At 62.8% G+C, this 44,413-nt stretch carries 39 protein-coding genes (1 of these 39 running past the window's edge); 23 read left to right on the forward strand and 16 right to left on the reverse strand.

The features are described 5' to 3' along the window. Positions 1-1,315, forward strand: the 3' portion of a protein-coding gene (locus tag ACXYMS_RS16840; RefSeq protein WP_458907979.1) for a diguanylate cyclase. The gene continues 434 nt to the left of window position 1, outside the view; only the last 1,315 of its 1,749 coding nucleotides appear in the window; the start codon falls outside the window, past its left edge; its stop codon occupies positions 1,313-1,315. Here ACXYMS_RS16840 and ACXYMS_RS16845 read toward each other — a convergent pair. From ACXYMS_RS16845 to ACXYMS_RS16870, 6 genes are all read right to left on the reverse strand, one after another. Further along, positions 1,296-2,054, reverse strand: a complete 759-nt coding sequence (locus tag ACXYMS_RS16845; protein WP_458907980.1) for an iron ABC transporter ATP-binding protein — start codon at positions 2,052-2,054, stop codon at positions 1,296-1,298. The two genes, ACXYMS_RS16840 and ACXYMS_RS16845, sit on opposite strands and share 20 nt — an antisense overlap. Continuing rightward, positions 2,051-3,031 (reverse strand): iron chelate uptake ABC transporter family permease subunit, encoded by a 981-nt coding sequence (locus tag ACXYMS_RS16850; protein ID WP_458907981.1) that lies wholly within the window; start codon positions 3,029-3,031, stop codon positions 2,051-2,053. Before ACXYMS_RS16850 ends, ACXYMS_RS16845 begins: the two co-directional genes overlap by 4 nt. Beyond that, a complete protein-coding gene (locus ACXYMS_RS16855; RefSeq protein WP_458907982.1) occupies positions 3,024-3,986 on the reverse strand; it encodes an ABC transporter permease in 963 nt (320 codons plus the stop codon). Before ACXYMS_RS16855 ends, ACXYMS_RS16850 begins: the two co-directional genes overlap by 8 nt. A 67-nt stretch (positions 3,987-4,053) precedes the next feature. Continuing rightward, positions 4,054-4,956 carry a siderophore ABC transporter substrate-binding protein gene (locus ACXYMS_RS16860; RefSeq protein WP_458907983.1) on the reverse strand — a complete coding sequence of 301 codons (903 nt, stop codon included), beginning with the start codon at positions 4,954-4,956 and terminating at the stop codon, positions 4,054-4,056. A 124-nt stretch (positions 4,957-5,080) separates the two neighbouring features. After that, a complete protein-coding gene (locus tag ACXYMS_RS16865; protein ID WP_458907984.1) occupies positions 5,081-5,992 on the reverse strand; it encodes a LysR family transcriptional regulator in 912 nt (303 codons plus the stop codon). A gap of 26 nt (positions 5,993-6,018) precedes the next feature. Continuing rightward, positions 6,019-6,765: a sulfite exporter TauE/SafE family protein gene (locus ACXYMS_RS16870; RefSeq protein ID WP_458907985.1), complete on the reverse strand. Its 747-nt coding sequence runs from the start codon at positions 6,763-6,765 to the stop codon at positions 6,019-6,021. Between the two features lie 327 nt (positions 6,766-7,092). On the opposite strand from ACXYMS_RS16870, the gene ACXYMS_RS16875 reads away from it, so the two are divergent. The 3 genes from ACXYMS_RS16875 (at position 7,093) to ACXYMS_RS16885 (ending at position 12,191) form a co-directional block, all read left to right on the forward strand. Then, the gene (locus ACXYMS_RS16875) at positions 7,093-8,859 is read left to right on the forward strand and encodes an ABC transporter ATP-binding protein (protein WP_458908023.1); all 1,767 of its coding nucleotides are present in this window, start codon (positions 7,093-7,095) and stop codon (positions 8,857-8,859) included. Further along, a complete protein-coding gene (locus tag ACXYMS_RS16880) occupies positions 8,856-10,754 on the forward strand; it encodes an ABC transporter ATP-binding protein (RefSeq protein WP_458907986.1) in 1,899 nt (632 codons plus the stop codon). Before ACXYMS_RS16875 ends, ACXYMS_RS16880 begins: the two co-directional genes overlap by 4 nt. 129 nt (positions 10,755-10,883) lie before the next feature. Further along, the gene (locus ACXYMS_RS16885; RefSeq protein WP_458907987.1) at positions 10,884-12,191 is read left to right on the forward strand and encodes a hypothetical protein; all 1,308 of its coding nucleotides are present in this window, start codon (positions 10,884-10,886) and stop codon (positions 12,189-12,191) included. Here the strand turns inward: ACXYMS_RS16885 and ACXYMS_RS16890 are convergent. The 5 genes from ACXYMS_RS16890 to ACXYMS_RS16910 form a co-directional block, all read right to left on the reverse strand. Further along, a complete protein-coding gene (locus ACXYMS_RS16890) occupies positions 12,188-13,162 on the reverse strand; it encodes a DUF1624 domain-containing protein (protein ID WP_458907988.1) in 975 nt (324 codons plus the stop codon). The two genes, ACXYMS_RS16885 and ACXYMS_RS16890, sit on opposite strands and share 4 nt — an antisense overlap. Positions 13,163-13,265: 103 nt before the next feature. Next, the gene (gene recQ / locus ACXYMS_RS16895; RefSeq protein WP_458907989.1) at positions 13,266-15,113 is read right to left on the reverse strand and encodes a DNA helicase RecQ; all 1,848 of its coding nucleotides are present in this window, start codon (positions 15,111-15,113) and stop codon (positions 13,266-13,268) included. A 60-nt stretch (positions 15,114-15,173) separates the two neighbouring features. Next, positions 15,174-16,037, reverse strand: a complete 864-nt coding sequence (locus ACXYMS_RS16900; RefSeq protein ID WP_458907990.1) for an SDR family oxidoreductase — start codon at positions 16,035-16,037, stop codon at positions 15,174-15,176. Positions 16,038-16,047: 10 nt separating this feature from the next. Then, positions 16,048-16,362 carry a plasmid stabilization protein gene (locus tag ACXYMS_RS16905; RefSeq protein WP_458907991.1) on the reverse strand — a complete coding sequence of 105 codons (315 nt, stop codon included), beginning with the start codon at positions 16,360-16,362 and terminating at the stop codon, positions 16,048-16,050. A gap of 185 nt (positions 16,363-16,547) precedes the next feature. Then, positions 16,548-17,114, reverse strand: a complete 567-nt coding sequence (locus ACXYMS_RS16910) for a DNA-3-methyladenine glycosylase (RefSeq protein ID WP_458907992.1) — start codon at positions 17,112-17,114, stop codon at positions 16,548-16,550. A gap of 56 nt (positions 17,115-17,170) precedes the next feature. Here ACXYMS_RS16910 and blaOXA point away from each other — a divergent pair, with 56 nt between their 5' ends. From blaOXA to ACXYMS_RS16930, 4 genes are all read left to right on the forward strand, one after another. Continuing rightward, positions 17,171-17,986, forward strand: coding sequence for a class D beta-lactamase (gene blaOXA, locus ACXYMS_RS16915; protein ID WP_458907993.1), 816 nt, complete (start codon positions 17,171-17,173; stop codon positions 17,984-17,986). A 98-nt stretch (positions 17,987-18,084) separates the two neighbouring features. Next, on the forward strand, positions 18,085-19,008 hold the full coding sequence (locus ACXYMS_RS16920) for a VOC family protein (RefSeq protein WP_458907994.1): 924 nt from the start codon (positions 18,085-18,087) through the stop codon (positions 19,006-19,008). A 59-nt stretch (positions 19,009-19,067) separates the two neighbouring features. Further along, positions 19,068-19,613, forward strand: coding sequence for a DUF924 family protein (locus ACXYMS_RS16925; RefSeq protein ID WP_458907995.1), 546 nt, complete (start codon positions 19,068-19,070; stop codon positions 19,611-19,613). 57 nt (positions 19,614-19,670) lie between these two features. Then, positions 19,671-19,850, forward strand: a complete 180-nt coding sequence (locus tag ACXYMS_RS16930) for a hypothetical protein (protein ID WP_458907996.1) — start codon at positions 19,671-19,673, stop codon at positions 19,848-19,850. A 23-nt stretch (positions 19,851-19,873) separates the two neighbouring features. Here the strand turns inward: ACXYMS_RS16930 and ACXYMS_RS16935 are convergent, their stop codons facing one another. Beyond that, positions 19,874-21,679 (reverse strand): ABC transporter ATP-binding protein, encoded by a 1,806-nt coding sequence (locus ACXYMS_RS16935; RefSeq protein ID WP_458907997.1) that lies wholly within the window; start codon positions 21,677-21,679, stop codon positions 19,874-19,876. 1,034 nt (positions 21,680-22,713) lie between these two features. On the opposite strand from ACXYMS_RS16935, the gene ACXYMS_RS16940 reads away from it, so the two are divergent. Continuing rightward, complete coding sequence (locus ACXYMS_RS16940) at positions 22,714-23,955, forward strand: aminopeptidase (RefSeq protein ID WP_458907998.1); 1,242 nt, start codon at positions 22,714-22,716, stop codon at positions 23,953-23,955. Between the two features lie 173 nt (positions 23,956-24,128). Here ACXYMS_RS16940 and ppk2 read toward each other — a convergent pair whose 3' ends face one another. Further along, the gene (gene ppk2 / locus ACXYMS_RS16945) at positions 24,129-24,983 is read right to left on the reverse strand and encodes a polyphosphate kinase 2 (protein WP_458907999.1); all 855 of its coding nucleotides are present in this window, start codon (positions 24,981-24,983) and stop codon (positions 24,129-24,131) included. 87 nt (positions 24,984-25,070) lie between these two features. On the opposite strand from ppk2, the gene ACXYMS_RS16950 reads away from it, so the two are divergent. Both ACXYMS_RS16950 and ACXYMS_RS16955 read left to right on the forward strand, forming a co-directional pair. Further along, positions 25,071-26,360 carry a sensor histidine kinase gene (locus tag ACXYMS_RS16950; protein ID WP_458908000.1) on the forward strand — a complete coding sequence of 430 codons (1,290 nt, stop codon included), beginning with the start codon at positions 25,071-25,073 and terminating at the stop codon, positions 26,358-26,360. A 122-nt stretch (positions 26,361-26,482) separates the two neighbouring features. Further along, positions 26,483-26,761, forward strand: a complete 279-nt coding sequence (locus ACXYMS_RS16955) for a hypothetical protein (protein WP_458908001.1) — start codon at positions 26,483-26,485, stop codon at positions 26,759-26,761. Between the two features lie 4 nt (positions 26,762-26,765). On the opposite strand, the gene ACXYMS_RS16960 is transcribed toward ACXYMS_RS16955, so the two are convergent. Both ACXYMS_RS16960 and ACXYMS_RS16965 read right to left on the reverse strand, forming a co-directional pair. Further along, positions 26,766-27,308, reverse strand: a complete 543-nt coding sequence (locus ACXYMS_RS16960; RefSeq protein ID WP_458908002.1) for a histidine phosphatase family protein — start codon at positions 27,306-27,308, stop codon at positions 26,766-26,768. 72 nt (positions 27,309-27,380) lie between these two features. Continuing rightward, positions 27,381-27,935: a GcrA family cell cycle regulator gene (locus tag ACXYMS_RS16965; protein ID WP_458908003.1), complete on the reverse strand. Its 555-nt coding sequence runs from the start codon at positions 27,933-27,935 to the stop codon at positions 27,381-27,383. A 371-nt stretch (positions 27,936-28,306) separates the two neighbouring features. On the opposite strand from ACXYMS_RS16965, the gene ACXYMS_RS16970 reads away from it, so the two are divergent. From ACXYMS_RS16970 to ACXYMS_RS16995, 6 genes are all read left to right on the forward strand, one after another. Then, positions 28,307-29,515, forward strand: coding sequence for an acetylornithine transaminase (locus ACXYMS_RS16970; protein WP_458908004.1), 1,209 nt, complete (start codon positions 28,307-28,309; stop codon positions 29,513-29,515). Positions 29,516-29,645: 130 nt separating this feature from the next. Beyond that, entirely contained in the window at positions 29,646-30,578 is a 933-nt protein-coding gene (gene argF / locus ACXYMS_RS16975) for an ornithine carbamoyltransferase (RefSeq protein WP_458908005.1), read from the forward strand. A gap of 146 nt (positions 30,579-30,724) precedes the next feature. Next, a complete protein-coding gene (locus ACXYMS_RS16980) occupies positions 30,725-31,723 on the forward strand; it encodes an Hsp33 family molecular chaperone (RefSeq protein WP_458908024.1) in 999 nt (332 codons plus the stop codon). A 118-nt stretch (positions 31,724-31,841) separates the two neighbouring features. Beyond that, entirely contained in the window at positions 31,842-32,561 is a 720-nt protein-coding gene (locus ACXYMS_RS16985) for an autoinducer binding domain-containing protein (protein ID WP_458908006.1), read from the forward strand. 105 nt (positions 32,562-32,666) lie between these two features. Continuing rightward, positions 32,667-33,320 (forward strand): acyl-homoserine-lactone synthase, encoded by a 654-nt coding sequence (locus ACXYMS_RS16990; protein ID WP_458908007.1) that lies wholly within the window; start codon positions 32,667-32,669, stop codon positions 33,318-33,320. Between the two features lie 7 nt (positions 33,321-33,327). Beyond that, positions 33,328-35,235: a glycosyltransferase gene (locus tag ACXYMS_RS16995; RefSeq protein ID WP_458908008.1), complete on the forward strand. Its 1,908-nt coding sequence runs from the start codon at positions 33,328-33,330 to the stop codon at positions 35,233-35,235. Here ACXYMS_RS16995 and ACXYMS_RS17000 read toward each other — a convergent pair. Continuing rightward, positions 35,166-36,200: a sulfate/molybdate ABC transporter ATP-binding protein gene (locus tag ACXYMS_RS17000; RefSeq protein ID WP_458908009.1), complete on the reverse strand. Its 1,035-nt coding sequence runs from the start codon at positions 36,198-36,200 to the stop codon at positions 35,166-35,168. The genes ACXYMS_RS16995 and ACXYMS_RS17000 overlap by 70 nt on opposite strands. 299 nt (positions 36,201-36,499) lie before the next feature. Between ACXYMS_RS17000 and ACXYMS_RS17005 the strand changes: the two genes are divergently transcribed. The 6 genes from ACXYMS_RS17005 (at position 36,500) to ACXYMS_RS17030 (ending at position 43,860) form a co-directional block, all read left to right on the forward strand. Continuing rightward, positions 36,500-36,748 carry a hypothetical protein gene (locus ACXYMS_RS17005; RefSeq protein ID WP_458908010.1) on the forward strand — a complete coding sequence of 83 codons (249 nt, stop codon included), beginning with the start codon at positions 36,500-36,502 and terminating at the stop codon, positions 36,746-36,748. Between the two features lie 140 nt (positions 36,749-36,888). Continuing rightward, entirely contained in the window at positions 36,889-38,700 is a 1,812-nt protein-coding gene (locus tag ACXYMS_RS17010; protein WP_458908011.1) for a sensor histidine kinase, read from the forward strand. After that, on the forward strand, positions 38,697-40,058 hold the full coding sequence (locus ACXYMS_RS17015) for a sigma-54-dependent transcriptional regulator (protein WP_458908012.1): 1,362 nt from the start codon (positions 38,697-38,699) through the stop codon (positions 40,056-40,058). Before ACXYMS_RS17010 ends, ACXYMS_RS17015 begins: the two co-directional genes overlap by 4 nt. A 165-nt stretch (positions 40,059-40,223) precedes the next feature. Continuing rightward, positions 40,224-41,183, forward strand: coding sequence for a TAXI family TRAP transporter solute-binding subunit (locus ACXYMS_RS17020; protein WP_458908013.1), 960 nt, complete (start codon positions 40,224-40,226; stop codon positions 41,181-41,183). Between the two features lie 197 nt (positions 41,184-41,380). After that, positions 41,381-43,486, forward strand: coding sequence for a TRAP transporter permease (locus tag ACXYMS_RS17025; protein ID WP_458908014.1), 2,106 nt, complete (start codon positions 41,381-41,383; stop codon positions 43,484-43,486). Next, the gene (locus ACXYMS_RS17030) at positions 43,447-43,860 is read left to right on the forward strand and encodes a DUF1850 domain-containing protein (protein ID WP_458908015.1); all 414 of its coding nucleotides are present in this window, start codon (positions 43,447-43,449) and stop codon (positions 43,858-43,860) included. The genes ACXYMS_RS17025 and ACXYMS_RS17030 overlap by 40 nt, the downstream gene beginning before the upstream one ends. Positions 43,861-44,413: the final 553 nt, after the last annotated feature.

The raw sequence follows: 44,413 nt of genomic DNA on the forward strand, positions 1-44,413 counted from the left end.
GTCCGAAAGCCGCTGGAATTTTGCGCTTGAAAGTGCTCGCCAGGGCGTATGGGATCACGACATCCGCAGGGACACCATGTTCTATTCGCGCATGTGGCGCGTCATGCGCGGCATTCCGCCCCAAGAAGAGGTGGATGGCGACCAGGACAAGTGGCTCGAACGGGTCCATCCCGATGATCGTGCCCATGTCATCGCCAATGTCGACAAGCAGGACAAAGGTGACAGCGATTTCGACGCGCTCGAATATCGCGAGCGTAGACGCGACGGTAGCTATGTCTGGATCCTGAGCCGCGGCAAGCCGGTGGAGTGGGACGACAGGGGCAATCCCATTCGTACCATTGGCACTGATACCGATATCACCCGCATCAAGGTGATGGAGCAGGAACTGGCGGCCGAAAAGCAGAGGCTACGGGTGACCCTCGAAGCCATGGCCGATGGTATGATCTCGACCGATCTTGAAGGCCGGGTGGTCTTCATGAACCCGGCGGCGGAAAAGCTCACCGGGTGTCGCGCCGCCGATGCCGCGGGCAAGGCAGCCGCAGACGTGTTCCGCCTACGCAGCGAAAGCAGTGATGGCGACTTGCCCTGTCCCGTCCTCGCCTGCCTTGGCAGCGCCACTCAGGTCCGAACCGACGATGACAGCGTCCTTTGTGCCCTCGATGGCCCGCAACGCGATATCCGCTGCACGGCTTCGCCGGTGATCGGCGAAGGGGGCGTGCTGACCGGCGCCGTGCTGGTGTTCCAGGACGTGACCCAGAGCCGGGCGCTGCAACGCCAGCTGGCCCATTCCGCCGCCCATGATGATCTGACGGGCCTGCCCAATCGCGCCGCCTTCGAGCGGGCCTTGTCCGACACCATCGCCGGGGCACGCAACGGCCAGCGCGCCCATTGCCTGATCTACCTCGATCTCGACCGTTTCAAGCCCGTCAACGATACGGCCGGACACGCCGCGGGCGATGCGCTGCTTCGTCAGGTCGCCCAGACCATAAAGGGCGTGTGCCGCAGTCACGACATGGCGGCCCGCATTGGCGGCGACGAGTTCGCGGTGATCCTTGAGGATTGTCCGGTCGACAACGGCGTCCAGGTGGCTGAAAAAATCGTTCGCGCCATTGGAGCACTCGCCTTTTCCTGGGCTGGGCAGGAATATCGCGTCGGCGCCAGCGCTGGTGTCACGGCCATTGCCGGCCAGCCCGCCTCGCCGCTCGGCTTCATGGGCGAGGCCGACGCGGCCTGCTATGCCGCCAAGGCGCGTGGCCGCGGCTGCGTGGTGGCCTTTATGGATATGGGCGACACGGTCAGCCGTAATAGACGCTGATCAGCTGTCCGCCGATTTCGTGCACCTTGATGTCCATGTCGTAGATGCCGGCAAGCACCTCCGGGCGGATCATCTGCGCCACGGGCCCCTGCGCCGCCACCTTTCCGTCCTTCATGGCCACGATATGGTCCGAATACCAGGAGGCGAAATTGATGTCGTGCAGCACCAGCACTACGGTCTTGCCGAGGTCCGACGCGGCCCGCCGCATCAGCTTCATCATTCCCATGGCATGGCGCATGTCGAGATTGTTCAGCGGTTCGTCGAGCAGCACGTAATCGGTGTCCTGCGCCAGCACCATGGCGACAAAGGCCCGCTGCCGCTGCCCGCCCGAAAGCTCGTCGAGAAACCGGTCACTCAGCGCCCCGAGGTCGAGATAGGCGATGGCCTTGTCGATATGGGCCTTGTCCTCCACCGTCAGCCGGCCCTTCGAATGTGGGTAGCGGCCGAACCCGATCAGGTCGCGCACGCTGATGCGAGCCGAAATGTGATTATCCTGCCGGAGGATCGAAAGCCGCCGCGCCAGCACATCGCTGGGCGTCTTGCTGACATCCATGCCATCGACGGTGACACTGCCCGCGCTCATGTCGAGCAACCGGCTGACCATGGACAGCAGTGTCGACTTTCCCGCGCCATTGGGGCCGATGATCGATGTGACGCCGCGCGACGGAATGTCGAGTGTGACATTATCGACCACCAGATTGTCGCCATAGGCGCGCGATACGGCTTGCGTGCGGATCATGTGCGGCTTCCTCTGAGCAGCATGGCGATGAACACCACGCCACCGATAAATTCGATAATGATGGCCAGCGCCGTATCGTAGCCGAAGACCCGCTCCAGCACGACCTGCCCGCCGATCAGGGCGAAGATGGCGATCAGCACGGCGGCCGGCAGGATCAGCGCATGGCGATGGCTGCGGATGACCAGATAGGCGAGGTTCGCCACCAGAAGGCCGAAAAAGGTCACGGGCCCCACCAGTGCCGTCGACACCGACACGAGGATCGCGATGATGACCAGCACCTGCGAGACGATCCGGTTGTAATTGACGCCCAGATTGATGGCATTGCCCCGCCCCAGGATCATAACGTCCAGCGCCGGCAAGAGCCGCCAGACCCAGACCCCCACAACAAGGATCGCGACGGTCGAGACCAAGAGGAGGCTCTGGTCGATGCTGTTGAACCCGGCAAACAGCACGTCCTGCAGCACCGCATAGTCGTTGGGATTGATCAGCCTCTGCATCAATCCCGAGACGGAGCGGAACAGGACGCCAAAGACGATGCCTACCAGCACCAGCAGATAAAGATCGCTGGCCGCCCGGTTGAACAGCCAGCGAAACAGCAGCGTGGACAGCCCAACCATCAGCGCCGTTTCATAGGCGAACTGCAACTGTGCGGGCAGCATGGCGTAGCTGAGCCCGCCGAGGAAGAAGATCTGCACCGTGCGCACCAGCCCGAACAGGGCGTCATAGCCCATGATGGCGGGACTGAGGATACGATTGGCGGTTATGGTCTGGAACAGCACTGTGGCGACTGCAATGGCGCTCCCGACCATGACCATGCCCCACACCTTGGTGCCCCGAAATGGCAGCACGAAGCTCCAGCTGCCCTTGGCGCCAATAACCATGAAGGCGACAATGCTGAGCGCTGTCAGTGCCAGAAGGATTAACAGCACCTGGCGGGGCGACAGCAATGGGATGGCAGCGACGCGGGTCTCAGCCATGGGCGGGACGCTTCCTCAGGAGCAGGTAGAGGAACAGAACCGACCCGATCACCCCGAACACCGTGCCGATGGGAATTTCATAGGGAAAGCGGATCAACCGCCCGATAATGTCGCAGGTGAGCACGAAACCGGCCCCCATCAGCACGATCCAGGGGATGGCGCGGCGCGCATTGTCCCCCACCACCATGGCCACGAGATTGGGCACGATCAGCCCCAGGAACGGGATGGAGCCCACCGATACCACCACCACGGCGGTGACCATGGACACGATGGTCAGCCCCAGCGTCAGCACCCGGCGATAGTTGAGCCCGAGATTGGTGGTGAAATCCTGCCCCAGCCCGGCGACGGTAAAGCGGTCTGCCGCCAGCCAGGCAATGCCGACCAGGCCCGCGCTGACATAGAGCAGTTCATAACGCCCGCGCAGCACGCCGGAAAAATCGCCCATGGTCCAGGTGCCCAGGGTCTGCAGCAGATCGTAGCGATAGGCAAAGAACCCGGTGATCGAGGAGATGACGCCGCCCAGCATGATGCCCACCAGCGGCACCATCAGGGTCGAGCGCAGCGGAATGCGCCGGAGGATCTGCATGAACAGCGCCGTGCCCATGAGTGCGGTTACCGTCGCGGCCAGCATCTTGGCGATTAGCGGGCTGCCCGGCCAGAAAATGGTGATGATGAGGATGCCGAAGACCGCGCTCTCCACCGTGCCGGCCGTGCCCGGCTCGACGAAGCGATTGCGCGCCAGCATTTGCATGAGGAGGCCCGCCACTGCCAGGGCCGAGCCGGAAAGGATCAGCGCCAGGGTGCGCGGCACCCGGCTGATCAGCAGCACCTGCATGGGCCTGTCCTCGGGCGAGGAGGAGATAAGGCTCATCGGCGTCACATCGCTCACCCCGATGAAGAGGCTGACGATTGCGAGCAGCGCAATGGCGAGAACGCCGAGAAGCAACTTTGGCATGGGGCCGGAAATGCCTGAAAAGCAAAAAGCCCCCGCCCGGCGGGGCGAGGGCAATTGGCGGGGACGCTTACTGGCTCAGCGCCTCGGTGACCTGGTCGGCCATCAGGCCGAAGGAGACGAGACCACCATTGACGATATAGGCGCGAACCGGGTCGATATAGACGACTGCGCCGTTCTTCCAGGCAGTGGTTTCGGCCACCAGTTCATTGTCGAGAATGGCGGCAGCGGCGCCCTGGCCTGTGGCCGCATCGCGGTCGATCACGAGCAGCAGGTCGGGATTGGTTTCAAGGATGAACTCGAACGAGATCGCGTCGCCATGGGTGGCAGCCTCGACATCCTCGATCACCGGGGTGACGCCCAGCGTGTCATGGATGAAGCCGAAGCGCGAACCTGGACCATAGGCGGAAACTTCCGCGCCGCTGGTCAGGACGATCAGGCCCTTGCCGGCATCGGCTGCGGCAGCCTTGGTGGCTTCCACCTTGGCGTCGGTGTCGGCAATCAGCGTGTCGATTTCGGCACCCTTGTCGAAGATCTGGCCGACGATCTCGGCATTGGCCTTGATCGAGCCGTAGAAGTTCGTCCAGTCATTGGAGAGATCGACCGTCGGGGCGATCTTGGCCAGGTCCGGATAGGCAGTGGAGGAACGGCCGGCCACGATGATCAGGTCGGGCTCGAGCGCCGCGAGAGCCTCGTAGTCCGGCTCGAACAGCGAGCCCACCTTGGCGTAGTCGTCGCTCGCATATTTTTCCAGATGCGCCGGCAGGTTGGAGCCGGGCAGGCCGGCAATCTCGATGCCCAGAGCTTCCAGAGTTTCGATGGCGGCAAAGTCAAAGCTGACGACCTTGACGGGCACGCCCGGCAGAGTGGTTTCGCCCTGGGCATGGGTCACGGTGATTTCCTGGGCCAGGACCGGGCTGGCCAAGGCGACAAGGCCGGCGACGAGCACGGCGGCGGTGCGGCTGAAGGTCATCTGTTCTGCTTCCGATTTGAAAGTTGCAAAGCTTGTGCGCAAACATGACTGCGCTAGTCAGCTTCACTATCGGGATGGCCTTTAGCTGTCAAAAGAAAGATGATGTCTGTTATCAGGAAATTTGTCACGCCGCGGGCAGATAGGTCTCTGCGCAGAGGGCCACGAAACTCTTCATCGCCGCTGAGAGCGGGCTGGACTTGCGCCGCGCCACCAGCAATTGCCGCATGGCCCAGGGCTCGGACAGCGGGGCGCAGACAAGGTCCGTCCCGGCCAGCAGATGTAGGCTCGTGGACCGCAGGAAGCCGATGCCGAACCCGGCCTCCACCATGCGCACCAGCGCCGGGAAGCTTTCCACCCGCAGCGCTTCGTTGATCGGCTTGCCGGCCTTCTCCGCCGCTTCGCTCAGCAGCCGGTCCAGCGATCCCGAATGGTGGATGCCGACAATGGCGTGGGGAATGACGGTCGCGAAGGCAACCGACTTGCGCGGCTCGATGGTCCTGGCCAGGTCATGCTCGGGTGGCACCAGCACCCAGATCCGCTCATCTTCGAAGGGGCGGATATCGAAGCGGGAGAAATCGTAATTGTCCGAAACAATGGCGATATCGGCCTGGCCTTCGTCGAGCGCCAGGAGGGCCTTGGCGGCGCCCATCTCGGCAATGGCAATCTCGATGCCAGGATATTTTGCGGCAAACTTGGCCAAGAGTTCCGGCAGCCGTCCGGTCAGCGCCGAACTGGTGCAGGCGAGCCTCAGGCTCCCGCGCTGGCCCGAGCCGAAATCATCCATGATGGCATCAAGATCGGCGATTGACCGCAGCACCGTGCGGCAGCCCTCTGCATAGGCCTCGCCCGCGCTGGTCAGCTTGACCCCATGGGCCGAGCGGTCGAACAGCACCACGCCAAGTCGTCCCTCGAGATCGGAAACCCTTCGGCTGACGGCAGAGGAGGCGATGCCTTCCCGTTCTGCGGCGCGGCCGATGGAGCCGGTCTCGGCAAGCAGCAGGATAAGGCGTGCGGTAACGGTATCGAATGGTGCCATGTCGTCTCCCAAGGGCACCATAACCATCAACTGCCAAGGAGCAAGGACAAGCCACGCGCCAGATAGAATAATCCAATGGCGGTAACGACCCAGCGGGTCCACTTGCGGAATCCGTCATCGCTCATGCGCTGCAGGATATGATAGCCCAGATTGGTGCCAGCCACGGCAAAGGGCGCAGCAACCAGCACCAGCAACCATTCATTGCTACCGATGGCTGTTGCCAGCCCGCCATAGAATACGACCTTGGACGCATGTGAGATCACCTGCGTCGCTGCCTTCGTGGCGATGACCCGACGCCGGTCCATGGCAGTGCGGATGAAGAAGATGTCGACCGTGGGGCCGGAAGCGCCAACGGCCAGATTCAACCCGCCACCGAGCAAGCCGCAGACAAAGGCATGATGCGGCTTGCTGGCGTCAAGCGCCAGCCAATCCTTGGGTATCCACACGAGGATCGGCATGAGCCCGATGCCGATGCAGACACTGGCCAGGTCCGGTGTGTAGCGCACGATATAAAGCACCAGCGCCGCTGCCACGAGGCCAAGGCAGATCACGCCGAGCACCGGCCAGTCGATATGCTCGCGGGAAAACCAGGCGCGCGACCCATTGGCGACGATCTGGATGGCGCCCTGCACGGCAATGGCACTGGCCACTGGCAGCATGGCGAGCAGGATCGCCAGCAGCACCAGGCCTCCAGCCATGCCGAACACACCTGAAAGTGTCGAGGTGAGGAATACGGAAACAGCGACGAGCGCAGCGGTCAGCAGCGGAAACATGGTCTTTCACTCCTGCTGAACTGATGACCTCCCACCGCCCATTCGGCCATCGCCCTTTGGGCATGGGGTCATGCGAATGTCACCATTTCAATGTAACGTTGCGTTTTTTGCGCAATTTGCATCTTGAATGGAAGGCGCAATGCGACTTTTATAGGCAGGCAAGTTTTTGATTTGCCCGATTGCCGGTCGACGGACCTCCCGCCTCTCCCTTTCGGGTCCCACTTTAACTGACGTCTGGATACTCCCTTGATCACCCTCAAGGCTGGCCGCGAGCGTTCGCGCGGCGATGCTCGGGACCATGTTGCAGCAGCCCATGCCGGTAAGGGCATGGGGCCGCTCAAGCGCATAACCCTGTTTTCCCTCCGCCATCCGTTTCAGGCGACCCTCGCCATCAGCGCGACCATTGTGGCTTCGGTGCTGCAATTGACCATACCGCGGCTGCTCGGCCAGGCCATCGACCAGGCCCATAATGTGCTGGCACTGGCCGGAGAAGGCGCGCAGGAAGCGCTGATCTGGACCGCACTCACTCTGCTCGGCGTCTCGGTGGCGCGCGGCCTCTTCACCCTGGTGCAGAACTACTTCGCGGAAAGCGTCGGCCACCATGTCGGCTATGAATTGCGGCTGGCCTTTTACGACAAGGTGCAGCGCCTCTCCTATTCCTACCACGACCGGGTCCATTCGGGCGATCTGATCACCTTCGGCCTGCTCGACCTCGATGGGCTGCGCATGTTCTTTTCCACTGGCCTCGTCCGCACCGTGCTCTTGGCCGTCCTGATCGGGGTCGGCGCCTTCATGCTGCTCACCACCGATGTGCTGCTGGGCCTGCTGGCGCTGAGCTTCGTGCCCTTCGTGGCCTGGCGCTCATCGGTGGCCCAACTGACCCTGCGCAACACCTGGCTGATCCTGCAGCAGAAGCTCTCCATCCTCACAAGGGTGATGGAGGAAAACCTGGGCGGCATTCGCGTGGTCCGCGCCTTTTCGGGCCAGAAGTTCGAACTGTCCAAGTTCGACACCGCGTCGACGGACGCGCTGGAACTGGCCCATCAACGCGTGCGCGTTCGGGTCAAGAACACCTCGATGATGACCTTTTCCTTCTTCGCCGCCATGGGTCTGGTGCTCTGGGTGGGCGGCAACAAGGTCATCGCGGGGGAGATGAGCGTCGGTACTCTGGCGAGTTTCCTTACCTTCATGACCATATTGCAGATGCCGGTTCGCCAGCTTGGGCTGATGGTCAACTCCTATGCCCGCGCCTCCACCTGCGGCGACCGCTTCTATGAGTTCATCGATGCCCCGGTCGAGATCGAGGATCGCTCTGGCGCAACCCCGCTGGCCATCACCAAGGGCGTGCTGCGCTTCGAGGACGTTCATTTTACCTATCCAGGAGCCTCGGTGCCGACGCTCAACGGCATCAGCTTCGAGGCCTATGCCGGCCAGACCATCGGGATTGTCGGCGCCCCGGGCAGCGGCAAGTCCACTCTCGCCCACCTCATTCCGCGCTTCTACGACGTCACCTCCGGCCGCGTGACGCTGGACGGCCAGGACGTGCGCGACGTGACGCTGCAGACGCTCCGCCGCGCCGTGGCCGTGGTGCAGCAGGACACGTTCCTCTTCACCACCACAATCGAGAACAACATCGCTTATGGCGACCCCTGGGCCAAGGAACGCAAGATCGCGACGGCCGCCGAAAGCGCGCAATTGCACAATTACATCATGGGCTTGCCCCATGCCTATGACACTGTCGTGGGCGAGCGCGGCGTCTCGCTTTCGGGCGGCCAGCGTCAGCGCCTCTCCATCGCCCGCTCGCTGGTGCTCAAGCCCGCTGTCATGGTTTTTGACGATAGCACCGCCGCCATCGACGCCGGCACCGAGCACCGCATCCGCTCCGCCATCCGCCGCTTTGCCAGCGATCGGGTGACAATGATCATCGCCCATCGTCTGTCTTCGCTCATGCATGCCGACCTCATCCTTTTCCTCGAAGACGGCCGCATCGTCGAGCGCGGCAGCCATGCGGACCTGCTGGCCCAGAACGGCAAATACCGGGCCCTCTATGATCTTCAGACCCGACCCATCGACGATCTGGAGGCCGCCCAATGAGCGTGGTTGACGACGACGAACGCGACATCGCCGCCTTTCCGGGCCAGCGCCCGCCGCGCGCCTCCGTGGGCAGCCATCGCATCGAGGAAGAGGTCTTCGGCAAGGCTTATGACCCCAAGACCGTGCGGCGCATCTGGGCCTATGTGAAACCCTATAGGCTCAAGATCTACATCTCGGTGGTCGCGGTGCTGGTCTTTACCGCCACGCAGCTGGCTATCCCCTTGATCATCGGCAATGCCATCGACAATGCCCTTGTGCCCGGCGGTGATCCGGCCAATCTGCGCTGGGCAGTCCTTGCCTTCGCCATTGCCGTATTGTTCAATTTCGGGGCCTCCTGGGTGCAGGAAACCCAGGTGGGGCAGGTGGCCGAGCATGTGCTGTTCGACATGCGCCGCGCCATGTTCGCCCAGCTCCAGCGCGTCTCGCTGAGCTATATGGACAAGACCGAGGTCGGGCGGCTGATGAGCCGCCTACAGGGCGACGTCAATTCCATGCAGGAATTTCTCGAAACCTCGGTCATCTCGGTGGGCGACATGGTGCTGCTCTTCGGCATCGTGGGCGTGCTCCTGAGTCTCGATCCCTGGCTGGGTCTGCTGACGCTGATCACCATGCCGGTGCTGTTCATCATCCGCATTTTCTGGCTGCCCCCGGCCAAGCGCGCCTTCTGGGCCGCCCATGAAACCAATTCGCTGACCGCAGGGGCCATGGCTGAGGGCATCAATGGCGTGCGCACCGTGCAGAACCTCGATCGCCAGAAGGTCAATTTCGACCTTTATGACGACAAGGCCTATCACAACCTGCGCACCCAGCTGACCGGCTCTAAATTTGCTCAGGTCATGGTGCCCATCGTCGATTCGCTGACCGGCATTTCCATGGCCACGGTCGTCGTGGTCGGCGGCGCCATGGTGCTCAATGGCAATCTACAGGTCGGCGTCATCGTTGCCTTCCTTTTCTACATCCAACGCTTCTTCGACCCCATCCGCTCGCTCACCATGCAATATTCGATCATGCAGCGCGCCATGACCTCGGGCCGCCGCATCACCGAAGTGCTCGATCTGCCGGCCGTCATCAGTGACAAGCCCGACGCCGTGACGCTCGACCGCGACATGCAGGGTTCGGTCGAATTCCGCGACGTGGTCTTCGGCTATGATCCTAAGCGGCCGGTGCTGCGCAATGTCTCCTTCAAGGTCAATCCCGGCGAAACGGTCGCCGTCATCGGCCCCACCGGCTCGGGCAAGACCAGCGCCATGGCGCTCGTCCACCGCTTCTACGAAGTCCAGTCCGGCGCCGTCATCGTCGGCGGCCATGATGTGCGCGATGTCACCCAGGAGAGCCTTGGCGAACAGGTCGCCATGGTGCTCCAGGAACCCTTCCTGTTTACCGGCACAATTTTCGAGAACATCCGCTACAACAAGGTCTCGGCCACCCGCGAGGACGTCATCGCCGCCGCCAAGGCCGTAGGCGCCCATGATTTCATAGCCCGCTTCGCCAACGGCTATGACACCATGCTGGAACAGCGCGGCTCCAACCTCTCGCTCGGCCAGCGGCAATTGCTCAGCTTCGCCCGCGCCCTGGTGGCCGATGCGAAAATCCTGGTCCTCGACGAGGCCACCGCCAATATCGATAGCTATACCGAGCGGCAGATCCAGAAGGCGCTGGAGATCCTCCTGGCAGGCCGCACCGGCATGGTCATCGCCCATCGCCTCGCCACCATTCGCGGCGCCGACCGGATCATCGTGCTTCAGAACGGCGAGAAGATCGAAGAGGGCAATCACGACCATCTCATGGAACTGGGCGGGCTATATTCCAAGCTCTACAACATGAATTATTCCAGCTTCGATGACATCCCCGACAACCTGGTGGCAGAGGCCAACGCCAAGGCCGCCAGCACCTGAAGGCAGCAAGCCCGTTCTACGCCTCCCCTTCTTCAGGGTAGGCCGGGTGGCGTGATCGTCCAATCAAGAATCCCCCATCTCTCCTTCAGCCAACCATGCTATGAACAGCGCAGAAGCGGGAGTTCCCACATGCGCCTTGCCTTGGTCTGCCTCGCCTTTCTGTGCACCACACCGAGCCTTGCCAGCGTTCTGACCTTTGTGGGCAAGCTGGGCAGCCGTGACATCGTCGTGGAACTGACCGAACCGGGCGCCGGGGCCGTGGCCGGCCGCTATACCTTCATGGATGCCGGCGGCGATATTCCACTGGTGCCGGTATCCCACGATGGCAAGCTTTGGGTGCTGCATGAGGAAGCCGAATGCGGCGAGGCCGACTGCGTGCTCGACGACACCGGCAAGGTCCTCGACGCCCCCATCGCCGCAGTATGGGAACTGAGCTACGATCGCGTCACCTATCTCGCCACCGGCACCCGTACTGTCGCGGGCGGCAAGACCAAGACCCAGCCGCTCGAGCTCATGGTCATGGCCTGGCGCGAACTGGATGATAGCGAGGAGGCCACAGCCTTTGGCCTCCATGATCGATCGGCCCAGTTTTCCTATATGCACGATCGGCCACTCGACTGGAGCAGCGCGCCCTATGAAATGAGCCTCCTCGACGTGCCGCTCGAAGAAGGTCCGGTCGAGACGCTGGGCGATGCCAGCTACCGCATGGAGGTCGATCCGCGCACCAAATTCGCCTTTCCCCGCGCCGTCTCCCTGGCCGATGGCAGCCCGGTGGACAAGGCCAATGCCATTCTCGCCGACCGGCATTTCCGCATGAACCTGGCGGCGCTGGATTGCCTCGCCTTCCGCTTTGCCAGCTATGGCGTCAGCAGCGAGTGGGGCATCAAGGGCGGCTTTCTGGGCGATTATGACAGTGAGCAGGTGACCCTGAGCTACCTGTCCCCGCGCCTGGTTAGCTGGACGCAATCGGGCAGCCTCTGGTGCACGGGCGCCCACCCCTACAACCACCATGACAGCTACACCTACGACCTGGCGACCGGACAGGAACTCGACCTGCGCACGCTGATCGTCGACTGGGTGCCGCGCGAATGGAGCGCCGCGCCGGACGATATTGCCGATACCGACCTCGCATTCGAAAATCCCGATGCCTATCATTGGGGGCCCGGGCCGGATCTGGTCCCCTATGTGCGGAAAAACCTGCCATCCGATATCTTCATGGACGACGCCGAGTTCGACGAGGCCTGCTATGGCGACCAGGCCATTGCCGACCACCTCGGCATCCGCTTCGTCCCCGGCCCGTCCGCCGTGTTCACCGTGTCTGGCTATCCCCATGTCATGTCGGCCTGCACCACCGATCTGTTCACCGTGCCGCTGGCCGAACTGGGCCCCTTCCTGACCCCTCAAGCAAAGGACTATTTTCCGGACCTTTCCGACTAGTCCGCTTCCAGCTCCGGATAGATCAGCATTGAGCATTGCCTGTTATTGGCATCGAGCTTGGCCTGGTCTTCCGCCGAGACCAGCCCCGAAAATACCGGCTCCCACAGGTCATCGCGTTTCACTCCTTCCAGCCCGCACTGGCAATAGACGGCGCAGAGCGCCGCCGTGGTGCCGCCGTTCTCGCAACTCATCTGGCAGGAGTTGAGGAAATCCATATCGCGGCTCGCCTCCTGCGTGCCCATCGCCATGGAGAGTGGCATGATGATCGCCAGGAGCAGCGGCTGGTGCACCAGATAGATGACAAGGCTCCACCGCCCCATCCAACCCAGCGCCCGCGCCACCACATTGCCTGGCTGGATAGCGGCAATCCGGGTCTCAAGTGCCGTTCCGCGCAGCAGCCGCATCGCCACCACGCCCAACAGCACAACGCCCAGCCAGGGAAACACCGGCACCAGATCATTGGTCGGCGGCGGCACCACCCAGAAACCGATCCAGGAGAAAATCTTCGCGTTGTAGAGCGCATCGGCATAGGCAAAGTGCAGCCCGATCACCACCACGGAAACCACACCCGTCAACCAGATCGGCGTGAAGAGGAACGGCAGTGCCAGCAGGCTCGTCAGCGCAATGGCATGCAGCACGCCGAAATAGACAAAGCCATCGGGGAAGGTGAACCAGGTCGAGACCGTAATGATCGCTGCACCAAGGACGACGAACAGCCAGCGCTTCCAGAACGGGCGCCAGCGCACCCCGTCCCCATGCCCCAGCACAAGCCCGACTCCCACCAGAAACATGAAGGCGAAAAGGATGGTCCGGGCAAAGGCCACCCAACCGGGATCGAATCCGACATCAACAGGAATGAAACGGTAAAAGGAGAGGTCCCATGAAAAATGGTAGATCACCATCGCCATGATGGCGACGCCGCGGGTCATGTCGATGAGGGGGAGCCGGGGACGTTTTAAGGCGTCACTCAATGCAATGCCCTCTCACACGAATCGCTGTGAAATCCGACCTCTCGCCTAAAAGGGAGAGGTCGGCTAAAGGCCAGATGAGGGGGCCTTGGCACCGGACACCAGCTCACCCCTCAAATCCCCGTACCACCGCCAGAAACTCTTCCCCATACCGGTCCAGCTTCCCCTGTCCGACACCGGGCAGGTTGAGCATGTCGTGCGGGTGTCTCGGCTGGGCCAGCGCCATGGCCTTGAGCGTATTGTCGTGAAAGATCACATAGGGCGGCACGCCCTGCGCCTTGGCCAGGCGCGTCCGCTCGGCCCGCAGCGCCTCGAACAGCGGCCGTGCATGTTCGGGAACATCAACCGAGCGCGCCAGCGCGCGCCGCACCTCGACCGATTTCTTCGGCCGGTCCTTGCGCAGGGTCACATTGCGCTCGCCCTTGAACACGTCATGCGCGCCCGCGCTTAGCGTCAGCGCCCCGTGATTGGCATGGTCGACCACGATCAGCCCCATCGCCGTCAATTGCCGGACCACCGATTGCCACGCCTTGGCATCGAGTTCCTTGCCTTGCCCGAACACCTTCTGGTGCTGGTGGCCGAAGCGAGTGACCTTTTCGGTCTCCTTGCCCACCAGCACGTCCACGATATGGGCTGCGCCAAAGCGCATGCCGGTGCGATAGATGGCGGCCAGCGCCTTGATGGCGGCCTCGGTGCCGTCCCAGCTTTCCACCGGCGAGCGGCAGGTGTCGCAATTGCCGCAGGCCTGCGGATAGGTCTCGCCGAAATGCGCCAGGATCGCCTGGCGCCGGCACGACGCCGTCTCACAGACGCCGAGCAGCGCGTTGAGCTTGCCATGTTCGAGCCGCTTGACCTCATCGGGCGCATTGCCCTCCTCGATCATGCGGCGGCGCTGCACCACATCGGCCATGCCATAGCTCATCCAGGCATCTGCGGGCTGACCATCGCGACCGGCGCGGCCGGTTTCCTGGTAATAGGCCTCGATCGAGGCCGGCAGGTCCATATGCGCCACATAGCGCACATCGGGCTTGTCGATGCCCATGCCGAACGCCACGGTGGCGACCAGGCAAAGGCCCTCCTCCTTGAGAAAGGCGTCCTGATTGGCCGAGCGGATCTGCGCGCTCATCCCGGCATGATAGGGCAGGGCGCGAATGCCCTTGCCATTGAGCCAGTCGGCCACGTCCTCGACCTTGGCACGGCTGAGGCAATAAACGATGCCGCTATTGCCCTTGTGCCCGGCGAGGAACTCCAGCAATTGTTCGCGCGGCTTGTCCCGCTCGACAATGGAATAGGAAATATTGGGCCGGTCAAAGCTGGTGGTGAACACCTCGGCCTGTTCCAGCCCCAGCCGCTCGACAATGTCTTCGCGCGTCGTCGGGTCGGCTGTGGCCGTGAGCGCGATGCGCGGCACGCCGGGAAATAATTCCACCAGATGGATCAGTTCGCGATATTCGGGACGGAAATCATGGCCCCACTGGCTCACGCAATGCGCCTCGTCGATGGCAAAGAGCGCGATCTGCGTATCGGCCAACATACTGGCGAAGCCCGGCGTCGCCACGCGCTCGGGCGCCACATACAAGAGGTCCAGTTCACCCTGCCGCAGTTTGCGCCGCACCTCGCTCGACTCTTCGGGCGTCAGCGACGAATTGAGCGCCGCTGCGGCCACCCCGGCCTGCTTCAGTGCCTCCACCTGGTCCCGCATCAGGGCAATCAGGGGCGAGACGACAATGCCGACGCCCGGCCGGCAGATGGCCGGGATCTGGTAGCACATCGACTTGCCGGCGCCGGTGGGGAACAGCACCACCGCGTCGCCGCCCTCGGCGACATGCTCGATGACATCGGCCTGCTGCCCGCGAAAGTCGCGATGGCCGAAAATGTCGCGCAACACCGCGAGCGGACTGGGCCGCTCATGGCGATGGGGCGAGAACAGGTCGATAGACTCAATGGCTTCCACCCGCTCTTTGAATCACGGGGCGGATGGGGAGGCAACCGGCCAGAGGCTGGATTTGAGTGCCTACCCCCCGATGATCTCGCCGCCATTGGGATGCAGCACCTGGCCGGTCATGTAAGAGCTTTCGTCGCAGGCAAGGAACAGGTGACTTGTCGCCACCTCATTGGGCTGGCCCGGGCGCCCCAACGGCTCATCGGTGCCGAACTTGGCGACCTTGTCGGCCGGGAAGCTGGCGGGGATCAACGGGGTCCAGATCGGACCGGGAGCCACACCGTTCACGCGAATGCCTTTTTCGGCAAGGCTTCCGGACAGCGACCGGGTAAACGCCACGATCGCCCCCTTTGTCGACGCGTAATCCATCAGGCTAGGTGAGCCGCGATAGGCGGTGATCGAGGTCGTATTGACGATCGAGGCACCCTTGCGAAGATAGGGTAAGGCCGCCTGCGTCATGAACATATAACCAAAGAAATTGGTCTCGAAGGTGCGCCGCAGCTGCGCTTCCGAGATATCCTCAAGCTCGGTCTGCATATGCTGTTCGGCCGCATTATTGACCAGCACATCAAGCTTGCCGAAATTTTCGATGACCTGTCCGACGACCGTTTCGCAAAACCCCTTGTCGCCTACATCGCCACGCAACAGCAGGGCTTCCTTGCCTTCGGCCTTGACCGCATCGGCTGTGATCGTCGCGTCTTCGGTTTCTTCCAGATAAACCAGCGCCACCTGCGCGCCCTCGCGGGCAAACAGCACGGCGCAGGCCCGCCCGATGCCGCTATCGCCGCCGGTGATGATGGCGACCTTGTCCCTTAACCGCCCATTGCCAAGGAACTTGGGCATGTATTCGGGCTTGGGATGCATCTCGGTCTCCCGCCCCGGCTGGTGATCCTGCGTCTGGGGCGGATTGGTGTTCTGCGTGGAGTCGTCGGACATCAGCCAATTCCTAATGATGTGCGCGGTCTTCGTTCTTCTTGCGGGTTTCTGCGGCCTTCTTGGCGGACGCGGAGCGCTCCGCGGCTGGCCGGCTAGCGGAGGCCTCGCCTCCCTTCTTGCCGCCCTTGTGGGCAGCCGGATGATCGGTGTGGGTGCCACGGCCCGAGCCTGCTTTGTTGCCACCGCCATCATCCTTGTTAACAGTCGACCAGGCGCGGCGCTCGGCCTCTTCGTGGCCTACGCCCTTCTCCTCGTAGCCCTTTTCGATATGCTCGGCCTTGCGCTTCTGCTTGTCGGTATAGGCGCTCTTGTCACCCTGGGGCATAATGCGTCTCCTCGGCGGGATGGGTAGGCGCGGCGCGGGTGGGATAAGGGTTTGGGCCTCATTGAAAGGCTGATGCGGGAAACCGGAAAAACCGCACCACTCACCCTATGCCACCACGTCCGGTTGACGCGCGCCGGCCTGGTTTGGGGAACGGCCAAATCGCCTTCGGGTTGCGAAAGGTCCGATCACAAATCCGGCTGCAACCGCGGCAAGGGCTTGCTGAGATAGGACGAGCCCGCCTTGGCGAAACGCCATGGCGTCTCCACGCCCTTGGTGATGCCGATGCGCGGCCCGGTGACTATCTCATGGTCCGGTTCGGCGGCATGCAGCGCAAAGGGCGCTACATCGAGCGGCAATCCGTTCTTCCCAAGATCGATTTCGAGCGCCTGCGCCAGCTTGCCCGGCCCCGAGCACAACTGCTTCCGGCTCAATCTCCCGCGCCGTTCCATCATCCGGTCCAGCCCCTGCGTCGGCTCCAGCGCCCGGATCAGCACCGCGCTGCCCCGCCGGCAGACGAAATTGAGGCAATAATGGATGCCATAAATCTTGTAGACATAGGCATGGCCGGGCGGCCCGAACATCACCCGGTTGCGCGGCGTCGGCCCGCGAAAACTGTGCGAGGCCGGATCGCTCTCGTCATAGGCCTCCACCTCGACGATGACCCCGCCGACCCCGTCAACCAGCAGCGTCACCCCGATAAGCTCGCGGGCAACCTCAAGAACCGGGCGGTCGAAGAACATCTGGTCGAGCATGCCCCCATTTGGCCTGAATCGCGGGTGATGGAAAGACCGACAGGGGAGGGGTATCCATGCCGCCAAAGTTGACCGCGCTCGCATTCGGCTTGTTCTTGCTGCTGGTTGGCGCTCTTCCGGCCCAGGCCAGCACCATCTGCACCCTGGTCGCCGATGCCAAAAGCCGCACGGTGCTCCTGTCCGAAGGCGATTGCGAAAGCCGCGTCACGCCGGCCTCGACATTCAAGCTGCCGCTGGCCGTCATTGCCTTTGATGCGGGCATTGTTCTATCGCAGACAGAACCCCGACTGCCCTACAAGCAAGGCTATGCCGATTGGATAAGCGCCTGGCGACAGGACACCGACCCAACCATGTGGATCCACAATTCCAATGTCTGGTATTCGCAGCGCATTACCGAGCAATTGGGCATGGAGCAACTCGTCGCCTATGCCAGAAGCTTTCACTATGGGAACGCCGATTTCTCCGGCGATCCGGGCCGAAACAACGGCCTTGAGCGATCCTGGATATCCTCATCCTTGCAGGTTTCGCCACTCGAACAGGCCGCGTTTCTGGCCTCACTCCTCCAGCGGCAATTGCCGGTCTCGCACCATGCCATGGAAGGTGCGCTCAGCCTCTTGGAAAGCCCGAAACTGGCCGATGGCTGGCATATCTGGGGCAAGACCGGCTCCGCCTATCCCCGCCGCGCCGATTATAGTTTCGATTATGCGCGCGGCTGGGGCTGGTACATCGGCTGGGCCGAAAAGGCGGGCCGTCAACTGGTCTTCGTACGCCTGAACCAGGACGAGCAGCGCCACGACGTCACTGGCGGCCTGCGGGCGCGCGAAGAGATTTTGACGGAATGGCGCGACATCGTCGCCCGCACCGGATCGTGAATTAGCGCCGCATTGGCGAACAATGCCTTCGCTATGGTCCCCTTTGTGGAAACGTCTCAGCGCGTTATCTCTGGGGCCACAGAGTTCAGGAGGTCGCCATGATCGACACATCCGTCCAGACCAATGTCCGCTCCAAACCCATCCTGCCGCTCAGTACAAAGCTCGGTCCGGTCCATATCGCCGTCACAGAGCGGGGCAAGGCCCTCGCCATCTGGCAGGACGTCGTCGGGCTCGACCTGATCGAGGAAAACGGCAATACCCTGGTCATGGGCGCGGGTGGCAAGCCGCTGGTGGTGCTCGAAACCGGCGCCACCGGACCGGTCGTGCCGCGCAGCATCGGCCTCTATCACGTTGCCATCCATGTTCCGAGGCGCGTCGACTTGGCGCAGATGGCCGTCCGCGCTCTGCAGCGCAATGTGCGTATCTCGCCCACCGATCATCTGGTCTCCGAGGCCATCTATCTCTGGGATATCGATGGCAATGGCATCGAGATCACCTTCGAGACTCCCTGGCGCGGCACTTTGGGCGATCCCGACAAGGGCCAGACCTACGCCGTTACCACTGAAGGCAAGTCCCATTCCGGCCGCGAGCCCATTGACCTCGACGGCCTGCTAGACGAACTCGGGCCCAGCCCGGTCCCGGCCGACCGCATGCCCCCGGGCACGCGTATCGGTCATGTCCATCTGCACGTGAACGATCTGCAGATGTCGATGGAGTTCTACCGCGATGTAATCGGCTTTGCCGGGTTCCTCCTGATCCAGTCATTCGGCATGGGCGATGTGGGGCTCGACTACATGCCCCATAGTCTCGCCTTCAACACCTGGTCCGGCCCCAATGCGGCCCTGCCGCCGGCAGGCACGTCGGGCCTGCGCTGGTTCACCATTGCCCTTCCCGATGCGGAGAGCCTGGCCGCCCTCAAGGCGCGCCTCGAAAAAGCCGGCGCCCCGCTCGACATCACCGGCAGCGATCTGGAAACCCGCGATCCCTCCGGCAATCGCATCCGGCTCGAACTGCAAAGCTGAACTGGACAGCGCCCACGGCCGCGATGATGATGGCTTCGGTATTGGCAGCGGAGGATTCGATGCAGGGACCACGGGACGTCATCAATTTCTGGTTTGTCGAGCACGGCCAGGATGACTGGTTCGGCGGCAAGGCCGAGTTCGATGCGAAGCTGGCCACCCGTTTTGCCGACTTGCACCAGCAGGTCAGCCGCGGCGAAGCCTGGCACTGGCGCGAGACGGCCGATGGCCGGCTTGCCGAGGTGATCATGCTCGATCAGTTTTCCCGCCAGTTGCATCGCGCTTCGCCTCGGGCCTTCGCCCAGGACGGCATGGCGCTGGTGTTGGCCCAGGAAGCCATTTTCGAGGGGGCTGACAAGGAAGTCCGGCCCGAGCGCACCATGTTCTTCTACATGCCCTTCATGCATGCCGAGTCGCTGGTGGTGCAGGACGAAGGCGTCCGCCTGTTCGAGTCCATGGGCAATGCCGACCAATTGAAATACATGGTCGATCACCGCGATACCATCGCCCGTTTCGGCCGCTTTCCCTTCCGCAACAAGGCGCTGGGCCGCCAGAGCACGCCGGAGGAAATCGCCTATATGGAGGAAAAGGGCGACCGCGTCTTCTGATCGCGGGCCGCAACCCTTCGCCGCCCGCCCCGTTGGTTTCCACAAAGGAGAAATCCCATGGAAACCACTACCGGACCTGCCCTCTGGCTCATTCTGCTGACCATCGGCGTCATCTGTCTGGGCGCCGCAGCGATCTACGGCATGATGCGCAATCGCAGGCGCACCCTGTCCGAGCGTGTCACCACCGAGGTCGAGACCAAGCATCACTACCAGCAGCAAAATCGCGACGATTCGTGAGGGGCCCCGCAGGCCCCCCCTTGCTAAGCCACCAGCCCCTTGGTCAGCTCCAGCGCCTGCCGCTCGAACAGCCGGCGATAGATGCCGCCATTGAGCCGGATCAGCTCGGCATGATCGCCTTCCTCGACAATCTTGCCCTTGTCGAACACCAGCAGCCGGTCGAGCGCCTGCACTGTTGAGAGACGATGGGCAATCACCAGCGTGGTGCGGCCCTGCATCAGCCGTTCCATGGCCTGCTGGATCATCACTTCGCTTTCGCTGTCGAGACTCGATGTTGCTTCGTCGAGAATGAGAATGGGCGCATCGGCGAGAAACGCCCTTGCAATGGCGACCCGCTGCCGCTCGCCACCCGACAGCTTTACCCCGCGCTCGCCCACCATGGTCTCATAACCCTTGGGCAGGGACAGGATGAAGTCATGCGCATTGGCCTGTTCAGCCGCCCGCTCGATTTCGGCGCGTGTCGCACCGGGTCGCGCATAGGCGATGTTGTCGGCCAGCGTACGGTGGAACAGGATCGGCTCCTGCTGCACGATGGCGATCTGGTTGCGCAGCGACGCCTGCTGGTGTTCGGCAATGTTCTGCCCGTCAATGGTGATGGCGCCGTCATTGACGTCATAGAGGCGCTGGATCAGCTTGACGAAAGTGGTCTTGCCCGAGCCCGAATGACCCACCAGCCCGACCCGCTCCCCTGGCTTTATCTCCACCGAGAAGTCCTTGTAGAGCGCCGTAGCATGCGCGCCATACTGGAAGGTGACATTGTCAAAGCGGATGCGGCCTTCGCCGATGGCGATAGCTTTGGCGCCCGGCTTATCCTCGATCCCCAGCTTCTGATCGTAAAGACTGACCAGTTCCTCCATGTCGTTTACCGAGCGCTGCAGGTTGCGGATGTGCTGGCCCACATCGCGCAGATACCCCTGCAGCACGAAGAACATGGTGAGCACGAAGGTGATGTCGCCCGGGCTGGCCGCACCCTGCTGCCAGAGCAACAGCGCCGTGCCCAGGATAGCGGCCTGCATCAGCGCCATCATGATCCCCTGCGCGCCGCCATTGAGCGTACCGCGCTGCCACACCCGGCGCGTGCGCTTGCGCCACTTGCCCACCACGCGATCCAGCAGGGTTTCCTCACGCTTCTCCGCGCCAAAGGCTTTCACCACCGAATTGCAGCTGACCGCATCGGCCAGTGCGCCGCCCATGCGGGTGTCCCAGGCATTGGCGAGCGCCCCGGCGGGAGCGACAAAGCTCACCGACAGCCAGGCCGTGATGCCGACATAGATCAGGGAACCAAGCCCGACCACCAGGCCCATCACCGGCCAGGCGATGCCCAGGATGATCGTGGCGCCCACCAGCATGACCAGCGAGGGTAGGAGCGCGATCAGCAGCACGTCGTTGAGCAGGTCCATGGCGCCCGAACCGCGGGTGATCTTGCGCACTGTCGAGCCGGCAAAGCTGTTGGCATGCCAGTCGGTCGAGAAGCGCTGGACGCGCTCGAAGGCATCGGCGATCACCTCGTTCATCATCTTGAGCGTGAAGCTGATCAGATTGAAGAACACGAACTGGCGCAGGATCACGGCCGAGACATAGAGCCCGGTCATGGTGAGGAAGGCCGTCATGGCGGCAACCCAGAGATCGCCGTCCTGCCCGGACCCGCCCGCGACCGCGTCGACCATTCGGCCGGCAAAGATCGGGCTGAACGCTTCGGCCAGGGTTGCCGCGAGCACCAAAAGCGCGATCAGGCTCGCGCGGATGGGCTGGCGAGCCCAATGGCGGAAAGTGAAACCGAGCACATTACGGAAGGCGTCGGCGGGAAACAGGCGCTTCTTGCGACTCATTTGGTGTGTCCGGTGCCGTTCTCCGGCCACCGGTTCCTATCAAACAGACAATGAAAGACGCAGATGGGGCCTGGCGGCAAAGCTGCCCTGGAGGCGGCGCAACTGCGAGTGGTACGGAAAGAACCGCGAGCGATCAGGCCAAAACGGCGGACCGCGGGGAGCAAAGGCCTAAGGTCGGCACTTGCCCGCTGGGGGAGAATACATAAATGCTGTCATGCAACGCCTCCCCTGTGCTTGAAAAATGAAGCGGCGAACGGTTTGTAGCCAAACCGTTCGCCCTTGCCAATGGCGGAAATGTGATCAGCCCGGTCTGTGATGCAGGACGGCAACAGGCTTCCAACCCTCCCGACGGGGCAAATCTCCCCGGCGGAGAAATTTGAGGTGAGGAGGCCATGAGAGCTACGCTCGAATGGCGGGGCAGGCGCTAGGCCCGAAGGGCCGTAGCAGAGCTGGTGGGGGTGCGCCACTCACTGGAAGTCAGTGAAGGGTCGGGAGCCGCTATTGGGTCCATTTTTGCCTCCCCACCCAACGTCACCCTCGGGTCAGGCCCGAGGGTGACGGCCGGTGGGTGTGGGCACTGCTCAGCAGGCCCTGCAAAAAAGTAATCCCCGCCTCCAAATCCTGCCCCATACTCCCATCCATCACTCCCGCGCGGACGGACTGCAGCGAACTTTGCGGGGGGAGCCGGGCGGAACTGGGTCGCTCCAGTTGCGCGTCTAGGAAGCGGTCACCCTGCGACGAGCGTTCAATGGGGTCCGGAGTCCTCTACGAAAAACCGGTGTCCCGAGGCGGCGACGTCTCTATTCACTTAGTTTTACTGAGACGCACGCGCCTCGGGACACGTCCACACCAGAGAGAACCGGAGGCGGTCACGCCATCCGGCGCACCCTCACGACCTCAATCCAGCGGGCGTGCCCCCGGCGCAGCTTGATCAGGGTCTAGAGATTTTGCGATTATTCCCAGGGTAGCGCCCCGCCGGAGACGGCGATAGGCTCCGCCCAACCGATTCAAGAGCAAGAAGGCTTTGCGCCCCCATGAGCAATTCCCCCATCGATCCGGTCAAGCTCGACAAGCTCGGCGAAGTGGCCATCAAGGTCGGCTTGCAGCTGGCCGAGGGCCAGGACCTGATCATCACCGCCCCGATGACCGCCGCGCCGCTGGTGCGCCGCATCACCGAGCATGCCTACAAGGCCGGCGCGGGTCTGGTCACCACCATCTATTCGGACGAGGAAGCGACGCTGTCCCGCTTCCGCCACGCCAATGATGCCAGCTTCGATCGTGCCGCGAACTGGCTCTATGCCGGCATGGCCGAAGCCTACAGGAACAACGCGGCGCGTCTCGCCATCTCGGGCGATAACCCGATGATGCTGGCCAACGAAGACCCCGACAAGGTCTCTCGCGCCAACCGCGCCAATTCGGCCGCCTATCGCCCGGCACTGGAACTGATCACCGGCTTCGACATCAACTGGAACATTGTGTCCTACCCGACCGTGAACTGGGCCAAGCTGGTCTTCCCCAATGACCCCGAGGACGTGGCCGTTGGCAAGCTGGCGGATGCCATCTTCAAGGCCAGCCGCGTCGACCAGCCCGATCCGATTGCCGCCTGGAAGGCGCACAATGCCAATCTCCAGGCCCGCTGGACCTGGCTCAACGGCAAGAAATTCGCCTCGCTCAAATATACCGGTCCGGGCACCGATCTATCCGTCGGCCTCGCCGATGGCCATCGCTGGAAGGGCGGCGCTTCGGAGGCCAAGAACGGGGTCACCTGCAACCCCAATATCCCGACCGAGGAAGTCTTCACCACCCCCCATCGCCTGCGCGTCGAGGGCACCGTTTCGGCCACCAAGCCCCTCTCGCACAATGGCACGCTGATCGAGAACATCCAGGCCCGCTTCGAGGGCGGCCGCATGGTCGAGCTCAAGGCGACCAAGGGCGAGAACGTGTTCAACAAGGTACTCGACACCGACGAGGGCGCACGGCGCCTGGGCGAAGTGGCGCTGGTGCCCCATTCCTCGCCGATCTCGGCCTCGGGCATCCTGTTCTACAACACGCTCTATGACGAGAATGCCTCCTGCCACATCGCCATGGGCCAGTGCTATGCCGACTGTTTCGATGGCGGCAAGACCCTCACCCCAGACCAGATCTTCGCCCAGGGCGGCAACAAGTCGTTGATCCATATCGACTGGATGATCGGCTCTGACCAGGTCGACATCGACGGCGTCCACGCCGACGGCTCCAGCGAGCCCGTCATGCGCAAGGGCGAATGGGCGTTTTGATCCTGACGTCGGGTCACCTCCCCCTTGACGGGAGAGGTAGCGCCGCTAGGCCCGTCGGGCCGTAGCAGAGCTCGGTGGGGGTGCGCTGAACACTCGATCTGTGTGCGTGAGCACTCCCCTTTACCTCCCCGTCAAGGGGAGGATGTCGCACCGAGGATGTGGAGAGGCCGGACCTACTCCCCCTTCATCCCCAAAAACGCCTCGGCGCTCAGCACGATCTTGCCGTCAATCTCGCCGATTGCGCTCTCGTCCTTGCCCTCATAGTCGAGCCCATGGAGCACCGTGCGGATGGCGTTGAGCCGCAATCGCTTCTTGTCATTGGCGCGGATCACGGTCCAGGGCGCATGGCGGCTGTCGGTGCGCTTGAGCATCCGGTCCCGGGCCTCCGAGTAATCCCCCCACAGCTCAAGTGCCTTAAGATCGACAGGTGAGAGCTTCCAGGTTTTTAGCGGATCATGCCGCCGGTCATGGAAACGCTTCAACTGCATTTCCCTGCCGATGGAGAGCCAGAGCTTGAATATCTTTATGCCGTCATTGGTCAGGCGCTTTTCGAACTCGGGCACCTCGTCGAGGAAGTGCTCGGTCTGCTCTTGCGTGCAGAAGCCCATCACCGGCTCGACCCCGGCCCGGTTATACCAGGAGCGGTCGAACAGCACCATTTCGCCGGCCGCGGGCAGCCAGTCGACATAGCGCTGGAAATACCATTGCGTGCGTTCCCGGTCATTGGGCTTGGGCAATGCGGCGATCAGATTGTAGCGGTGATTAAGATTTTCGAGGAACCGCTCGATGGTGCCGCCCTTGCCGGCCGCGTCGCGCCCCTCGAAGATGATGACGGTTCGTGTGCCCGCCTTCTGCATATGCGCCTGGTGCAGCACCAGCTGCTTTTGCAGTGCATACATGGCCGTGTCATACTGGTCGCCGTCGAGCTTGTCCGTGTAGGGATAGCCGCCGGATTCGAACGCTGCCTTTTTGATGGATTTGGGCAGCTCCGGGTTGTTGATGTCAAAGCCGTCGATGGGGTCGGTCACGCTGTCTCTCCGCTGTCACACAGACCGTGCTATGAACCGGCCTCCCGCGCAAGAGGCGGGGCCAAGGCATTGATTCGACCCCCCGAAATGGACGATCTCCGAACCACAGACCTGTCCCGCAAGCCAGTCAATCTGCTGGTTCGCCTCGCCGGTCAGGCACCGCTTCTTCTCGGCCTTGCCGGCCTGGTTGTCTGCTTCGTCGCCTTTGGCGGCTTGCGCCTCGATCTGGCGCTGATCGGCTTCCTGCTGGTGGTGGGTCTGGTCTCTATATTGCCCCAGCGCGTTGTCACAATCACCCACACTGTCGAAGTGCCGGCCCGCGTCGTTCAACCTGATGTCGACGAGGACAGAATGCCCGCCTTTGTCGAGGCTCTGGGCGATCCGGCAATGGTGCTCGACAGAAGCGGCGCGGTGCTGCACCGCAATGGCTCGGCTGCCCGCCAATACCCCAATCTCCAGCTCGGCCGGATCATGACCCTGGTCATGCGCAATCCCGATCTGGTTTCGGCCATCGAGGCGTCCCAGCGCAGCGGTGAGCCGCGCAGCTTCGAACTGCACGAAACCTTGCCATCCGAAACATGGAACCGTGTCGTGGTGGCGCCCCTGCGACGCCAGGACCGGGACTGGGTCGCCGACCCGGACCGGCAATTGCTGGTCACGTTCCAGAGCCTGACCGAGTTCAAGCGTGTCGACGCCATGCGGTCCGATTTCATTGCCAATGCCAGTCATGAATTGCGCACCCCCCTGGCCTCGCTGATTGGCTTCATCGATACCCTGCTTGGTCCCGCAGCCAGCGATGCGGCGGCGCGCGAGAAGTTCCTCGGCATCATGCATGCCCAGGCCGACCGCATGAGCCGGCTGATCGATGATCTCCTGAGCCTCTCGCGCATTGAGATGCACCAGCATGTTCGCCCCACCGGCTCGGTGGATCTGTCCGGCCTGCTGCGCGAAGTGCGCGAGGGTCTCCAGACCCAGGCCAGGGCTGCGGACCTCGATGTCGTGCTGACGCTGCCCGAGACTGCGGTCACTGTCATCGGGGACCGCAGCCAGCTTTACGAAGTGTTCGAGAACCTCATCGACAACGCCATCAAATATGGGGCGAACGGCGGAACCGTCGAGGTCGGCCTCGTCGAGGTCGAGCGATCCGGCCTCAGATATATGGTCAGCGTTGTCGATCACGGTCCGGGCGTCGAGCCCGAACATGTGCCGCGCATGACTGAGCGCTTCTATCGCATCGATGCCGAGACCAGTCGCAAGAAAAAGGGCACGGGTCTGGGTTTGGCCATCGTCAAGCACATCATCCAGCGCCATCGCGGCCAGATGAGTATCAGGTCTCGGCCCGGAGAAGGGCTGCGTGTCGATGTGCTGCTGCCCTGAAGCCAGCCGGCCGACACCTTGGTTTCACCCGATCGCGGTAACCAGCCCTTAAGGCCATTCCTTCCGTCCGGTGGACGATCCCGCCCGTCCTTTGCAAATTTAAGGGGCACAGGAGCGCCAGCATGAAGACCCTTTGGCCAGCCGCGACTCTCGCCATCGCCATCACGGGCTATTTTGCCTGGAGCAATTATTCCGCGCCATCTGCTACCCCGGCCACTCTCGACGATTGCCATCGTCTTGCCGGTGAGGCGTCGCAAATTCACGACACCGGCGGCACTATCCCCTCGACCCTCCTTGGCGCCGCACGCGGCTGCACCGTGGCCTTCGGGCAGGACTGGGGCGCCCAGGGCGGGGAGCGGGCAGTGCAATTGCGTGCCGAGGGCGCCATGCGCGTGCAATGACCGGCTAGTTCTCGACGAGCTGGTATCGCGGCGGCACCCGCAGAAATTCTCCCCGCTGGCAGCCATCCTGATAGAATAGCCTGACACCCTCGCAATAGCCGATGGGTCCGCCCCAACTGTCGGGTTCTGCCTGCGGCAGGCTGGCCAGCGTTCCCAGTTCGATAAACAGGCCATGGGTCACGATCAGCCCCCGTCCAGCCTCGGGCAACTCTTCGGCCAGTTCCTGCCACTGCGCCGCGATGGAATTTGCAAACTGGGCGGCAGGGTCCGAACCGGCCAGCGACCGGGCCACCTGGGCAAATGTGCGCGGCCATCCGACCGCATCCATGACGTCCTGGGGAATGTGCCCGAAGGCGTCGACCAGCGCATTCACCTCAAAGCCCATGGCAATGGCTGTTTCGATGGCGCGTGGCACTGCGCTGCTGACGACACGGTCATAGGGTCCGGACTGGTCGCCCATCAACCGAGCCAGTGCGATGCCTTCTGCGGACAGGTGAGCGCCGGGCTTGCGGCGCATGGTGTGGCGGTAAATCTCCAGCACCCGCATGTCCTGGATTCTCCTGTACCCAAAAAGGCGAAGGGCGCCGTCGCGGGCGCCCTGACTTCGGGGAGAAATGCCTCAGCGGCGCTTCTTGTCCATCTGATGATAGGCGCGGCGCGAGTGGAACTCGCAATAGGGGCCGGTCTCCAGGCTATGCTGGCCGCAGAAGTAGAAGTCCTTGGTCAGCGGATCACCAATCGGCCACTTGCAGGTATGTTCGTTGAGCTGCAGCAGGTTGAGGCGCTTGTCCTCGGGGATGAACAGCTCGGCCGCCGCCGGCGCCACATAAAGCTGGGCATCCATCTCCGGGGTCATGGCGAGGGCAGTGGCACCCATGACCTGGGGACGCGCCGAACCAGCAGAGCGCGGCTTCGCACTCATATGGTTGTGGCTATGGTTGCCACCCGAAGACGGACTGGCGACGCGGCGCTGCGTAGAGGCCCGAGCTGCTGGGCGAGCGCGCGGCGCGGTATTGGTGGGCTTGGCACGGGCCGAAAGCTTGAGGCGATGCACTTTGCCGATCACGGCATTGCGCGTCACCCCTTCGCCCAGTTGAGCCGCAATCTGGCTGGCACTGAGCCCTTCCATCCAAAGTTTCTTCAAAAGTTCGACGCGCTCGTCAGTCCAGCCCATCGATTGCGCTCCTGAAACCATCGACAAAACAGAATCCTTCATTGTGCTGCCAAAACGGCCTGGCAGCCATCCGACTCTACAGATCGTATGTTGAGCGGGTCCGCCGCACGAGATATCGTGTCCCCAACGCCTCGGAGATTACGCCATCGCGGGAATCGGGATCAAGAGTCGAGGGGGATTTTCCCCGCTTATTCATAGGTTAATTCTACCTTAACAATCCATGAGTCAAATCAGGCACTTGCGCCGTGTCTCATTGACTTTACGGGTAATTTTCGCCTATTTCTCGGCACCAAACGCGCTGCCGAGAGGGCGCGTTTTTGGTTTCTGTGGCAGCTTTGCCACTCTTGCCCCTGTGGGCTTCAAAACGAGGAATGTGCACCATGTCTGCGCTCTACGGCTCCTATGCCCGGTCCGATCTCGCCTTCGAGCGGGGCGAGGGCATGCGCCTGTATGACCAGCATGGCCGAGAATATCTCGACTTCCATTCCGGTATCGCGGTCAACGCCCTGGGCCATAGCGACCCTCATCTGATGGCTGCACTCAAGGCAGCTGCCGACAAGGTCTGGCACACCTCCAACGTGTTCACCATTCCCGAGCAGGAGCGGCTGGGCCAGAGGTTGGTCGACATGACTTTTGCCGACAAGGTGTTTTTCACCAATTCGGGCGCCGAGGCGCTCGAATGCGCCATCAAGACGGCGCGGCATTATTTTTTCTCCAGGGGCCAGCCGGACCGCTACGAGTTGATCGCCTTTACTGGCTCCTTCCATGGCCGCACCCTGGGCACCATCGCCGCCGGCGGCAATCCGAGCTATCTCGAAGGCTTCGGCCCGCCCATGCCCGGCTTCAAGCATACCGCCCCCGGCGATCTCGATGCCGTGAGGGCGCTGATCGGCCCCCAGACTTGCGCCATTCTCATCGAGCCGGTGCAGGGGGAGGGTGGCGTTAACGCCATGACTGTCGACTTCATGCAAGGCCTGCGCCAGATCTGCGACGAGAACGACCTGCTGCTCATCCTCGATGAAGTGCAGTGTGGCTATGGCCGCACCGGCCGCTTCTTCGCCTTCGAATGGGCGGGGGTCACGCCGGACATCGTCGCCGTGGCCAAGGCCATTGGCGGGGGTTTTCCGCTCGGAGCCTGCCTCGCCACCGAGGCGGCGTCGGCATCAATGGTTCCGGGCACCCATGGCTCCACCTACGGCGGCAACCCGCTGGGCTGCGCCATGGGCAATGCCGTGCTCGACCGCATTCAGGCGCCGGGCTTTCTCGATCATGTGGCGCAGATGGGCCAGCGCCTGGCCTGGCACCTGCAGCAACTGGCGCAGAAATATCCCGATTATGTGCTCGAAATGCGGGGCAGGGGATTGCTCGCAGGCATCAAGATCACCCCGCCTGTGCGCGATTTCGTGGCCCGGCTGCGCGACGACCATCAATTTCTGGCCATCGGTGCCGGCGACAATGTGCTCCGCCTGCTGCCGCCGCTCATTGTCAGCGAAGCCGACATCGAAGATGCTATGGCCCGGATCGGCGCAGCCTTTGACGCCATCGAGGCAGAGACCGCTTCGACCGCTGCGGCGGGCTGAACAACATGATGGTCTTCTATCATTTCGGGCGACGCCGAAGCGGTCTGTTCCCTCCGCCCTGCTAGGGCCGAGCGCTCACCGCGGCACTGGCCGCCCGATCATATCAGCGTCATAATAAGGAACCCGGCCCATGAAGTCGACCGGCACCTCGAACCATTTTCTCTCCATCGACGATTTCGCCTATCCACAACTGCGCAGCATGCTCAACCAGGCCGGCGCCCTCAAGCAGCGCTTGAAGGAGGGAGATCGGCCGCAACTGCTCAAGGACAAGGTCCTGGCTATGATCTTCGAGCGCCAGTCCACGCGGACCCGTGTCAGTTTCGATGTCGGCATGCGCCAGCTTGGCGGTCAGACCATCATGCTTTCGGGTCAGGAAATGCAGCTCTCTCGTGAGGAAACTCTCAGTGACACCGCCAAGGTGATGAGCCGCTATGTCGATGCGATCATGATCCGCATCCTCAGCCATGCCGACCTGCTCGAACTGGCCGAGGCTGCCACAGTGCCAGTCATCAACGGCCTTACCCGCCGCGCCCATCCCTGCCAGATCATGGCCGACCTCATGACTTTCGAGGAACATCGCGGCGATATCCGAGGCGCCAAGATCGCATGGGTGGGCGACAGCAACAATGTGCTGCATTCCTGGGTCAACGCGGCTGAGCTGTTCCAATGCGAATTGACCATCGCCACGCCGGACGAATACGCGCCGGAAAAGGACCTGATGCAGGACATCGGCCGTGCCGGCAAATATGCAAGGCTGATCGAGGACCCCCGCGAAGCAGTGGAAGGCGCCGATCTCGTCATCACTGATACCTGGGTCTCCATGGGCGACGTGGATGCGGCCGAGCGCCGCCGGGTCTTGAAACCCTATCAGGTCAACACCAATCTAATGGCCTTGGCGAACAAGGATGCCTTGTTCATGCACTGCCTGCCCGCCCATCGCGGCGACGAGGTGACCGACGAGGTGATCGACGGCCCCCAGTCGGTGGTGTTTGATGAGGCTGAAAACCGACTCCATGCCCAGAAAGCCATTCTGTGCTGGGCCTTTGGGGTCGAAACCAACTAACGGCGATCAGTCGTGCCGATATACGGCCTGTCCAGTCATTCCCCTCGGCGGGACTGACCTGGACGGGCTGTTGCCATGACGGTGGCGCGGTTCGGCCTGAAGGCTTAGCCTTGAGAAAGACATTACGAATGACGACGGAACAGACCATGACCGACAATTTGCTCGCCAGCCTGGGCCTGGATCGTCCCGAGTCCGGTGACGATGCCGTGGTGCCTTTCACCCTCGACAAGCTCGACACCCGCGGCCGGGTGGTGCGTCTGGGCGTCGCCCTCGATACCATTTTGAGCCGCCACGACTACCCGCTGCCGGTTGCGCGTCTTCTGGGTGAAGCGGTTGTGCTTTCGTCGCTGATAGGGTCCTCGCTCAAATTTGAGGGGCGCTTTATCCTGCAGACCCAGACCGATGGACCGGTGAACCTGATCGTTGTCGATTTCGACGCGCCAGACGGCATGCGCGGCTATGCTCGCTACGATCATGAGGCGCTGCTCAAGGCATCCGAGGCCGGCAGGATCAGTCCGGCCGAACTGCTGGGCAGAGGCCATCTCGCCATGACCATCGATCAGGGTCCGCAGACCGAGCGTTATCAGGGCATCGTTGCCCTCGATGGCAATTCGCTCGAAGAGGCGGCGCATACCTATTTCATGCAGTCCGAGCAGATTCCGACCCAGGTGCGCCTGGCCGTGGCGCAGATGACGACGCGGGGCGACCATCGCCCCCGATGGCGCGCTGGCGGCATGCTGATCCAGCACCTGCCGCCTAATGGCCTGTCGGCAATGGCTGATCTGCCGGGCGACGGCAATTTCGACAATCCGGACTCGGCTGATCCCGATTTCGTTGAGGCCGATGGCTGGTCAGAGGCCAAGGCCCTGCTCGGCACGGTGGGCGATCTGGAACTGACCGATCCTGACCTGTCGCCCGAGCGGCTGATGTTCCGGCTCTATCACGAGACCGGTGTGCGGGTATTCCCGCCCCAGGATCTGGTGGAACGCTGCACCTGTTCGGTCGACCGCATCGAAGACATGCTGGCCAATAGCTTCTCCGATGCGGAACGGCAGGACATGGCGGTGGATGGCGAAATTGAAGTGGTGTGCGAGTTCTGTTCAACGGCCTATCGCTTCAATCCGCATCATTTTCACCAAGCCTGAATAGTCTTTGCGATACTGGCCCTGGTGCAAAGCCGGTCAGTATCGCGGAGCTTGCCTTCTACGCAGAACAGGGTCAATGTTCGCGAGGGTTCAATCGGCCTGTGGGGGAAATGCCGGGATGAATGCCGACTTGATGTCGACAATCGAGAACATTCAGCATCAGACCAGTTCCGATGCCATTCTCGACATCATGTATGGAGCCATAGGGGACTATGGCTTCGAGCGCTTCATTGTGTCCGGCCTGCCCGATCCCGGCGTGGATGTCCGTCCCTTTGTCTTGCTCTCAGGCTGGGACGACGAATGGTATCAGCGCTATACCGGCAAGGGCTATGTGCACCTCGATCCGGTGGCGCGCCACTGCTTCTCCACCACGCTCCCCTTTGACTGGTCGGATGCACCCTATGACCGGGAGAATGATTCTCCGGCACGGCGGGTCATGCAGGAAGCCCGCGAGTTCGGCATGGATGAAGGGTTCTGCGTGCCGGTGCATATGGAAGGCGGCATGCAGGGCGTGGTGTCCCTGGTCGGCAAGACCAATCACTTGGACGAGAAGGATCGGCTCGAACTGCACATGCTGGCGCTTTATGCCCATGGGCGGCTGCGCTACCTCAATGGGCCGATCGGGCGCCCCGTGGTGCGGCGCGGCATAACCCCGCGTGAGGCCGAAATCCTCAAATGGGCCGCCACCGGCAAGACCGCCTCGGAAATTGCCGACATTACTGGCCTGACGCCACGCACCATCAACCAGCATTGCGAAAACGCGCAAAAGCGCATGGGCACGAATAATCGCCTGCATACCGTGGTGGAGGCGATAAGGTATAAGCTCATCACCCTCTGACGTCGAATAATTCTGCGCTTACTTGTGATTTTTCCCAATTTCGTTTCAAACCCACCCTGTGCGTAACTCTCCCCGACGAGGCCGGTAGCTTCGGGGGGCAGAGCGATGAAATTGCACATCGTCCGCAATCCAGCGGACCGGCAGGGCCGTGAACTGCTTGAGCAGAACTTCCGGCTGCGACACAGGGTTTTTGTCGAGATGGAGGGCTGGGAAGCCCTGCGCCGACCTGATGGGCGTGATGTCGATGCGTTTGACAACGCCGATGCGACCCATCTTCTGATTTCCGGTTCAGATGGAGCACTGGTGGGTGGTTCACGCATCACGCCGCTGGATCGGCCGAACTTGCTGCAGACAGTCTTTAGCGGATTAGTGCAAGGAGAATTTCCCGCCCATCCTTCGCTTGGGGCCGACTGGACACGTTTTTACGTGCATCCGGATCGACGCGAAGGCCGGCGCCGTGCACCCGAGTCTGCAGCCCTTTTCTGCGCGGTGATGGAGTATGCCCTGTCACAGGGGTTCAGCTTCATCACCTTTGTCTCCTCGATTTACATGCTTGAGCACGGCACCGCCGTCGGCTGGCGCATCTCCCCGCTGGGCGCGCCGGTGATGATCGAGGGCAAGCCGACCATCGCCGCCTGGATCGAGGTGTCGGAAGCGGCACTGGACAATGTACGGCGGATCACCGGCATGAGCCGCTCCTTCATGCCCGTCCCCTCGCAACGACCTCGGCCCGTCAGGGATCTCCCCGCCATGCGGTAACCTCGGCATGTCCTCGACCACCAGCCTGATGCAGGCATTGCTTGCCCCCGGAACCAGCGCGGCCGATGCACAGATGGCTCTGGATCGGGCCCTCCTATCGGAAGCCGAACCCATGCACTGGTGCGCGACCCATCTGGGCGTGACCGATGCCGAGATCATGCGTCGTGCCGCGACATGGGCCGACCTGGCCTTTTTCGACGTAGTGCCGCGTGCCGCCGAGATGACCATCGATCCGCTCCGCCTGGAAATGCTAGGCGAGGTGCGCCTCCATCGACTGCGCCTGCTGGACCGGGAGGTGGCCTTCGTCGCTCCCGATTTCTTCGGATTGCTGCGGCTGGTGCAGTCCCGCCAGTCCAGGCCGGAGCTTTGTCGCTCTCTCTGTCTGGTTCCGGCGCCAGCGCTGCGCGCTTACCTTGTCGATCAGGCCAGCGCTGCCCTGCTCGATGGGGCGCGTCAGAATGTGGCGCGCATTTGGCCCCATGCCGCAGCCCAGCTGGAGCTGACAGGGCCGGTTCGCCGCTTCTTCGTCTTTCTCCTGGCGTTGCTGACCTTGCTCATCATCTTGGCGCCTTTGACCGGCCAGGGATGGTTGGCTCCGCTCTGGATTGGCCTGGTGCTGCTGCCTTCGGCCCTGCGCCTTCTGGCCCTGGCTACGCCCCCCGAGCCGAAGTTTCCCGTCATAGGCGAGGATGAGGACCGCGCTGCGCTGCCGGTCTACTCGGTCCTGGTGCCGCTGCGTGACGAGGCCAACATGGTCGACCAGCTCTGTGCCGCGCTGGGCCGGATCGACTATCCGGCCGAAAAACTCGAAATCACCTTCGTGGTCGAAGGACGCTCGCCGGCCACCATTCAAGCGGTACGCCGGCATCTCAGCGACGCCCGCTTCTCGGTACTGGTGGTTCCAGACGCCCTGCCGCGGACCAAGCCCAAGGCGCTGGACTTTGCCCTGCCCATGTGTCGGGGCGAATTCCTCGTCGTTTTTGACGCCGAGGACCGGCCCGAACCAGATCAGCTCCTGCGCATCGTGTCCCAGTTCCGGCAACAGCCCGACATCGCCTGTATCCAGGCGCGCCTGGTGATTGACAATGGTGGCGCGGGCCCTCTGCCGGCCCTGTTTGCCGGGGAATATGCCGGTCTCTTCGCGGTGTTACTGCCGGCTCTGGCACGCTGGGGGCTGGTCATGCCGCTGGGCGGGACCTCCAATCATTTCCGCATCGATGCGCTGCGCCGGCTCGGCGGCTGGGATGCCTTCAATGTCACCGAGGACGCGGATCTGGGGGTGCGCCTGGCCCGTCGCAAGCTGCGCTGCGCCACCAGCACAACCCGCACCTTCGAGGCGGCTCCGATGCGGCTGAAGCCATGGCTGGGTCAGCGCACGCGCTGGATGAAGGGCTGGATGCAGACCTATGTGGTGCACAACAGGCGGCCAGCGAAGCTGCTGGCCGATCTGGGCTGGTACGGCACCGCGATGTTCCAGGTCATCCTGCTCGGCATGCTGCTGGCGCCGCTGCTGCATGCCGGCTTTCTATTGGTGCTGGTGGTGCTGGCAGTCCTGGGCCACCTGGCCTGGCCGCAGCCGCTGCTGTGGCCAATGGCCTGCGCCGCCGTTCTGGTGCTCGGGCATGCAGTGGCCATTGTCACCAACCTTGTCGGACTCTCCCGCACCGGGCAGCGGCAATTGTGGTCCTGGCAAGCGCTGCTGCCCGTCTATTGGGCACTGATCGGGGTGGCCACTCTCCTGGCGCTGCGCGAGTTCACCCTGCGCCCCTTCCACTGGTTCAAAACCCCCCACGAGGCTAACGGCGAGGCAGCGCAGACCGCTGCCGCCCCGGAAGCGGTCGCCGTTCAGCTTGCCGGGAACAGCGCCCAGCGTCTGGGACGAAACGCGATCTGGGACCGCTCTCCCGCCGGATGATCAAAGGGCAGGTCGATCTCGACCCGATGCGCGCCCCCGTCGAGGTCAAGCTCCACCCGGCGCGTACCGCCAACACGGCGGCTGGTCGCCACCCTGCCGGCAAATGCGGCGCCGTCCTCGACCAGATCGACATCATGCGGACGGAAGAAGAGTCGTTGCGCCCCTGCGGCACCCGAAGCGGGCAGGCCGAGCGGGAGTCCTGCCAGTGAGATGCCGGCATTGCCCACATCGACCGGCAATTCGTTTGATTCCCCGATAAAGCCGAAGACGAAGGGCGATGCTGGCGTGTCGTAGATATTATCAGGCGTGCCCACCTGTTCGATGCGCCCCTGGCTCATTACGCAGAGCCGGTCCGCCAGTTCGAGGGCCTCCTCCTGGTCATGAGTGACGAACACCGTGGTGTGTCCGGTCCGGTCATGGATGGCGCGCAGCCATTTGCGCAATTCCCGGCGCACCTGGGCGTCGAGTGCCCCGAAGGGTTCGTCGAGCAGCAGCACCCGCGGTTCGATCGCCAGCGCCCGCGCCAGGGCGACACGTTGGCGCTGCCCGCCCGAAAGTTGGCTGGGATAGCGTTTCTCCAGGCCGCTGAGCTGGACGAGGTCAAGCAGTTCCATGGCCCGGCGGCGGATTTCACCGGCCGGCGGCCGGTTGGAACGCGGCCTGACCTTGAGGCCGAACGAAACATTTTCCAGAATGTTCATGTGCCGGAACAGTGCATAGTGCTGGAACACAAAGCCGATATTGCGCTCCTGCACGCTCTTTTCTGAAGCGTCCTCTTCACCGAACAGGATGCGGCCGGCGGTCGGCCGCTCCAGCCCGGCAATCAGGCGCAAGAGCGTGGTCTTGCCCGAACCCGATGGTCCAAGAAGCGCAATCAGTTCGCCCGACCCGACATCGAGCGAAACGTCGTGCAGGGCGGGGAACCGGTCGAATTCCTTGCGGACATTTTCTACGCGAACTTCCATATTCCATCCTGTCGGGCCGGCTATTGCCGGTATTCGGTACAAATTCGGCGTGACCGCAAGGGGCTTTGCGGGGGCAGGCCATGATTTTTTCCCCGCTTGGCATCGCGACGCCAAAATCTCCCACGATTGCCCGTTTCGAAAGGATGTGCGGGACAGCTTGGAAGCTGAGGCTAGTTCGATTTCCTAACCTGTTGAAATAATTACACCTTGGTAAGTTTCCGTCTGTTCATCCGGCGGCCATGCTTGGGCAAGGCGCAACCCGCCATGGTGCCCTTGTTCACAACCAAGGAGTTCCAATCATGAACAAATTCATCCTCCCCCCTGTTCTGACTGCGCTGACCGTCACAATCGCGACCCCGGCCTTTGCCAACGAAGACAAGATCTTTGATTTTTCCAGCGTCTACATTGCTCGTGACATCGCCGACCAGGGCTTCAACGTGACCAATGTTGAGGAATGGGGCGACTATGCTGTGGCAACCGTGCTCGATGCCGAGGGTCACTCGAGCTTCAAATATTTCGATCCCGACACCCTGGCCCTGGTGCGCTGATCGCCTCCATGGGGGCGGCCGGGCGCCGCCTCCATCTGCCCGCGGTCCAAACTGTACCCGTTGCATCCGCGGCGGAACTGGCTCAACTTGCATGCGGATCGGCCGGACCAGACCGACTGGCCCAGGAGGAGAGCGCATTCGTGCCAGCATTGATCCGGCGCCGTCATCTCTGGCTGGGCGCCCTGACCCTGGCAATTGTCTCCTGCCTGGCGCTGGGCGCCTGGCGGGTGGCCTATCTGCGCGGTTTTGCAGATGTCGAGCGGCAGGTCCAGGACCGGCTGACCATCAATCTGCGCTCGGTCGAAAGCGAGATCGAGCGGTTCCGTTATCTTCCAGGCGTCATCGGTCAGGATGAGCGCATCCTCGCCATGCTGCGTTTCCGCCACCCCGACACGGTGGACGCAGCCAATGCCTATCTCAAGTCCGTGCGGGCTATGTCGAGTGCCGATGAACTCTACGTCCTCGATCTGGACGGAGAGACGCTCGCTGCCAGCAACTGGAACGAGCCGGGCAGCTTTGTCGGGCACAATTACGCCTTCCGGCCCTATTTCCTGGACGCCATGAATACCGGTTTCGGACGCTTCTATGCGGTCGGGGTGACCACCGGCAAGCCGGGCTACTTTCTCTCCAGCCGCATCGATGCCGGCAGCCGGCCTATCGGTGTCGTCGTGGCCAAGGTCGATATGGGGCCCCTAGCCCAGACTTGGACCGCCGCCGGGGAAATGAGCGCCATTGCCGATCGCGAGGGGGTGGTCTTTCTCTCGGGCGATCGTGGCTGGACCTATCGTCCGCTTGAGGCGCTTGATGCGCAAACCATAGGTCGGCTGGAGCAGCAGCGCCGCTATGATGGCGTTGACCTCGCCGCCGCCATTCCCATTGCCCCGCGAACCAGCACGGGATCTGCAAGCCTGTTGATCGGCGAGGATGAACATCATCTGCTGGGTCGCCGCGCCGTGGAGCCCGATGGCTGGCAATTGTTGTCGGCCCTGCCGCTGGAGCCGGTTGAGCGCGAGGCCCGGCTGGTCGGGGGCCTTGCCGCGCTGGTGGCCCTATTGGCACTCGGCGCCTGGCTGGTGTTCAACCAGCGTCGGCAGATCGTTCGCTTCAAGCTCGATCAGAACGCTGTCCTCGAGCAGCGCGTGGTCGAGCGCACCAGGGCGCTCGCCCACGAGGTGGAGGTGCGCCGGAAGGCCGAGGCGAAATTGCGCGCCACCCAGGAAAATCTCATCCACGCAGCCAAGCTGGCGGCACTGGGGCGCATGTCGGCAGCCATTGTCCATGAGGTCAGTCAGCCGCTTTCGGCCCTCGACAACACCTTGGCCGCGGCCGATCTGCACGCCCAGCGCAATGCCCCGTCCGAAGTGCGTCGCATCCTCGAGAGTGGTCGCAATCTGCTCCGGCGCATGCAGCGCACCATCAAGCATCTGCGCACCTTCTCCTCCCGCCGTGACCCCGGTCCGCCCGAGCCGGTGCTGCTCCCCGGCGTCCTCGACGCCGCCATGGATATCCTCGCGCCACAGGCGCGCGATGCCGGCGTATTGGTCACCGCCGTCTGGGAACCGGACCTACTGCCCGTGTCCGGCAATGCCGTGCGGCTTGAGCAGGTGTTCATCAACCTTATCCTCAACGCCATCGAGGCCAGTGCCGCTGCCGGCAATACCGCCGTGCGCCTGATTGCCCATGGCGATTGCGATGGCGGCGTGGTCGTGGATATTGCCGATACTGGCGCGGGCATTCCCCAGGCGGTCCGGGAGCGCCTTTTCGAGCCCTTTTTCACCACCAAGAGCAGCGGCGAAAGTCTCGGGCTGGGCCTCTCCATCTCCCGCACGCTGCTTGAGGAATTCGGCGGCTCGCTGCGCTTCGAACCCGGATCGGAAGGCGGCACCTTGGTGCGCGTGTCCTTGCCGCTCTATCGGGTCGATTCACCGCCCCAGGCCCTGGAGTCCGCATGAACCGGGGCAGGGTGCTGTTCATCGATGACGAGGCGGACCTGTGTCGGGCCGCCGAGGAATGGCTCGGCGTCTGCGGCTTTGCCGTCACCAGTTCAACCGTGCCGGCAGAGGCAATTGCCCGGATCGACGCTGCCGACCTCGACTGCGTCGTTACCGATGTGCGCATGCCCGGCATGACCGGCATCGGCGTGCTGGAGCATTTCCACGCGACCGACCCCGACCTGCCCGTCGTGCTGCTGACCGGGCATGGCGATGTGCCGCTGGCCGTCCAGGCCATGCGCTCGGGCGCCCATGATTTCATTGAAAAGCCCTATGACGCCGAACTGCTGGTCGCTGTGCTGGATCGCGCCGTCGAGAGGCGACGTCTGGGCCGGGAACTCGCCCGTCTGCGGCAAGTCGCCGGTGGCCCGGAACTGGAAGACCGGCTCGTCGGGCTTTCGGCGCCCATGGTGGCGCTGCGCAACTCCATCCTGCACCTGGCCGATATCGATGTGGATGTGCTGGTGACCGGTGAAACCGGCACCGGCAAGGAGGTCGTGGCCCGGGCGCTGCACGATTTCGGGCATCGGGCCCTGGGCCAGTTCGTCGCCATCAATTGCGCCGCCATCCCCGAAACCGTCTTTGAGAGCGAAATGTTCGGCCATGCCCGCGGCGCCTTTACCGGCGCGGCGACGGAGCGCATCGGCAAGCTCGAATATGCCAAGGGCGGCACGGTCTTTCTTGACGAGATCGAATCCATGCCCCTCTCGCTCCAGGCCAAGGTCTTGCGCGCCATCCAGGAGCGGTGCGTCGAGCCGCTGGGCAGCAATGCCCTGCGGCCTATCGATGTGCGGTTCATCGCGGCGAGCAAGGTTGACCTGCGCGCTGAAAGCGAGGCGGGCCGCTTCCGCGCCGATCTCTATTTCCGTCTCGCCACCGTGGACCTGCCGGTGCCACCCCTGCGGGAGCGCCGGGCGGATATTCCCCTGCTGTTCAATCTCTTCGCAGGGCGGGCGGCGCAGCGTTTCGGCATGGCCGTCCAGGCGGCCGGTCTTCCTCCGAGCCTTTCTGCGTCGTCCTGGCCGGGCAATGTCCGGGAGCTCAAGGCCACTGCTGAACGCATTGTGCTGGGGCTCGGACAGAAACGGACAGGGCAGGGCGCGAACACACCGCAGACCCTGGCCGACAGGGTCGCCGGGTTCGAGGCCACGATCATTGAAGAGGCGCTGCGCGAAGCAGGGGGTTCAACAGCCATGGCGGCCGAAACCCTCGGCCTCGCGCGGCGCACCCTCAACGAAAAGATCGCCCGCTATGGTTTGCGGGTGGAGGCGGATCCCGGCTCGGAGCGGCATGGATTGGCGGATTTCCGCTCCGCCTGACGCCGGGCTGGCGGAAATCCGCCCTGGATCAGGTCCTGCGCCGCACTAAAGGCCCGCGACTCCAGGGTGATCCGAAGTGGCACGATCATTGCAGTTGTGGAACCAGTCCCGTCGCGTGGAGGCGTCGGGACACAACATAGAACATATCTTGGGAGGATCTCTCGCATGTCATTCATTCCCGCTCGCCGCGTCGCGAGCCTGTTTGCTGGCGCCGTTCTGGCCGTCAGCGGCAGCGCCGCCGTCAACGCCCAGGAATTTATCAACATTCTCACCGGCGGCACCTCGGGCGTCTATTATCCGCTCGGCGTGGCCCTGTCCGAACTCTATGCCGAGAATATCGAGGGAGCGCGCACCCAGGTACAGGCCACCAAGGCCTCGGTCGAAAACCTCAACCTCTTGCAGCAGGGCAAGGGTGAACTTGCCTTCGCCCTGGGCGACTCGGTAAAATCCGGTTGGGACGGGCTTGAGGAAGCGGGCTTCCCCGCGCCGCTCACCGAACTGCGCGCCATCGCCGCCATCTACCCCAACTACGTGCAGATCGTCGCCTCGGCCGAGAGCGGTATCGAAACGCTGGAAGATCTGAAGGGCAAGTCCATCTCGGTGGGCGCCCCCGCTTCGGGCACCGAGCTCAATGCCCGGGCCATCTTCGCTGCCGCCGGCATGAGCTACGATGATCTGGGCAAGGTCGAATTCCTGCCCTATGCGGAATCGGCCGAATTGATCAAGAACCGCCAGCTCGATGCCACGCTGCAATCCTCGGGTCTCGGTGTTGCCTTCATCAAGGACCTCTCGGCCACCATGGACATCAATATTGTGTCCATTCCCGCCGAAGTGGTGGACAGCATCGGCGCGCCCTATATGGCCTCGGTCATCCCCGCCGGTACCTATGACGGGCAGGACGCAGATGTCGGCACTGCTGCCATCGGCAATATCCTGGTCACCCATGCCGGGGTCAGCGACGAAACCGCCTACCAGATGACCAAGCTGATCTTTGAAAATCTCGATCGGCTGCAGGCGGCCCATTCGGCTGCCAATGGCATCGTCCCCGAAGCGGCAACCGATGGCCTCTCCATCCCGCTCCATCCCGGTGCCGAGCGCTATTATCAGGAAGCCGGCCTGCTCTAAAAGCCAGTTCAACACGGGCGTTTCCTGCGCCTCCCTCCCCCTCGTGGGGAGGGAATGAGGGGGTATCGGCAAGGTAGGGTGAGCGGGCCAGCCTAGGCTTCAGCACCCTGCTGTCGCCCTCTCTCAAGACGCAAGGCGTGCCGTAGCCCTTCGACACTGATAGCATCCACATCTGCGAGTCCTGGGGAGGAAACTCGATGACCACCGCATCCGCGGCGACGCCACCTGCACCCGAAACTGCCGAAGAATTCGTCGAGGGCCTGCCGCCCGGTTTCGGCGCAGGCATCATGGGCCGCATTGCCTTTGGCATTGCCATCGCCTTCGCGCTGTTCCAACTCTGGACCGCGGCCTATGGCACGCTGCCCAGCCAGGTGGTGCGCGCCATGCATGTGGGCTTCCTGCTGCTGCTCGGCTTCGGCCTTGTCGGCAATCTGGTCGCCAAGACCGCTTGGGGCCGCGTCTTCTTCTGGACCCTGGCAGTTCTCGGCTTTCTCACCGGTCTCTATAACTGGGTGTTCTACGCCGATCTGCTCAAGCGCAGCAGCTTCCTGACCCCGATGGATCTGGCCGTGGGGACATTGGTCATCGTCCTGGTCTTTGAAGCCGCGCGCCGCCTCATGGGCCTGCCGCTTGTCATCATCTCCGGCCTCTTCCTCGCCTACTGCTTCTTCGGCCAATATATGCCCGGCCCCTTCGTGCATCGCGGCTACGATTTCGAGCAGATCGTGGAACATTTCGGCTTTGGCACCGAAGGTATCTACGGCACGCCGATCTATGTCTCTTCGGCCTATATCTTCATCTTCGTGGTCTTTGCCGCCTTTCTCGAACGGGCCGGCATGATCAAGCTGTTTAACGACTTTGCGCTAGGCCTGGTCGGCGGCTGGCGCGGCGGCCCGGCCCAGGTCTGCACCCTGTCCTCGGCGCTCATGGGCACCATTTCCGGCTCCGGCGTTGCCAATGTTGTGGCCAGCGGCCAGTTCACCATTCCCCTGATGAAGCGCTTTGGCTTCCGCTCCGCCTTTGCCGGCGGCGTCGAGGCCACATCCTCGATGGGCGGACAGATCATGCCCCCGATCATGGGGGCCGTGGCCTTTATCATGGCCGAGACGCTGGAAGTGCCCTACAGCGCCATCGTCATCGCCGCGCTGATCCCGGCCATGCTCTATTTCGCCACCTGCTTCTGGGTGGTTCATCTGGAAGCGGGCAAGGCCGGCCTGCGCGGCATGAGCAAGGCTGAACTGCCCAATCCATGGCACGCTGTGCGCGATCACTGGCCGCTGGTGCTGCCGCTGGCGGCGCTCGTTTATCTGCTCTTCGCCGGCTATACGCCGATCTTTGCCGGCACCATGGGCCTGGCTCTGGTCGTGGTGCTCATTCTGGGCACGCCGCTGGCCGCCGCTATCGGGCCGCGTGCCTTTCGCTATGTGTTCTGGATCGCTTTGGGCCTGGCCGCCGCGGCCTTCATCCGCTATGGCGTCAATCTTCTCATGCTGGTCATCGGCGCGCTGCTTCTGGCTTGCATCTTCGTCAGGGGTGGCCGGGAAACTCTTGGCATTGTCCGTGACTCTCTGGCCGAGGGTGCCCGCAATGCGCTGCCCGTGGGCATTGCCTGCGCCATTGTCGGCATCGTCATCGGCACCCTGACCCTGACCGGCATTGCCTCGACCTTTATCGGCGCCATCATCGCCATCGGCGAAAGCAATCTCTTCCTCTCCCTGGTCCTGACCATGCTCACCTGCCTGGTGCTGGGCATGGGCATTCCCACCATCCCCAATTACATCATTACCTCGTCGCTGGCCGGCCCCGCCCTGCTCGAACTGGGCGTGCCGCTCCTGGTCAGCCACATGTTCGTCTTCTATTTCGGCATCATGGCCGACCTGACCCCGCCGGTGGCTTTGGCCTGCTTTGCCGCGGCGCCCATGGCCAAGACCTCGGGCCTCAAGATTTCCGTCCAGGCCACCAAGCTGGCTGCCGCCGGCTTCATCGTGCCCTTCATGGCCGTCTATACCCCCTCCCTGATGCTGCAGGATGGCGGCGCCATTGCCGCCCAGTTCGGCTATCCGGTCGAGGTTGCCTACATCATTCTCAAGACCGTGCTGGCCATCGGCCTGCTCGGCGCTGCGGTCGTCGGCTATTTGCTGGGCCCCGTGGGCCGGATGGAGCGCCTGGCGGCCTTCGCTGTTTCTATTTTCCTCATGCTTGCCCTGCCATGGACTGATGAACTGGGCTTTGCCATGGCGCTCCTGCTCGTCGGCCAACATTGGTGGCGCCTGCGCCAGCCGCCGATGGCGGCTGCGTCCTGATGCTCTGCGTCGCCTCGGCCGGAACTGTCATGGCCTTGGTGGCGTCCAGCTTCACGCTGAGCTGGACTCATTCGGTCGAGAAGACCCAGTGGCGCGAAAGCTGGTTGATCGAAGGGGAAAGCCTCAAGCTGGCCGAGGCCAGTGTCGAAGGGCCGGGGGCAGGTATCGCCATACCGCCCGATGCAGTCTGGGCCGACAATCGCTGGACCTATCTGCCCCGGCTTCCGCCCCTGCCCGAATTGGTGCTGGCGGCCTCGGGCATGACGCCGAGCCCCTGGCTCTTGTGCATCACGGATGGGGCCTGCCACACCCTTGGCGCTACCACTGATGATCCGGTACGTCTGTGGGCCGCGCCAGCATGCCGCCCGCAATGATCTGATCGGCCCGAAAAGGCCGAAGAAGCAGGGGTCTGGCAGAGGTTGTGCACATCACTTTGTCGGACCCCGAAAGAAATGTCATGTTTCTTTCATGTGGGGTGTTGACGGGCAGAAAGGGCTCCCCTATAACCCCGCTCGTTGACGACGCAAGTGCCCAGCGCGCTTCCACTGACAACGATCCTCAAAGGGCAGGGTTGCTGCCGGTTCGCCGGACAGGAAATCATGTTCCCTTATGGAATTCTCAGAGAGTAGAAACTCTCACCGACGCTTTGTTCCTTTTGGGCATTGGGTCAGCTCTTTGACATTGTGAAGATTGAAGAAAGAGAAACGTGGACGGCGAGGTTCTTGCGAACTGAAGCTGGGGTTTACTCCGGTGGAAGTTGTTAAGACTTTCGATGGGTGCACGTTTCTGAGGTACACTCTTTAAACGCGCCGACTTTGGTTGGTGCGATTGATGTGTGTCCTCGTCAAACGCAAATGTGCATTCAGCGACCATGTCAGATTTCAAACTTGAGAGTTTGATCCTGGCTCAGAACGAACGCTGGCGGCA

The organism is Devosia sp. CAU 1758, assembly GCF_054482695.1.

Excerpts from the sequence above, each read along its gene's own strand:
- ACXYMS_RS16930 (WP_458907996.1), top strand. The coding sequence starts at position 19,671 with ATGGAAACCACTACCGGACCTGCCCTCTGGCTCATTCTGCTGACCATC.
- ACXYMS_RS16845 (WP_458907980.1), bottom strand. The coding sequence starts at position 2,054 with ATGATCCGCACGCAAGCCGTATCGCGCGCCTATGGCGACAATCTGGTG.
- ACXYMS_RS16900 (WP_458907990.1), bottom strand. The coding sequence starts at position 16,037 with ATGTCCGACGACTCCACGCAGAACACCAATCCGCCCCAGACGCAGGAT.
- ACXYMS_RS16920 (WP_458907994.1), top strand. The coding sequence starts at position 18,085 with ATGATCGACACATCCGTCCAGACCAATGTCCGCTCCAAACCCATCCTG.
- ACXYMS_RS16925 (WP_458907995.1), top strand. The coding sequence starts at position 19,068 with ATGCAGGGACCACGGGACGTCATCAATTTCTGGTTTGTCGAGCACGGC.
- ACXYMS_RS16870 (WP_458907985.1), bottom strand. The coding sequence starts at position 6,765 with ATGTTTCCGCTGCTGACCGCTGCGCTCGTCGCTGTTTCCGTATTCCTC.
- ACXYMS_RS16985 (WP_458908006.1), top strand. The coding sequence starts at position 31,842 with ATGAATGCCGACTTGATGTCGACAATCGAGAACATTCAGCATCAGACC.
- ACXYMS_RS16970 (WP_458908004.1), top strand. The coding sequence starts at position 28,307 with ATGTGCACCATGTCTGCGCTCTACGGCTCCTATGCCCGGTCCGATCTC.
- ACXYMS_RS17005 (WP_458908010.1), top strand. The coding sequence starts at position 36,500 with ATGAACAAATTCATCCTCCCCCCTGTTCTGACTGCGCTGACCGTCACA.
- ACXYMS_RS16960 (WP_458908002.1), bottom strand. The coding sequence starts at position 27,308 with ATGCGGGTGCTGGAGATTTACCGCCACACCATGCGCCGCAAGCCCGGC.
- argF (WP_458908005.1), top strand. The coding sequence starts at position 29,646 with ATGAAGTCGACCGGCACCTCGAACCATTTTCTCTCCATCGACGATTTC.
- ACXYMS_RS16935 (WP_458907997.1), bottom strand. The coding sequence starts at position 21,679 with ATGAGTCGCAAGAAGCGCCTGTTTCCCGCCGACGCCTTCCGTAATGTG.
- ACXYMS_RS16995 (WP_458908008.1), top strand. The coding sequence starts at position 33,328 with ATGTCCTCGACCACCAGCCTGATGCAGGCATTGCTTGCCCCCGGAACC.
- ACXYMS_RS16965 (WP_458908003.1), bottom strand. The coding sequence starts at position 27,935 with ATGGGCTGGACTGACGAGCGCGTCGAACTTTTGAAGAAACTTTGGATG.
- ACXYMS_RS17015 (WP_458908012.1), top strand. The coding sequence starts at position 38,697 with ATGAACCGGGGCAGGGTGCTGTTCATCGATGACGAGGCGGACCTGTGT.
- ACXYMS_RS16880 (WP_458907986.1), top strand. The coding sequence starts at position 8,856 with ATGAGCGTGGTTGACGACGACGAACGCGACATCGCCGCCTTTCCGGGC.
- blaOXA (WP_458907993.1), top strand. The coding sequence starts at position 17,171 with ATGCCGCCAAAGTTGACCGCGCTCGCATTCGGCTTGTTCTTGCTGCTG.
- ACXYMS_RS16905 (WP_458907991.1), bottom strand. The coding sequence starts at position 16,362 with ATGCCCCAGGGTGACAAGAGCGCCTATACCGACAAGCAGAAGCGCAAG.
- ACXYMS_RS17000 (WP_458908009.1), bottom strand. The coding sequence starts at position 36,200 with ATGGAAGTTCGCGTAGAAAATGTCCGCAAGGAATTCGACCGGTTCCCC.
- ACXYMS_RS16875 (WP_458908023.1), top strand. The coding sequence starts at position 7,093 with ATGGGGCCGCTCAAGCGCATAACCCTGTTTTCCCTCCGCCATCCGTTT.
- ACXYMS_RS16850 (WP_458907981.1), bottom strand. The coding sequence starts at position 3,031 with ATGGCTGAGACCCGCGTCGCTGCCATCCCATTGCTGTCGCCCCGCCAG.
- ACXYMS_RS16955 (WP_458908001.1), top strand. The coding sequence starts at position 26,483 with ATGAAGACCCTTTGGCCAGCCGCGACTCTCGCCATCGCCATCACGGGC.
- ACXYMS_RS16855 (WP_458907982.1), bottom strand. The coding sequence starts at position 3,986 with ATGCCAAAGTTGCTTCTCGGCGTTCTCGCCATTGCGCTGCTCGCAATC.
- ACXYMS_RS16910 (WP_458907992.1), bottom strand. The coding sequence starts at position 17,114 with ATGCTCGACCAGATGTTCTTCGACCGCCCGGTTCTTGAGGTTGCCCGC.
- ACXYMS_RS17025 (WP_458908014.1), top strand. The coding sequence starts at position 41,381 with ATGACCACCGCATCCGCGGCGACGCCACCTGCACCCGAAACTGCCGAA.
- ACXYMS_RS16940 (WP_458907998.1), top strand. The coding sequence starts at position 22,714 with ATGAGCAATTCCCCCATCGATCCGGTCAAGCTCGACAAGCTCGGCGAA.
- ACXYMS_RS17020 (WP_458908013.1), top strand. The coding sequence starts at position 40,224 with ATGTCATTCATTCCCGCTCGCCGCGTCGCGAGCCTGTTTGCTGGCGCC.
- ACXYMS_RS16860 (WP_458907983.1), bottom strand. The coding sequence starts at position 4,956 with ATGACCTTCAGCCGCACCGCCGCCGTGCTCGTCGCCGGCCTTGTCGCC.
- ACXYMS_RS16990 (WP_458908007.1), top strand. The coding sequence starts at position 32,667 with ATGAAATTGCACATCGTCCGCAATCCAGCGGACCGGCAGGGCCGTGAA.
- ACXYMS_RS16950 (WP_458908000.1), top strand. The coding sequence starts at position 25,071 with ATGGACGATCTCCGAACCACAGACCTGTCCCGCAAGCCAGTCAATCTG.
- ACXYMS_RS16865 (WP_458907984.1), bottom strand. The coding sequence starts at position 5,992 with ATGGCACCATTCGATACCGTTACCGCACGCCTTATCCTGCTGCTTGCC.
- ACXYMS_RS16980 (WP_458908024.1), top strand. The coding sequence starts at position 30,725 with ATGACCGACAATTTGCTCGCCAGCCTGGGCCTGGATCGTCCCGAGTCC.
- ACXYMS_RS16885 (WP_458907987.1), top strand. The coding sequence starts at position 10,884 with ATGCGCCTTGCCTTGGTCTGCCTCGCCTTTCTGTGCACCACACCGAGC.